36 protein-coding genes and 2 pseudogenes (1 of these 38 running past the window's edge) are annotated in these 45982 nt (G+C 64.2%); 20 read left to right on the forward strand and 18 right to left on the reverse strand.

Annotated elements, in window-relative coordinates; all coding sequences use genetic code 11:
- Both NTD82_RS12245 and NTD82_RS12250 read left to right on the forward strand, forming a co-directional pair.
- On the forward strand, positions 1-737 hold the 3' portion of the coding sequence (locus tag NTD82_RS12245; RefSeq protein WP_262128918.1) for an RHS repeat-associated core domain-containing protein. The gene continues 187 nt to the left of window position 1, outside the view; the window shows 737 of its 924 coding nt (coding positions 188-924); its start codon lies beyond the left edge, outside the window; the stop codon is at positions 735-737.
- On the forward strand, positions 725-1597 hold the full coding sequence (locus tag NTD82_RS12250) for an RHS repeat-associated core domain-containing protein (protein WP_262128919.1): 873 nt from the start codon (positions 725-727) through the stop codon (positions 1595-1597). Before NTD82_RS12245 ends, NTD82_RS12250 begins: the two co-directional genes overlap by 13 nt.
- A 168-nt stretch (positions 1598-1765) precedes the next feature.
- On the opposite strand, the gene gbcA is transcribed toward NTD82_RS12250, so the two are convergent.
- Positions 1766-3055 (reverse strand): glycine-betaine demethylase subunit GbcA, encoded by a 1290-nt coding sequence (gene gbcA / locus NTD82_RS12255; RefSeq protein WP_262128920.1) that lies wholly within the window; start codon positions 3053-3055, stop codon positions 1766-1768.
- A 282-nt stretch (positions 3056-3337) separates the two neighbouring features.
- On the opposite strand from gbcA, the gene gbcB reads away from it, so the two are divergent.
- Entirely contained in the window at positions 3338-4441 is a 1104-nt protein-coding gene (gbcB, locus tag NTD82_RS12260; protein ID WP_095156239.1) for a glycine-betaine demethylase subunit GbcB, read from the forward strand.
- A gap of 9 nt (positions 4442-4450) precedes the next feature.
- Here the strand turns inward: gbcB and NTD82_RS12265 are convergent, their stop codons facing one another.
- The 3 genes and pseudogenes from NTD82_RS12265 to NTD82_RS29305 all read right to left on the reverse strand — a co-directional run.
- Positions 4451-5326 carry a hypothetical protein gene (locus tag NTD82_RS12265; protein ID WP_262128921.1) on the reverse strand — a complete coding sequence of 292 codons (876 nt, stop codon included), beginning with the start codon at positions 5324-5326 and terminating at the stop codon, positions 4451-4453.
- Positions 5327-5649: 323 nt separating this feature from the next.
- Complete coding sequence (locus NTD82_RS29300) at positions 5650-6513, reverse strand: methyl-accepting chemotaxis protein (RefSeq protein WP_371864292.1); 864 nt, start codon at positions 6511-6513, stop codon at positions 5650-5652.
- Positions 6505-7275 (reverse strand): annotated as a pseudogene (locus tag NTD82_RS29305) (MCP four helix bundle domain-containing protein); the annotation flags it as partial. The pseudogene NTD82_RS29305 and the gene NTD82_RS29300, both read right to left, overlap by 9 nt.
- Positions 7276-7556: 281 nt before the next feature.
- Between NTD82_RS29305 and NTD82_RS12275 the strand changes: the two are divergent.
- From NTD82_RS12275 to NTD82_RS29315, 4 genes and pseudogenes are all read left to right on the forward strand, one after another.
- On the forward strand, positions 7557-7787 hold the full coding sequence (locus tag NTD82_RS12275) for a hypothetical protein (protein ID WP_095156236.1): 231 nt from the start codon (positions 7557-7559) through the stop codon (positions 7785-7787).
- The gene (locus NTD82_RS12280) at positions 7784-8086 is read left to right on the forward strand and encodes a cell division protein ZapA (RefSeq protein WP_095156235.1); all 303 of its coding nucleotides are present in this window, start codon (positions 7784-7786) and stop codon (positions 8084-8086) included. Before NTD82_RS12275 ends, NTD82_RS12280 begins: the two co-directional genes overlap by 4 nt.
- A gap of 222 nt (positions 8087-8308) precedes the next feature.
- Positions 8309-9334, forward strand: a pseudogene (locus tag NTD82_RS29310) (cache domain-containing protein); the annotation flags it as partial.
- Between the two features lie 138 nt (positions 9335-9472).
- Positions 9473-10201 (forward strand): methyl-accepting chemotaxis protein, encoded by a 729-nt coding sequence (locus NTD82_RS29315; protein ID WP_410017046.1) that lies wholly within the window; start codon positions 9473-9475, stop codon positions 10199-10201.
- Between the two features lie 47 nt (positions 10202-10248).
- On the opposite strand, the gene NTD82_RS12290 is transcribed toward NTD82_RS29315, so the two are convergent.
- Positions 10249-11289, reverse strand: coding sequence for a low specificity L-threonine aldolase (locus NTD82_RS12290; RefSeq protein ID WP_262128923.1), 1041 nt, complete (start codon positions 11287-11289; stop codon positions 10249-10251).
- Positions 11290-11617: 328 nt separating this feature from the next.
- Between NTD82_RS12290 and NTD82_RS12295 the strand changes: the two genes are divergently transcribed.
- The 7 genes from NTD82_RS12295 (at position 11618) to fdhA (ending at position 20571) form a co-directional block, all read left to right on the forward strand.
- The gene (locus NTD82_RS12295) at positions 11618-12871 is read left to right on the forward strand and encodes a serine hydroxymethyltransferase (RefSeq protein ID WP_095156232.1); all 1254 of its coding nucleotides are present in this window, start codon (positions 11618-11620) and stop codon (positions 12869-12871) included.
- Between the two features lie 15 nt (positions 12872-12886).
- Complete coding sequence (locus NTD82_RS12300) at positions 12887-14137, forward strand: sarcosine oxidase subunit beta (protein ID WP_262128924.1); 1251 nt, start codon at positions 12887-12889, stop codon at positions 14135-14137.
- 14 nt (positions 14138-14151) lie between these two features.
- Complete coding sequence (locus tag NTD82_RS12305) at positions 14152-14481, forward strand: sarcosine oxidase subunit delta (protein WP_262128925.1); 330 nt, start codon at positions 14152-14154, stop codon at positions 14479-14481.
- Positions 14478-17495, forward strand: a complete 3018-nt coding sequence (locus NTD82_RS12310; RefSeq protein ID WP_262128926.1) for a sarcosine oxidase subunit alpha — start codon at positions 14478-14480, stop codon at positions 17493-17495. The genes NTD82_RS12305 and NTD82_RS12310 overlap by 4 nt, the downstream gene beginning before the upstream one ends.
- Before the next feature lie 121 nt (positions 17496-17616).
- Complete coding sequence (locus NTD82_RS12315) at positions 17617-18249, forward strand: sarcosine oxidase subunit gamma (protein ID WP_110972457.1); 633 nt, start codon at positions 17617-17619, stop codon at positions 18247-18249.
- A gap of 22 nt (positions 18250-18271) precedes the next feature.
- Positions 18272-19129: a formyltetrahydrofolate deformylase gene (purU, locus tag NTD82_RS12320; RefSeq protein ID WP_110972456.1), complete on the forward strand. Its 858-nt coding sequence runs from the start codon at positions 18272-18274 to the stop codon at positions 19127-19129.
- A 242-nt stretch (positions 19130-19371) separates the two neighbouring features.
- Positions 19372-20571 (forward strand): formaldehyde dehydrogenase, glutathione-independent, encoded by a 1200-nt coding sequence (fdhA, locus tag NTD82_RS12325; RefSeq protein ID WP_095156226.1) that lies wholly within the window; start codon positions 19372-19374, stop codon positions 20569-20571.
- A 203-nt stretch (positions 20572-20774) separates the two neighbouring features.
- Here fdhA and NTD82_RS12330 read toward each other — a convergent pair whose 3' ends face one another.
- The 8 genes from NTD82_RS12330 to glnE form a co-directional block, all read right to left on the reverse strand.
- Positions 20775-22217, reverse strand: coding sequence for a lipopolysaccharide kinase InaA family protein (locus NTD82_RS12330; protein WP_262128927.1), 1443 nt, complete (start codon positions 22215-22217; stop codon positions 20775-20777).
- The gene (locus tag NTD82_RS12335; RefSeq protein WP_095156224.1) at positions 22217-22969 is read right to left on the reverse strand and encodes a lipopolysaccharide kinase InaA family protein; all 753 of its coding nucleotides are present in this window, start codon (positions 22967-22969) and stop codon (positions 22217-22219) included. The genes NTD82_RS12330 and NTD82_RS12335 overlap by 1 nt, the downstream gene beginning before the upstream one ends.
- On the reverse strand, positions 22966-23700 hold the full coding sequence (locus NTD82_RS12340) for a lipopolysaccharide kinase InaA family protein (protein ID WP_095156223.1): 735 nt from the start codon (positions 23698-23700) through the stop codon (positions 22966-22968). The genes NTD82_RS12335 and NTD82_RS12340 overlap by 4 nt, the downstream gene beginning before the upstream one ends.
- A complete protein-coding gene (rfaP, locus tag NTD82_RS12345; RefSeq protein WP_095156222.1) occupies positions 23700-24506 on the reverse strand; it encodes a lipopolysaccharide core heptose(I) kinase RfaP in 807 nt (268 codons plus the stop codon). The genes NTD82_RS12340 and rfaP overlap by 1 nt, the downstream gene beginning before the upstream one ends.
- A complete protein-coding gene (locus tag NTD82_RS12350) occupies positions 24503-25627 on the reverse strand; it encodes a glycosyltransferase family 4 protein (protein WP_095156221.1) in 1125 nt (374 codons plus the stop codon). The genes rfaP and NTD82_RS12350 overlap by 4 nt, the downstream gene beginning before the upstream one ends.
- Positions 25627-26688 carry a lipopolysaccharide heptosyltransferase I gene (gene waaC, locus NTD82_RS12355; protein ID WP_095156220.1) on the reverse strand — a complete coding sequence of 354 codons (1062 nt, stop codon included), beginning with the start codon at positions 26686-26688 and terminating at the stop codon, positions 25627-25629. Before waaC ends, NTD82_RS12350 begins: the two co-directional genes overlap by 1 nt.
- Positions 26689-27738 carry a lipopolysaccharide heptosyltransferase II gene (gene waaF / locus NTD82_RS12360; RefSeq protein WP_262128928.1) on the reverse strand — a complete coding sequence of 350 codons (1050 nt, stop codon included), beginning with the start codon at positions 27736-27738 and terminating at the stop codon, positions 26689-26691.
- A 134-nt stretch (positions 27739-27872) separates the two neighbouring features.
- Complete coding sequence (gene glnE, locus NTD82_RS12365; RefSeq protein WP_262128929.1) at positions 27873-30806, reverse strand: bifunctional [glutamate--ammonia ligase]-adenylyl-L-tyrosine phosphorylase/[glutamate--ammonia-ligase] adenylyltransferase; 2934 nt, start codon at positions 30804-30806, stop codon at positions 27873-27875.
- A gap of 383 nt (positions 30807-31189) precedes the next feature.
- Here glnE and aceE point away from each other — a divergent pair, with 383 nt between their 5' ends.
- From aceE to NTD82_RS12390, 5 genes are all read left to right on the forward strand, one after another.
- Complete coding sequence (gene aceE, locus NTD82_RS12370) at positions 31190-33835, forward strand: pyruvate dehydrogenase (acetyl-transferring), homodimeric type (RefSeq protein WP_095156217.1); 2646 nt, start codon at positions 31190-31192, stop codon at positions 33833-33835.
- Between the two features lie 13 nt (positions 33836-33848).
- Complete coding sequence (gene aceF / locus NTD82_RS12375; protein WP_095156216.1) at positions 33849-35483, forward strand: dihydrolipoyllysine-residue acetyltransferase; 1635 nt, start codon at positions 33849-33851, stop codon at positions 35481-35483.
- A 301-nt stretch (positions 35484-35784) separates the two neighbouring features.
- Positions 35785-38475 carry a putative bifunctional diguanylate cyclase/phosphodiesterase gene (locus NTD82_RS12380; RefSeq protein ID WP_095156215.1) on the forward strand — a complete coding sequence of 897 codons (2691 nt, stop codon included), beginning with the start codon at positions 35785-35787 and terminating at the stop codon, positions 38473-38475.
- Between the two features lie 90 nt (positions 38476-38565).
- Positions 38566-39231, forward strand: a complete 666-nt coding sequence (gene msrA / locus NTD82_RS12385; protein ID WP_262128930.1) for a peptide-methionine (S)-S-oxide reductase MsrA — start codon at positions 38566-38568, stop codon at positions 39229-39231.
- A 9-nt stretch (positions 39232-39240) separates the two neighbouring features.
- Positions 39241-39873: a glutathione S-transferase N-terminal domain-containing protein gene (locus NTD82_RS12390; RefSeq protein WP_262128931.1), complete on the forward strand. Its 633-nt coding sequence runs from the start codon at positions 39241-39243 to the stop codon at positions 39871-39873.
- Positions 39874-40081: 208 nt separating this feature from the next.
- On the opposite strand, the gene creD is transcribed toward NTD82_RS12390, so the two are convergent.
- From creD to NTD82_RS12410, 4 genes are all read right to left on the reverse strand, one after another.
- Positions 40082-41416, reverse strand: coding sequence for a cell envelope integrity protein CreD (gene creD, locus NTD82_RS12395; RefSeq protein WP_262128932.1), 1335 nt, complete (start codon positions 41414-41416; stop codon positions 40082-40084).
- A gap of 84 nt (positions 41417-41500) precedes the next feature.
- Positions 41501-42934 (reverse strand): two-component system sensor histidine kinase CreC, encoded by a 1434-nt coding sequence (gene creC / locus NTD82_RS12400; protein ID WP_262128933.1) that lies wholly within the window; start codon positions 42932-42934, stop codon positions 41501-41503.
- Positions 42934-43620: a two-component system response regulator CreB gene (gene creB, locus NTD82_RS12405; protein ID WP_262128934.1), complete on the reverse strand. Its 687-nt coding sequence runs from the start codon at positions 43618-43620 to the stop codon at positions 42934-42936. Before creB ends, creC begins: the two co-directional genes overlap by 1 nt.
- A 70-nt stretch (positions 43621-43690) precedes the next feature.
- On the reverse strand, positions 43691-44188 hold the full coding sequence (locus NTD82_RS12410) for an ATP-dependent zinc protease (protein ID WP_262128935.1): 498 nt from the start codon (positions 44186-44188) through the stop codon (positions 43691-43693).
- Between the two features lie 180 nt (positions 44189-44368).
- Here NTD82_RS12410 and NTD82_RS12415 point away from each other — a divergent pair, with 180 nt between their 5' ends.
- Positions 44369-45256, forward strand: a complete 888-nt coding sequence (locus tag NTD82_RS12415) for an acyltransferase (RefSeq protein WP_095156207.1) — start codon at positions 44369-44371, stop codon at positions 45254-45256.
- Here NTD82_RS12415 and NTD82_RS12420 read toward each other — a convergent pair.
- A complete protein-coding gene (locus NTD82_RS12420) occupies positions 45248-45835 on the reverse strand; it encodes a DUF2780 domain-containing protein (RefSeq protein ID WP_262128936.1) in 588 nt (195 codons plus the stop codon). The two genes, NTD82_RS12415 and NTD82_RS12420, sit on opposite strands and share 9 nt — an antisense overlap.
- Positions 45836-45982 lie beyond the last annotated feature (147 nt).

Consider the following 45982-nt stretch of genomic DNA (forward strand, 5'->3'; position numbering starts at 1 on the left):
ATCACCTGGGCAACGGGCACCGGATTTACAACCCGGTGCTGAGGCGTTTTCACAGCCCTGACCATTTGAGCCCATTCAGCGACGGTGGATTGAACCTTTATAGCTATTGCCTCGGCGACCCGATCAACTACACCGACCCCACCGGGCGGGCCGTGAACTGGCTGGGAAGAAACCCGTTCCACAGCCTGTTATTGAACGTGAGCTTGCTGGTGGCCAACGTCGTGGCCTCTGTCCTCGTGCCACCTGCCGGCCTCACCTTGTGGTCAGCGCGTCTCAGTATGGTCGGGGCGACAACGGGTATCGTGGGGGCCAGTATGCAGATGGGCGGAGCTGAAGCGGGCAAAGCGGTCTCGATTGTCGGCACCTTCGTGTCGATGGCAGGGGTTGCCATGCGCGCGGGGCTTGGTGTTCAAACGCTTTACCAGACCCGTGCCACTCTACGGCCGGATCTTGGCAATCGACTGAAAAACATGTTCTTGGGGGGTTACAAGGCGCCTCCTGCTCCTTCGGTGGTTCAGCCGGTTGCCTCACCACCAGCCTCACCCCCCATCTCACCCGGTTCGGCTATCAGTCGCCCCCTTTCTCCCGGCTCGTTCAATTCGCTTTCGAGCCATGCAAGCACGGTGAAGCACGCGCCGGTCACGCCGTCGGATGTAAGCCCTGGCAGCTTTACCTCTAACGGATTGTCAGAGACGACCTCCTCAATCAGGACGAGTATCCGCACATGGGTAATCTAGATTTTGATTTGCGCCGGACTCTCCTTCTTGCCGTTGACCGTAGTCAAAGCGTATTGGCCGAAAGAGCGCCCGACGGCACCCGCCGCATTGCTTACAGCCCTTATGGCAGCCAGCAGGCAGGCGTTCAGGCGCGATCGCACCTCGGTTTCAACGGCGAACTGCGGGAGCGACCACAAGGCTGGTATCACCTGGGCAATGGCCACCGGATCTACAACCCGGTGTTGATGCGCTTTCACAGCCCGGACCGGCTCAGCCCGTTTGCCGAGGGTGGTTTGAATCCGTATGCCTATTGCCTTGGCGATCCGGTGAATTACGTCGATCCGACCGGCCGTGCCGCTAGCTGGGAGCACGTTCTGACGGGCGTGACCATCGCGATGGGGTTGGTGCTGGGGGCTAAAGCGGTGTTCCTCCCGAAGATCGCGAAGATGGCGACCAAGAGAAAGATTGACCGGTTGATGAGGTACTTCACGGCCAAGCCGCCGATTCTCGGTTCTTCCCTGGGCGGCCTTGACCGCATCAATGCCTTGATCGGGATCGGCGGTGCGCCTCTGGGCTTTACAGGGGTCGGTCTGGGTTCAAATGAACACCCTTCGGAGGGCATGCAAGCGCTCTCGACAGCGCTCATGAGCGTCAGCGCTGTCCTGGGCGTGCAACAGATCCTCGGGCGGGCGCTGGTGCAGCTCTATCCGGTCGTTCCCCAGTCGCCAGGCCTGGCGACGGCAGCCAGGTGGATTCATGGCAAGCACAAAGTGGAGGCGGCTAAAGGTGGCAATGCGGTACGTGCAATAGCGGAAGGAGTAACGGTCTCTGGACCGAGGGGGACAAGACGTTCCGGTAAGGCTGCTCCCCCCCCAGTGTGAGCACCACGCCGTTACCCCCTCTCCCAGAGCCATTTAACCGTAATGGCACTTATCGCCAGGCCAGGCGCGGTCGTGACCGCGAAGTGAGCGAAGATACAAGGCTGTGACAAGGGCCATGCCTCGATGGTGACCGAAGACACCGCGGGGCCAGCCCTCGTCGTTCCCGTGTTACACCGAAACATCCTTCAAATAAGGCGCCGGCTCAGCCCCCAGGTTTGCCAGCACGCGCTGGCTGTACCAGTCGATGAAGTTCACCACGCCAAACTCGTAGGTCTTCGAGTACGGCCCTGGCTGGTAGGCGGTGGAGTTGATGCCGCGCTGGTTTTCTTCGGCCAGGCGACGGTCCTGGTCGTTGGTGGCGTCCCACACTTCGCGCATGCGTTGCGGGTCGTAGTCCACGCCCTCGACGGCGTCCTTGTGCACCAGCCACTTGGTGGTGACCTTGGTTTCCTGGGCGCTGATCGGCCACACGGTGAAAACGATCATGTGATCGCCCATGCAGTGGTTCCACGAATGCGGCAGGTGCAGGATGCGCATCGAGCCGAGGTCGGGGTTCTGGATGCGGCCCATGAGTTTCTGGCAGGCCTGCTTGCCGTCCATCGTCATGGACACGGTGCCTTTGAGCAGCGGCATGCGCACGATGCGGTTACGCAGGCCATGGCTCTTGTGCAGGTACGGAATTTTCTCGGCGTCCCAGGCGGCGGCGGAAGCGGCTACGTGGTCCTTGAACGACTGGGTGGCACGCGGGTCGTTGGTGTCGTCCCACTCCAGCAGGGTGTTGAGCAGTTCCGGGTGCGAACCGCTGCAGTGGTAGCACTCGCGGTTGTTCTCCAGCACCAGTTTCCAGTTGGCCTTTTCCATCAGGGTGGTCTGCACCGCCACCTTGGTGTTCTCCATGTCGTACGGTTCCATGTAGTGCGCCAGGGTGGCGAGGAACTCGTCGATGGCCGGCGGGTTTTGCGCCAAGCTGATGAAGATGTAGCCGCCGGCGACCTTCACATGCACCGGCTTGAGCCCGTACTGCTTCATGTCGAAGTCGGCGCCCATCTCGGTGCCGGCGAACAGCAGGCGGCCGTCCAGCTCATAAGTCCACTGGTGGTACGGGCAGACCAGCTTCGCCACCTTGCCCTTTTCACTGGTGCACAGGCGCGAGCCGCGGTGCCGGCAGACGTTGTGGAAAGCGTGGACCTGACCCTCGGCACCGCGCACCACCATGATCGGGTTCTTGCCGATTTCCAGGGTGAGGAAGTTGCCCTTGGCCGGAATCTCGCAGGTCATGCCGGCGATCAGCCATTCCTTGTGGAAGATCTCCTGCATGTCGATCTGGAACACGCGCTCGTCGGTATAGAACGGTTGTGGCAGAGAGTAGGTGCGCTCGCGTTTCTGCAGCATCTCGGCGGTGGCCTTGCGTGCGGGTTCCAGCGGGTCGCCCAGGCTCAGGGTGGTGGTAGCGTCCATCGTGTCGGTCCTCATGGCCTGTTCGGCCGGCGAAAGTGGCTAATCGTTGTTATGCGACGCAAGGCAATGACGGCGGGATCATTTGCGACGGAGTGTGCGTCCGGGCACGCCACGAACCATATCCATGGGCGACATGGCCGAATCCGTTTCCGACGAGCAAGCCCTTGCCGCTGGGGGCTGGTCGCGATAAGCACGCCGATGTCGTGAATGGGTAAGTGGGACGCTCGCGGCTTGCGCATTATCTTCGCCATAGAGCCGCAGTCGGCCGTGGAGACGAAGAGCATGTCCAATCCCTTTCTGAATCCGGTGACCACCCAGACCTGGGCCAACGGTCGCCATATCGTGCGTTGCGTCAAAGTGATCCAGGAAACCTGGGACGTACGCACCTTCTGCTTCATGGCCGACCAGCCGATCATGTTCTTCTTCAAGCCGGGCCAGTTCGTCACCCTGGAGCTGGAAATCGAAGGCCAGCCGGTGATGCGTTCCTACACCATCTCCAGCTCGCCGTCGGTGCCCTACAGTTTCTCGGTCACCATCAAGCGCGTGCCCGGCGGCAAGGTTTCCAACTACCTGCACGACACCCTGCACGAAGGCCAGGAGCTGGCGGTGCACGGGCCGGTCGGGCTGTTCAACGCCATCGACTTCCCCAGCCCGAAAGTGCTCTACCTCAGCGGCGGCGTCGGCATCACCCCGGTGATGTCCATGGCCCGCTGGTTCTACGACACCAACGCCAATGTCGACATGGTTTTCGTCCACAGCGCCCGTTCGCCGAAAGACATCATTTACCACCGCGAGCTGGAGCACATGGCGTCGCGGATCGACAACTTCAGCCTGCACATCATTTGCGAGAAGCATGGCCTGGGCGAACCCTGGGCCGGCTATCGCGGCTACCTGAACCACAAGCTGATGGAACTGATCGCCCCGGACTTCATGGAGCGCGAAATCTTCTGCTGCGGCCCGACGCCATACATGACCGCGGTCAAGCGCCTGCTTGAAGCCGCCGGCTACGACATGCGCCGGTATCACGAGGAATCGTTCGGCGCGACCCCGCCGGAAGCCAAGGCCGACGCGGTGGAGCATGCCGAACAGGCCGCCGAAGCGGCGGAAGAGGTGGAAGCCAGCGACCTGCACCTGGTGGAGTTCACCGCCACCGGCAAGAGCAGCCGCATCGCCCCCGGCGAGACGGTGCACGCCGCCGCGGCGAAAGTCGGGTTGATGATTCCCAAGGCCTGCGGCATGGGCATCTGCGGCACCTGCAAGGTGCTCAAGCTGGGCGGCGAAGTGGAGATGGAGCATAACGGCGGCATCACCGACGAGGACGTGGCCGAGGGCTACATCCTGTCGTGCTGCAGCGTGCCGAAAGGGGATGTGCGGATCGAGTATTGAGGTCCGGCGTCACGAATGGAGCTGGCGCTCGATCCACAACGCCAGCAACGCAAAGCCCGCGAGCGCCAGCCCGCGGGCTTTTTCATTCAAGCGCCAACTCGCCAGCACCGCGTAGGAATGGGTCGCCATGGAAGCGACCATCGCCAGCGCACCCAGCAGCACCGCCAGGCTGCCCAGTCCCGGATAGAACCGCTCGCCCACCAGGCGCAGGCTGACCACGGTATCCACCGCCGGAATGGCCGAGGCCATCAGCGCGCCCAGCGACATCAGCCAGAGCCCCGGCAGTGCGATGCCGAGGTAATGCGGCGTGCCTTTGCTGGCGAGCGGCGTGAGGCTGATCTGCCAGAGCGCCGCCGCTACCGCCTGAATCGCGAACGCCGACCAGGAGAACTGCAACTGACGCTGCGCCGTGTCCGCTTCCAGCAACAACACCGCGCCCATCGTCAGCAGGCCGAACACCAACGCCAGCAACGGCGCGAGGACGGCCTGCACGCGGTACAGCAACCCCGGGCCGATAAACCCGATCAGCGTCGCCAGCATCAATGCCATGGCCTGCCAGTTGATGGGCGTGCCGGGCAGCAGGTGAATCGCCACGCGGAAGAGGGTTTCCAGGTTCAGCACATGGAGCAGCAGGGCGATCGGCAGCAGCAGGATCGCGCTGCGCAAGGACCGGCACAGGACGGGAACGAGGCTGCCGAGCAACACGGCGGGGATGATCGCCAACAGCGATTGCCAGAGCGACAGGCCTTGCAGCGGACCGAGAAAGCCGATCGCGAGGGGCACGGGCAGGAAGTGGGTGGAGAACCAGAAGGAGGCGGTCTGACAGGGTGCGCGATGCGTGCTGTCGGAAGATTCTTGGAGCAGGCTGGCTTGAGCCTTGTTCATGGGCGATCCGGCGTTCGGAGGAGGTCTGGACGCCGAGAGGTTAGGGACTGGTCGGAATATTCACAGGGGGAAATTGCATCAAATCATGCGAGGGGAGAAGGGGCGGATGACGGCGGAATCAGCGGTTTCCGGGGGATTCAGGCGGGGTTTGTAGGAAGTGGGATTGTTGCGGTGTGGTGGTGGCGTTGTTGGGTGTAGGTGAAGTAGGTCAGGGCGGAATGTTGTAGGTGGATTCGTGGTGGTGCCGTCCAGATTGCGGGTGGCGTGGTTCTACAGGGATGTGCGAAGCCTTCAGGGGCGGCGTACCGCCCCCAAGGCCAGGATCAGATCCTGAAGCGTCCCACCAGGTTGTTCAGGTCCACCGCCAGGCGCGACAGCTCGGCGCTGGCTGCGCTGGTCTGGTGTGCACCAGTGGCCGATTGCACCGACAGGTCGTTGATGTTCACCAGGTTGCGGTCCACTTCGCGGGCGACCTGGGCCTGCTCTTCGGCGGCGCTGGCGATCACCAGGTTGCGCTCATTGATCTGCGCCACCGCGCCGGTGATGGTTTCCAGCGCCATGCCGGCGCCACGGGCGATGCTCAAGGTCGACTCGGCGCGCTCGGTGCTGTTGCGCATCGAACTGACGGCCTGTTCGGTGCCGCCCTGGATGCTGCCGATCATCCGCTCGATCTCGGCGGTGGACTGCTGGGTGCGGTGGGCGAGGGCGCGGACTTCATCAGCAACTACCGCGAAACCACGGCCGGCTTCACCGGCACGCGCCGCTTCGATCGCCGCGTTGAGGGCCAGCAGGTTGGTCTGGTCGGCCAGGCCGCGGATCACGTCCAGCACCTTGCCGATATCGCGGGATTGTTCGGCCAGGTTGCCCACCAGCACCGAGGTGCTCTGCACATCGTTGCTCATGCGCTCGATGGCGCTGACGGTTTCCATGACCAGGTCACGGCCGTCGCCGGCGGAGCGGGTGGCTTCCTGCGACGCTTCGGAGGTGCTCACCGCGTTGCGCGCCACTTCCTCGACGGCGCTGGTCATCTCGGTCACGGCGGTGGCCGCCTGCTCGATTTCGTTGTTCTGCTGTTGCAGGCCGCGGGCGCTTTCCTCGGTGACGCTGTTCAGCTCCTCAGCCGCCGACGCCAGTTGCGTGGCCGAGCCGGAAATCTGCTGCAGGGTGTCACGCAACTGCTCCTGCATCTGCGCGATGGCGCGTTGCAGGCGCGCCGCCTCGTCTTTGCCTTCCGGGTGGATGACGTGGGTCAGGTTGCCTTCGGCAATCTTCTCGGCCACGCCCAGCACGTCTTCAATCGGCTTGACGATGCTGCGGGTCAGCAGCACGGCGCAGAGGAAGGTCAGCACCGTCGCGGCGACCAGCAGGGCGATCACCAGACTGAAGGCCATTTCGTACTGGTCGGTGGCGGCCTGGTTGAAGTCGCGGGTCTGCTCGGTGTTGATCTTGATCAGCTTGTCCAGGAGCGCGGTGACCTGCTCCATGTTCTGCAGCAGCTCGCGGTTGATCATGTCGCGCAGGGCCGGCAGGTCGCCGCTCTGCGACAACTGGCGCATGCGGGTTTCGAGTTGGCGGTACTGGCCGAGCACCTGCACGTACTGGTTGTACGTGGCGCGCTCTTCATCGGCGGCAATCAGCGGCTCGTAGATCTTGCGCTGGGCATCGATCTGCTCGTTGCGCTGGTCGAGTTGGGTGAGGGTGGTCTGCAGCAGGTCCGGCTCGCGGTTGATCATCAGGCGGTAGGACAGGGTGCGCAGGCGCAGGGTCATCAGGCTGATCTGGTCCAGGCTCTTGATGCTCGGCACCGTGACGCTTTCGATGTTCGCGCCGGCCTCGCGGATCTTGCTCATCTGGTTGAGGGCAAAGATGCCCAGGGTCAGCATCAGCGCGCCGATCAGCGCGAACCCCAGCAGTGCTCGCGGGGCAATATTCATGTTGCGTAGGGACATGGGTCGGATCCGAGTCAAGAGGGGACGCGATCCATGCGCCTGTTTTGGAGGAGTACCACTTGCCTATCGGTAAACGCGCGCTGGACTTGAGGCTTTGTCCGACAAAATATGAGCCGCCTATCGTGTTTCATGTAGGCGTTGTCCGACCAAATGCGGGAACCGGATGACCTATATCAGGTCAATGTGCACCAACGCGGGGCTCTGGCCCCGATATCTCTGGCGGGCATGTCGAGATTTCTTTATCGTGTGCGCCCCCCGCAACCACCCCCGAGAAGGCAATCATGTTGGACACCACTCTGAGTCAACTGGAACAACTGGTCGGCGAGCTGCTGCAAAAGAATCAGCAACTGGCCGAGCGCAATGCACAACTGGACACCGAGCTGAGCCAGGCCAAGGACGAGAACGAAAGCCTGCAACTGAGCCTGATGGAACAGGAAGACAAGAACGGCGCCACCACCGCACGCCTGCAGGCGCTGATCGAGCGTGCCAGCGCGGGTGCTGTTAGCGCATGAACGAGACCGCGCAGACGATCAATGTCGTCTCGATCATGGGCAACGACTACTCGATCAAGGCCCCCGAAGGCCAGGAGCACGTGCTCCACGAGGCGGTCCGGATGCTCAAGGCTTCCCTGGCCGATACCAAGCGCAATTACCCGTCGCTGATCGGTGACAAGTTGCTGGTTCTCGCGGCCCTGAACCTGTGCTCGCGACAGATCGAACTGCAGCAGTCGCACCAGCAGGCCCTCGACCGTTATCAAGAGCAAGTCAGCGCCACGGTCGACGCCATCTCCCAGGCCATCGTCAACAGTTGATCGCCTTGTGTGGGAGCGTTCCGGCTCCCACACCTACATCCCTTTCCCTCGTTTTTTTCAGCCAGACCTTACATTCGTGAGGGGCATTGTGCTGCTCGTATGGAATTATTGGATACCAATGTGTATACAATTGGCCTGTCATTTGCAGTACAGGTCTTATTTCTCCGAGGGAACTCCATGCACTTCTGGCGGCGCAGTATCCAGTGGCAACTGATCACAAGCATGGGCGCAGCCCTGTTGGTGAGCATTCTGATCGTGGTCGGTATCTACACGGTGGCGGTCAACCGGTTGACCGAGCGTTACCTGGTCGACACGGCATTGCCGGCCAGCATTGAGGCGATTCGTAACGACATCGAGCGGATGCTCAGCCGGCCCCTGACCGCGGCCGCCGACATTGCCCACAACACCTATCTGCGCGACTGGCTCGCCGCTGGCGAGGAGCCTGCCGGGGCGCCGGCAGTGGTCGAGTACCTGGAAATCATGCGCGAGAAGAACCAGGCCTTCACGTCGGTGTTCGTCTCTACCGACACCAACCACTACTACAACGAGAAGGGCCTGGACCGGACCCTGAGTCGCAACAATCCGGCAGATAAATGGTTCTTCGGATTCGTCGACAGTGGCAACAATCGCATGCTCAACATCGATACCGATGGCGCCACCGGTGAGCTGGCGCTGTTCATCGACTACCGGATCGAGAAGGCCGGCAAGCTGGTGGGCATCGGCGGGCTTGGCCTGCGCATGACCGAGATGTCCGAGCTGATCCACAACTTCAGCTTCGGCGAGCGCGGGCGGGTGATGCTGGTGCGCGGCGACGGCCTGATCCAGGTCCATCCGCAGAACGAGCATGGCGGCAAGCGGCAGTTGTCCGAGCAGATCGGCGAGGCCGCGGCGCAGGCGATCCTGGCGAAAACCGATGGCTTGCAGAGCAGCCGCTTCGAGCGTGACGGCGAGCGCTACCTGGCCTTGAGCCTGCCGCTGCGCGACCTGAACTGGCGTCTGGTGGCCGAGGTGCCGGAGTCGCAGATTTACGGACAGATGCATGACGCGGTCTGGCTTACCTCATTGATCGGCGGCGCCGTTGCCTTGCTCTCGCTGCTGTTGGTGGTGCTGCTGGCGCGGGGCATCGCGCGGCCGATTCGCCAGGTGACCGACGCGCTGATCGCCATTGGCGATGGCGGCGGCGACCTCAGCCACCGCCTCGACGAAAGCCGCCGCGACGAACTGGGCGATCTGGCCCGGGGCTTCAACCGCTTCCTCGATGGCCAGCGCAACCTGATCGGCGAAGTCCTGCGCACCAGCGAGCAGTTGCGCAAGGCGGTCGGGCAGGTGATCCATGTGGTGGTCAGCACCGCTGATCGCTCGCTCAAGCAGCAGGAAATGACCGAAATGGTCGCCACTGCCGTTCACCAGATGGGCCTGACCGTACAGGAAATCGCGCAGAACGCCGGCGACGCGGCGCACGCCTCGCAGACAGCCCGCGACGAAGCCTTGCAGGCGCGAGACGTGGTGCAGCGCTCGATTGCGCACATCGAAGGGATGTCCGGCGAGATCGGCACGGCGGCGGATGCGGTGAGTGAACTGGCCGAGGAAGTGGCGTCCATCGACAAGGTGCTGGCGGTGATCCGCAGCATTTCCGAACAGACCAACCTGCTGGCGCTCAATGCCGCCATCGAGGCGGCGCGGGCCGGGGAAATGGGTCGTGGCTTTGCTGTGGTGGCGGATGAAGTCCGCACCCTGGCGCAGCGCACCCAGGTCTCGACCGGGGAAATCCAGCAGATGATCCAGCGCCTCAAACAAGGCACCGGCACGGCGGTGGCCTCGATGCATGCCGGGCAGACGGCGACGGGCACGGGAGTCGAGTCGAGTCAGCTCACCGGTGATTCATTGACCACCATCACCGGGCAGGTGGAGCGCATCAGCGACATGAACCTGCAGGTGGCGACGGCGACCGAAGAACAGTCGGCGGTGACCGAGGAGATCAACCGCAACGTGCAGGGGATTTCCGATCTGGCGCGGACGACGGCGACGGAAGTGGAGGCCTGCCGGAAGGATTGCGAGGCGTTGCAGCGGTTGGCCGATGATCTGGCCAAGCAGATGGGTGGGTTCAGGCTCTAGATTGCAGGGGCCCTTCGCGACGATCCGTCGCGAAGGGCTGCACATCATCAGACGCCCATCACCGCCCGAATATCCGCCGCCAACTCCCGCACCCGCGCCTCTTCGGTATCCCACGAGCACATGAACCGCGCGCCGCCGCTGCCGATGAAGGTGTAGAACCGCCAGCCTTTATTACGCAGCTTTTCCAGCGCCGGCTCCGGCATCTGCAGGAATACGCCGTTGGCTTCCACCGGGAACATCAGTTCCACCCCCGGTACGTCCGCCACTAGGCTGCTGAGCAATTGCGCGCAGTGGTTGGCATGGACGCCGTGGCGCAGCCAAGCGCCGTTCTCCAGCAGGCCGACCCATGGCGCCGACAGGAAGCGCATTTTCGACGCCAGTTGCCCGGCCTGTTTGCAGCGGTAGTCGAAGTCTTCGGCCAGCTTGTGGTTGAAGAACAGGATCGCCTCACCGACCGCCATGCCGTTCTTGGTGCCGCCGAAACAGAGCACGTCGATCCCGGCTTTCCAGGTCAGCTCGGCCGGCGAGCAGCCGAGGAAGGCGCAAGCGTTGGCGAAGCGCGCGCCGTCCATGTGCAGGTTCAGGCCCAGTTCCTTGCAGGTTTCGCTGATCGCCTTGAGTTCTTCGGGGCGGTAAACGCTGCCGACTTCGGTGGCCTGGGTGATGGTCACCACGCGCGGCTTGGGGTAGTGGATGTCCTGGCGCTTGAGCGCCACTTCGCGGATCGATTCCGGGGTCAGCTTGCCGTTCTCGCTGCGCGCGGTGAGCAGCTTGGAGCCGTTGGAAAAGAACTCCGGCGCGCCGCATTCGTCGGTCTCGACGTGGGCGGTCTCGGAGCAGATCACGCTGTGGTAGCTCTGGCACAACGACGACAGCGCCAGCGAGTTGGCCGCGGTGCCGTTGAAGGCGAAGAACACTTCGCAGTCGGTTTCGAACAACTGGCGGAAATGGTCGGCGGCGCGGGCCGTCCACTGGTCGTCGCCGTAGGCGCGTTCGTGGCCGTGATTGGCCTTTTCCATGGCGGCCCAGGCCTCGGGGCAGATCCCGGAATAGTTGTCGCTGGCGAATTGTTGGCTTTGTTCTGTCATGGCGCGAGTCCTGTGAGCGAGGCAGGGGAGCACTCTAAAGCATCGATTGCGAGGTTGCCTATACAACCTGGATTCTGTGTCGTTTTTAGCGGCCTCATCGCTGGCAAGCCAGCCCCCACAGGGTGCGTTGTGGGCGCTGGCTTGCCAGCGATGAGGCCCCAAGCCGCACGACTATCGCAAACAAGACAAAACAATGTCGTAAACGCACCTTTCCGTGGCGTGCGCAGGCATCTGGCCTGCGGGGCCCGGCCATACCATCGCTGCAAAGGATGCCGTCAATGCCACGGCGCCCGCCTACACGACCTATGCCGCTGCCGGGAGAGATGCGATGTTCAGCAAGCAAGACCAGATTCAAGGTTATGACGATGCACTGCTGGCGGCGATGAATGCCGAAGAGCAACGTCAGGAAGATCACATCGAACTGATCGCTTCCGAAAACTACACCAGCAAGCGCGTGATGCAGGCCCAGGGCAGCGGCCTGACCAACAAGTACGCCGAGGGCTATCCGGGCAAGCGCTACTACGGCGGTTGCGAACACGTCGACAAGGTCGAGGCGCTGGCCATCGAGCGCGCCAAGCAACTGTTCGGCGCCGACTACGCCAACGTCCAGCCGCACTCCGGTTCTTCGGCCAACAGCGCCGTCTACCTGGCCCTGCTGCAAGCCGGCGACACCATTCTCGGCATGAGCCTGGCCCACGGCGGTCACCTGACCCACGGCGCCAAAGTGTCGTCCTCGGGCAAGCTGTACAACGCCGTTCAATACGGCATCGACACCAACACCGGCCTGATCGATTACGACGAAGTCGAGCGCCTGGCCGTCGAGCACCAGCCGAAGATGATCGTTGCCGGCTTCTCTGCTTACTCCAAGACCCTCGATTTCCCGCGCTTCCGCGCCATCGCCGACAAGGTCGGTGCGCTGCTGTTCGTCGACATGGCCCACGTCGCTGGCCTGGTTGCCGCCGGCCTGTACCCGAACCCGCTGCCGTTCGCCGACGTGGTCACCACCACCACCCACAAGACCCTGCGCGGTCCGCGTGGTGGCCTGATCCTGGCCAAGGCCAACGAAGAGATCGAGAAAAAGCTCAACGCCGCAGTGTTCCCCGGCGCGCAAGGCGGCCCGCTGATGCACGTCATCGCCGGCAAGGCCGTGTGCTTCAAGGAAGCGCAGGAGCCTGGCTTCAAGACTTACCAGCAGCAGGTCATCGATAACGCCCAGGCCATGGCTGGCGTGTTCATCACGCGTGGCTACGATGTAGTGTCCGGCGGCACCGACAACCACCTGTTCCTGGTCAGCCTGATCCGTCAGGGCCTGACCGGCAAAGAGGCCGATGCCGCCCTCGGCCGCGCCCATATCACCGTCAACAAGAACGCCGTGCCGAACGACCCGCAATCGCCGTTCGTGACCTCGGGCCTGCGTATCGGCACCCCGGCCGTCACCACCCGCGGCTTCAAGGTCGCCCAGTGTGTGGAACTGGCTGGCTGGATCTGCGACATCCTCGACAACCTCGGCGACGCCGATGTGGAAGCCGATGTGGCGCGCAACGTGTCGGCACTGTGTGCGGACTTCCCGGTTTACCGCTGAGTGGAGTAACAGACCATGCAACGCTATTCGGGCTTCGGCCTCTTCAAACACTCCCTCAGCCACCACGAAAACTGGCAGCGCATGTGGCGCACGCCGACCCCGAAAAAGGTCTATGACGTGATCATCGTCGGCGGTGGCGGCCATGGCCTGGCCACGGCCTACTACCTGGCCAAGGAACACGGCATTACCAACGTCGCAGTGGTCGAGAAGGGCTGGCTGGGCGGCGGCAACACCGCCCGCAACACCACCATCGTTCGCTCCAACTACCTGTGGGATGAATCGGCGCACCTCTACGAGCACGCGATGAAACTCTGGGAAGGCCTGTCGCAGGACATCAACTACAACGTGATGTTCTCCCAGCGCGGCGTCTACAACCTGTGCCACACCCTGCAGGACATGCGGGACTCCGAGCGTCGGGTCAGCGCCAACCGCCTCAACGGCGTCGACGGCGAACTGCTCAACGCCAAGCAGGTCAGCGACGAGATTCCGTACCTCGACTGCACCAAGAACACCCGCTACCCGATCATCGGCGCCACCGTGCAACGGCGCGGCGGCGTGGCCCGTCACGACGCCGTGGCCTGGGGCTTCGCCCGTGCCGCCGACGCCCTGGGCGTGGACCTGATCCAGCAGACCGAAGTGATTGGTTTCCGCAAGGAAAACGGCGCCGTGATCGGCGTCGAGACCAACAAGGGCTTCATCGGCGCCAAGCGCGTCGGCGTGGTCACCGCCGGTAACTCCGGGCACATGGCACGCCTGGCAGGCTTCCGCCTGCCGGTGGAATCGCACCCGCTGCAAGCGCTGGTGTCCGAGCCGATCAAGCCGATCATCGACAGCGTGATCATGTCCAACGCCGTGCACGGCTACATCAGCCAGTCGGACAAGGGCGACCTGGTCATCGGCGCCGGTATCGACGGCTGGGTCGGCTACGGCCAGCGCGGCTCGTACCCGGTCATCGAGCACACCCTGCAGGCGATCGTCGAGATGTTCCCGATCCTCTCCCGCGTGCGCATGAACCGCCAGTGGGGCGGCATCGTCGACACCACCCCCGATGCCTGCCCGATCATCTCCAAGACCCCGGTCAAGAACATGTTCTTCAACTGCGGCTGGGGCACCGGTGGCTTCAAGGCCACCCCGGGTTCGGGCAACGTCTTCGCCGCGAGCCTGGCCAAGGGCGAAATGCACCCGCTGGCCAAACCGTTTTCCATCGACCGTTTCCACAACGGCGCCCTGATCGACGAACACGGCGCAGCCGCCGTCGCCCACTAACAGGAGAAATCATCATGTTGCACATCTTCTGTCCACACTGCGGCGAACTGCGCTCCGAGGAAGAATTCCACGCGGCCGGCCAGGCTCACATCCCGCGTCCGCTGGACCCGAACGCCTGCACCGACGAACAGTGGGGCGACTACATGTTCTTCCGCGACAACCCGCGCGGCCTGCACCACGAGCTGTGGATCCACGCCGCCGGCTGCCGCCAGTACTTCAATGCCACGCGCGACACCGTGACCTACGAGATTTTGGAAACCTACAAGATCGGCACCAAGCCACAAGTCACCGGTAAAGGCACCGCCCCGCAGTTGGTCGCCAACGGCCAGGGAGAAAAGGTATGAGCCAGGTTTATCGCCTTTCCAGCGGCGGTCGCATCGACCGCAGCACCGTCTTGAACTTCACCTTCAACGGCCAGACCTACCAGGGCTATGCCGGCGACAGCCTCGCCGCCGCGCTGCTGGCCAACGGCGTCGACATCATCGGCCGCAGCTTCAAGTACTCGCGTCCCCGCGGGATCATCGCCGCCGGCTCCGAAGAGCCCAACGCCATCCTGCAGATCGGCGCCAGCGAAGCCACCCAGATTCCCAACGTGCGGGCTACCCAGCAGGCGCTGTATGCGGGCCTGGTGGCCACCAGCACCAACGGCTGGCCGAGCGTGAACAACGACGTCATGGGTATTCTCGGCAAGGTCGGCGGCAAGCTGATGCCGCCGGGCTTCTACTACAAGACGTTCATGTACCCGCAGTCGTTCTGGATGACCTACGAGAAGTACATCCGTAAAGCCGCCGGCCTTGGCCGCGCGCCGCTGCAGAACGACCCGGACACCTACGACTACATGAACCAGCACTGCGACGTGCTGGTGGTGGGCGCCGGTCCCGCCGGCCTGGCCGCGGCCCTCGCCGCCGGGCGCAGCGGGGCGCGGGTGATCCTCGCCGACGAGCAGGAAGAATTCGGCGGCAGCCTGCTGGACAGCCGCGAAAGCCTTGACGGCAAGCCGGCGACCGACTGGGTCGCCGCGGTGGTCGCCGAGCTGAAGAGCCTGCCGGACGTCACCTTGCTGCCGCGCGCCACGGTCAACGGTTACCACGACCACAACTTCCTGACGATCCACGAACGCCTCACCGACCACCTCGGTGACCGAGCGCCGATCGGCCAGGTGCGCCAGCGCATGCACCGCGTCCGCGCCAAGCGCGTGGTGCTGGCGACCGGCGCCCACGAGCGTCCGCTGGTGTACGGCAACAACGACGTGCCGGGCAACATGCTCGCCGGCGCCGTTTCCACCTACGTGCGTCGCTACGGCGTAGCGCCGGGCCGCAAGCTGGTGCTGTCGACCAACAACGACCACGCCTACCGCGTGGCCCTCGACTGGCACGACGCCGGCCTGCAAGTGGTCGCCGTCGCCGATGCGCGGCACAACCCGCGCGGTTCGCTGGTGGAAGAAGCCCGCGCCAAAGGCATCCGCATCCTGACCTCCAGCGCCGTGGTCGAGTCCCGTGGCAGCAAGCGCGTCACCGGTGCGCGGGTCGCGGCCATCGACGTCAAGGCCCACACCGTCACCAGCCCCGGCGAATGGCTGGAGTGCGATCTGGTTGCCACCTCCGGCGGCTACAGCCCGGTGGTCCACCTGGCCTCGCACCTCGGTGGCAAGCCGGTCTGGCGTGAAGACATCCTCGGCTTCGTGCCGGGTGAAGCCCCGCAGAAGCGCGTGTGCGTGGGCGGCATCAACGGCGTATTCGCCCTCGGTGATGCCCTGGCCGACGGTTTCGAAGGCGGCGCCCGCGCCGTGACCGAAGCCGGCTTCAAGGCCGGAGCCGCTACCCTGCCAAAAGCCCTGGTGCGCCAGGAAGAAGCGACCCTGGCGCTGTTCCAGGTGCCGCATGACAAAAACACCGCGCGGGCGCCGAAGCAGTTCGTCGACCAGCAGAACGACGTCACCGCCGCCGCTATCGAACTGGCAACCCGCGAAGGCTTCGAGTCGGTCGAGCACGTCAAGCGCTACACCGCGCTGGGCTTCGGCACCGACCAGGGCAAGCTGGGCAACGTCAACGGCCTGGCCATCGCCGCCCGTTCGCTGGGCATCGGCATCCCGGAAATGGGCACCACCATGTTCCGCCCCAACTACACGCCGATCACCTTCGGCGCCGTGGCGGGCCGGCACTGCGGCCACCTGTTCGAGCCCGTGCGTTTCACCGCGCTGCATGCCTGGCATGTGAAGAACGGCGCCGAGTTCGAAGATGTCGGCCAGTGGAAACGGCCGTGGTACTTCCCGCGTGCCGGCGAAGACATCCACGCCGCCGTCGCCCGTGAATGCAAGGCCGTGCGCGACAGCGTGGGCCTGCTGGACGCCTCGACCCTGGGCAAGATCGACATCCAGGGCCCGGATGCCCGTGAATTCCTCAACCGCATCTACACCAACGCCTGGACCAAGCTCGATGTGGGCAAGGCCCGCTACGGCCTGATGTGCAAGGAAGACGGCATGGTCTTCGACGACGGCGTGACCGCCTGCGTCGGCGACAATCACTTCATCATGACCACCACCACCGGCGGCGCGGCCCGCGTGCTGCAGTGGCTGGAGATCTACCAGCAGACCGAATGGCCGGACCTGAAGGTGTACTTCACCTCGGTCACCGACCACTGGGCGACCCTGACCCTGTCGGGCCCGAACAGCCGCAAGCTGCTTGCCGAGGTCAGCGATATCGACCTGGACAAGGATTCCTTCCCGTTCATGAGCTGGAAGGAAGGCCAGGTCGGCGGCGTGCCGGCGCGGGTGTTCCGTATCTCCTTCACCGGCGAGCTGTCGTACGAAGTGAACATCCAGGCCAACTACGCCATGGGCGTCCTGGAAAAAATCGTCGAGGCCGGCAAGAAGTACAACCTGACCCCGTATGGCACCGAGACCATGCACGTCCTGCGGGCCGAGAAGGGCTTCATCATCGTCGGTCAGGACACTGACGGCTCGATGACCCCGGACGACCTCAACATGAGCTGGTGCGTGGGCCGCAACAAGCCGTACTCGTGGATCGGCCTGCGTGGCATGAACCGCGAAGACTGCGTGCGCGAGAACCGCAAGCAACTGGTGGGCCTCAAGCCGGTCGACCCGACCAAATGGCTGCCGGAAGGCGCGCAACTGGTGTTCGACCCGAAACAGTCGATCCCGGTGGCGATGGTCGGCCACGTCACCTCCAGCTACGCCGCCAACTCGCTGGGTTATTCCTTCGCCATGGGTGTGGTCAAGGGTGGCCTCAAGCGCATCGGCGAACGGGTGTATTCGCCCCAGGCGGACGGCAGCGTGATCGAGGCGGAAATCTGCTCCTCGGTGTTCTTCGATCCGAAGGGTGAGCGGCAGAACGTTTGAGGCTTCGCGAGCAAGCTCGCTCCTACAAGAGCGGCTCGTTCCTCTGTAGGAGCGAGCTTGCTCGCGATGGGCTGCACAGCAGCCCCAAACCGGTTTCCAGAATTCAGGCAGGTATAAAAAGATGAGCGCCATCAACGTCTACGAGCAACGCCCCGGCAACGACGCCAAGGCCGAGTCGCCGCTGCACCACGCCGACCTGTCCAGCCTGGTCGGCAAGGGTCGCAAGAACGCCGGGGTCACCCTGCGCGAGAAACAATTCCTCGGTCACCTGACCCTGCGTGGCAACGGCCACGACCCGGCCTTCGCCGGCGGCGTGTTCAAGGCCATCGGCCTGGAACTGCCGGTCGCCCTGACCGTGGTCGCCAACGGCGAGATGTCGCTGCAATGGCTCGGCCCGGACGAATGGCTGCTGATCGTGCCCGGTGGCCAGGAAGTCCCGGTGGAAAACGCCCTGCGCGAAGCGCTGGCTGACCAGCACATCCAGATCGTCAACGTCAGCGGCGGCCAGACCCTGCTGGAACTGAGCGGTCCTAACGTGCGCGACGTGCTGATGAAGTCCACCAGCTACGACGTGCACCCGAACAACTTCCCCGTGGGCAAGGCGGTCGGCACGGTCTTCGCCAAGTCGCAACTGGTGATCCGCCGTACCGGCGAGGAAACCTGGGAACTGCTGATCCGTCGCAGCTTCTCCGACTACTGGTGGCTGTGGCTGCAGGACGCTTCCGCCGAATACGGCCTGGCCATCCAGGCCTGAGCCCCCGCACAGGAGAGTCGTCATGAGCCGTGCCCCGGACACCTGGATCCTCACCGCCGACTGCCCGAGCCTGCTCGGCACGGTGGATGCGGTCACCCGCTTCCTCTATGAGCAGCGCTGCTACGTCACCGAGCACCACTCGTTCGATGACCGGCTCTCCGGCCGCTTCTTCATCCGCGTGGAGTTCCGCCAGCCGGACGACTTCGACGAGGCGGGCTTTCGCGCCGGCCTCGCCGAGCGCGGCGAAGCGTTCGGCATGCTGTTCGAACTGACCGCGCCGAATCACCGGCCCAAGGTGGTGATCATGGTCTCCAAGGCCGACCACTGCCTGAACGACCTGCTTTATCGCCAGCGCATCGGCCAGTTGTCGATGGACGTGGTCGCGGTGATTTCCAACCACCCGGATCTGGAGCCGCTGGCCGAGTGGCACCACATTCCGTATCACCATTTCCCGCTCGATCCCCACGACAAGCCAGCGCAGGAGCGCAAGGTGGTGCAGGTGATCGAAGAGTCCGGCGCCGAGCTGGTGATCCTCGCCCGCTACATGCAGGTGCTGTCGCCGGAGCTGTGCCGGCGCCTGGATGGCTGGGCGATCAACATCCACCACTCGCTGCTGCCCGGTTTCAAGGGCGCCAAGCCGTATCACCAGGCCTACAACAAGGGCGTGAAGATGGTCGGTGCCACCGCGCACTACATCAACAACGACCTCGATGAAGGCCCGATCATCGCCCAGGGTGTCGAGGTGGTGGATCACAGCCATTACCCCGAAGACCTGATTGCCAAGGGGCGGGATATCGAGTGCCTGACTTTGGCACGGGCGGTTGGTTATCACATTGAGCGACGGGTGTTTCTGAACGCCAATCGGACAGTCGTTCTCTAAATCATCGCGAGCAAGCTCGCTCCTACAGGGTCACCATTGCCTTGTAGGAGCGAGCTTGCTCGCGATTTGCCTTTCTGAAACCGACAAAAATCCTGCCGCCCACAGATAACTCGCTGTCGCATCCAGCCCCTGCATTTGCGCCAACCGGGCCCACAATTCCCCCATTCCAGTAACACATGCCGCCCATGGACGGTGGCGCTGCAACCAACGCTGTATAACTACAAATCAAGCGAGGTAAGAGCATGTCTGGCAATCGTGGAGTGGTGTATCTCGGCTCCGGAAAGGTCGAGGTGCAGAAAATCGACTACCCGAAAATGCAAGACCCGCGCGGTCGCAAGATCGAACACGGCGTCATCCTCAAAGTGGTCTCCACCAATATTTGCGGCTCCGACCAGCACATGGTTCGCGGTCGCACCACTGCCCAGGTCGGCCTGGTCCTGGGCCATGAAATCACCGGCCAGGTGGTCGAGAAGGGCAGTGACGTCGAGAACCTGAAAATCGGCGATCTGGTGTCCGTTCCGTTCAACGTGGCCTGCGGCCGCTGCCGCTCCTGCAAAGAACAACACACCGGCGTCTGCCTGACCGTCAACCCGGCCCGTGCCGGTGGCGCCTACGGCTACGTCGACATGGGCGACTGGACCGGCGGCCAGGCCGAGTACGTGCTGGTGCCTTACGCCGACTTCAACCTGCTGAAACTGCCCGATCGCGACAAGGCCATGGAGAAGATCCGTGACCTGACCTGCCTCTCCGACATCCTGCCGACCGGCTACCACGGCGCGGTCACCGCGGGCGTTGGCCCAGGCAGCACGGTGTACGTGGCCGGTGCCGGTCCGGTGGGCCTCGCGGCTGCTGCATCGGCGCGCCTGCTGGGTGCGGCGGTGGTGATCGTTGGTGACGTCAACCCGGTGCGTCTGGTGCATGCCAAGGCCCAGGGCTTCGAAGTCGTCGATTTGTCCAAGGACACCCCGTTGCACGAACAGATTGTCGACATCCTCGGCGAGCCGGAAGTGGATTGCGCGGTGGACGCGGTGGGCTTCGAAGCCCGCGGTCACGGCCATGCCGGCGCCAAGGCGGAAGCGCCGGCGACCGTGCTCAACTCGTTGATGCAGGTGGTTCGCGTGGCGGGCAAGATCGGTATTCCCGGCCTGTACGTCACCGAAGATCCGGGTGCGATTGACGCGGCGGCGAAGATCGGCAGCCTGAGCATCCGCTTTGGTCTGGGCTGGGCCAAATCCCACAGCTTCCACACCGGCCAGACCCCGGTGATGAAATACAACCGTGCGCTGATGCAGGCCATCATGTGGGACCGTATCAACATCGCCGAAGTGGTGGGCGTGCAGGTCATCAGCCTCGACCAGGCGCCGGAAGGCTACGGCGAGTTCGATGCCGGCGTGCCGAAGAAGTTTGTGATTGATCCGCACAAGATGTTCAGTGCGGCGTAAGCAGAAATGAAGAAGGGGCCGTGATTGGCCCCTTCTTCTTTGAGTACGTCACCGCCAAACCTGTAGGAGCGGCTTTAGCCGCGATCGGCGGCGAAGCCGTCGTAATCCGAAGCCCCTGATTTGCCTGACACACTGGGGAGGCAGGTTTTACGGCCGCTTCGCGCCCGTTCGCGGCTAAAGCCGCTCCTACACCGTGCTGTCCCTCAGTCCGACAGCTTCGGCAAGCACTCATCCAGCCGCTTGTACAACGCACTCTCCACCGGCCAGTTGCGCAGCAACCGCGCGCGGTCCTTGGCGAAGGCCGGGGCGAAGCTCATCTGGGTCACGTGCTGGCTCATGGCGTCCAGGTCGATCAGCGCCCATTGCCCGTCTTTCCAGAACAGGTTGTAGGCCTTGAGGTCGCCGTGGCTGATGCGCTCGTGGATCAGTTGCGCCAGCAGCCGTTGCAGCGCGTCCAGTTGCTCGGCCGGTACGTCGCCGCTTTCCACATACGGCGCGAAGGCGGTCATCAGGTCCGGGCCGTCGAGCAACTCGGTCACCAGATACGCCTTGCCGCGAAGCCCCAGCCAGCGGGTTTCCAGCACCGCGAGCGGCTTGGGCGTGGCGAAGCCGAGGAATTCCAGGCGGTGCCCTTCGATCCACGAATGCCAGGCCCGGCTCGGGCGCCAGAAGCGCTTGAACCAGTGGGCGGTGTCCTTGATGTTGTAGCGCTTGATCACCAGCGGCCGACCCTGCACTTCAACCCGCGCCACGCTGGCCGCACCGCCGGTCTTGTACAGGTGGCCGGCGTCGATCAGCGCGTCGGCGTTGTCCAGCACCGGCAGCATCGCCGCCTGCTCACCACGGACGATGGCGCGCAGGCCGGAGGCGCCGCGTTCGACGCTGAACAGCGTGCAGTCGCGGCCGGCCTTGTCCAGGTAGTCTTTCAGGCGCCAGTGGCGCACTTTGTCGATCTGTTTTTGCAGGGCTTCCAGCGGCAGGGCGTGCTCGCTGTTGGCCAGCAGGTAATGCACCAGCAGTTCTTCGATGAACGGTTCCAGGCGCTTGGGCAACTGGGCGAAGAACACGCCGAGGTTCTGTAGTACCTGCTCGCGAGCCAGCGGCTGGCCCGGGGTTTGTGCCTTGATGCCGCCGCCGTCGATCACGTGCAGTTGGCCGTTGTGGCGCAGCAGGTTGTCGAGGTGCAGATCGTCCTGCCAGAGCCCTTTGGCGTGTAGGTGCGCCACGGCGGCGAGGGCTTCGCCGAGGACCAGGCTTTGCTCGTCGCTCAGCGGCGTTTGCCCTTCGACGTCGGCCCAGGCGTCGCCGAGGCTGGTGGACCCTTCGAGGTATTCGAACAGCAGCCAGCCGCCTTCACCTTCGCGCAGGCCATCCGCGAGCAACAGCGGAGTGGTCACGCCGTTGTCCGCCAGCAGGCGCACGCCAGACAGCTCGCGCTGGAAGTGGCGGGCCGCGTTACCGCCCACCAGCAGCTTGGCCAGCACCGGCTTGCCGCGCCAGACGCCGGCACCGACATAACGCTGCCCCGGCAGTACGCGCAGCAGGGTGAGCAGTTGCAACTCGGCGCTGCCTGCGGCATCGGCCAGGGTGATGCTCAATGGGAGTTGCGGGCTGCGCCCGGCATCCTTGAGTTCGGACAAACGCATCAGCGGGCCTCTTTGTGACGACGACGACGCACCAGGCGTTGCAGCCAGGTGTGTACCAATGGGCTGTCGCCCGGTTGATCCAGGTAAGCCGACAGCAACAGGCGGATGTCGGCCTCGCTCCACACCGGCGCGCGACGCAGCAGCGGCTCCAGGTCCTTGATCCGGTCACGCTGGCCGAACAGCAGCGGGCGGGTTTTCTCCAGGTCGATCAGTTGCGCCTGCCACCCTTCGCCGCGTTCGCGCAGGAAGATGTGCTTGGGGTAGAAGCAGCCGTGCACCTGGCGGGCGGCGTGCAGCGTGCGGGCCAACTGGCCACAGGCGCGGAGGATGCCCTGGCGCTGGGCGAGGGCCAGTTGCGGCCATTGGCCGAGCAGGCTGTCGAGGTCGCTCCAGTCGTCCAGCGCGCGGGTCATCAGGATCGCCCGGCGTTTGCCGTTCACTTTGCGCTCGCCGTAGTACACCGCCTGCAAGGCGGGGATGTGCAGTTTCTGGTAGCGGCTGATATTGCGGAATTCGCGGGCGAAAGTGGGTTCGCCGAACGGGCTGTGCAGGGTGTGGGTCAGGTAATCGCTCTGGCGCTTGAGGTAGTAGCCCTTGCCCTCCAGCTCCAGGCGGAACACGCTGCTCCAGCCGCCGCGGCCGGTATTGGGCTCGTCCACGGCGTCCAGTTGCAGTGCCCAGAGCGGGTCGAAGCCGTTCAGGCCATGACGTTCGAGCAGCGCCGTGTCGGCACTGGCCAGGAAATCACTCATTCGCGTCCCTCGAAAAACTTCACGATATGCCGGACGCGTTTCTTGTCCGATGCATTCAACCGGTTGCGGTTGCGGTACAGCAGGTAGAAACGCAGGCGCTGGGTCGCCGACAGGTGGTATTTGGCCACTTTGTCCAGGCACGCCAGGTCTTTGGTGATCCGGTAGCGCAGCATGAAGCCCCACCAGAAGTCGCCGGTGGGACAGTCGATGAAGAATAGCGTGCCCTGGTCGTCCACCAGCAGGTTGCGCCACTTCAGGTCGTTATGGGTGAAGTGGTGGTCATGCATGATCCGCGTGTGACGGGCCAGTTGCTGGCTGATGTTGTCGACCCAGCGGCGGTCGGCCAGGCGCGGGTCATTGCGCTCGGCGAGCACCGAGAGGTCTTCGGTGCGCGGCAGTTCGCGGGTGATCATCGCGCCGCGGCCAAAACTCAGGCCGTTGCGCTCCAGGCCGCAGGCCACCACTTCGGCGGTGGGAATCTGCCATTTGGCGAACTGCTTGAGGTTCTGCCACTCGGCCTTGATCCGCGGCCGCCCGAGGTAGCGGCGCAGGCCCTTGCCGGCGCCGGTGTAGCGTTTGACGTAGTAGTTGACCCCGTCACGCTGCACGCGGATCACTTCGCTCAGCGGGTCGCGGGTCAGGCGTTCGCCCTGCAGGGCGAAGACCGCTTCGATACTGCCGAAATCATGCGCCAGGGCCGAGTATTTCGGCTCCAGTGTCCAACCCGCCATCAGAGCGCGTCCCCATACCGTTGCTTACGCTCGTAGAGCTTCTGTGCCTTGCCGTCCAGCCAGGCCAGGAGGCCGGCGTGTTCGGCGAGAATCTGCCGCAGTGGCTGCTGGAAATAGCCGCGCAGGAAGCGCAGCTTGTCGCGCCGCGTCAGGCCGATGTCCAGCGCCGAGAAATACAGGGCGGCGAGGTCTTTGTCGCGCCAGCGGCGGGTGATTGTCGCCCGGGTCTGGGCGCGGTGCAGGTCGATGACCGACAGTTTGAAATCATCCGCCGTCACTGGACGATCGGTGTGCAGCAGGAAGTGGCAGATGTAGCAGTCGCGGTGGTTGACCCCGGCGCGGTGCATGCCGCCGGTCATCTTCGCCACTTCGGCGATCAGCGCGCGTTTCAGGCGCGGCGGTGGCGGCTGCTTGACCCAGTCGATGCTGAAGTCTTCCAGGCTGACGGTGGGCGCCAGTTCCTCGGTGACGATGAACGAATGCTGGGTCGCCGGGTTGCTGCCGCGTTCGCCGTAGGCCACCGCGGTCATGGTCGGCACGCCCACTTCGTGCAGGCGCTGGATGGCCTTCCATTCCTGGCCGGCGCCGAGCACCGGGAGCTTGGCGGTGAGCAGGTTCTTGACGATCTCGCCCCAGCCGATGCCACGGTGGATCTTGACGAAATAGCCACGGCCCTCGATTTCGGTACGCAGGGTGCGGCGGCCTTCCAGCTCGCGGTAGACCTCGCCTTGCAGCGCCTCGACGGCATCGAAGGCGTCGCGTCCGGCCCACAGCCGTTTGAAGGTCTCGTTCAGTACAAGCTTCATGCGCGCTCCTGCGCGAGGATCACGTCGGCGGCGTGCTGCGGCATGCTGTACAGATCGGCGGTGTCGGCGAAGGCCAGGCCATTGCGACCCCAGTCGGCGCGGGCCGCATCGTCTTCGAGCATGCGTTGCAGGTAGCGGTTGAGCTGGTCCTGTTCGAACGGTTCGTCCAGCACCAGGCCGCTGTCGGCCTCGGCGATGTAGTGGGCGTAGCCGCAAACGGCCGTGACCAGCACCGGCAGGCCGGCCACCAGCGCTTCGAGCAGTACCGTGCCGGTGTTCTCGTTGTAGGCGGGGTGGATCAGCAGGTCGGCGCCGAGCAGGAAACGCGGGATGTCGCTGCGGCCCTTGAGGAACTGCACCTGGTCATTGAGGCCCAGGGCGGTGCTCTGCAACTGGAACACCTTGGGATCGTCCTGGCCGATGACCATCAGCCGGGTGCGCTTGCGCAGGGCCGAAGGCAGGGCGGCGAGGGCCTTGAGGCTGCGGTCGACGCCCTTGGTCTTGAAGCCGGAACCGATCTGCACCAGCAGCAGTTCGTCGTCTTTGAGGTCGAACTCGCGGCGGAATTCGGCGCGGATCTCGGCGGCATTGGCCGGGGCCCGGCGGTCCTGGGAAATACCCGGCGGCAGCAGGTGGAAGCGCTCGGCCTGGGTGCCGTAGTGCTTCACGAACAGCGGCTGCTGGACTTCGGAAATCATCAGGATTTCGGTGCGGGCGTTCTTGTCGAACACCGCGCGCTCGTATTCGGCGAAGTGCCGGTAGCGGCCCCAGCGCCGGTACAGGCCGCCGCGCAGGGTCTGGGCCTTGTCTTCGAAGCAGCCGTCGGCGGCGTAGTAGACGTCGAGTCCGGGCATCTTGTTGAAGCCGATCAGACGGTCCACCGGGCGCTTGGCCAGGTCCGCTTCCATCCAGGCGCTGAGTTTCTCGTTGCGCCGATGGTTGAACAGCGCCTTGACCGGCGCCACCAGCACCTCGAAGCCGGGCGGCACGTCGCCTTCCCAGATCAGGGTGTAGACGCGGATCTGATGCCCGCGCTGCTGGCACTCCAGGGCGATGCGCATGAAGTCACGCTGCAGGCCACCGAAGGGGAAATACTTGTAGAGCACGAAAGCCAGTTGCATCAACGAACATCCTCAACCCGCAGCAGCTCGCCCAACTGGCGTGCCACACGTTCGGGATTCAGGCGAGTGAAGCACAGCGGCCACTCACGTTTGAGATCGAACCGGCGCAGTTCCTCGGCGCTCGGCTTGTAGGTGCACTTTTTGCGCAGGCAGGGCGCGCACGGGAAGTCGCTGGCGACATGGACCTGGGATTTCCCGTAGGCCCCGGTCAGGCCCGGGTTGGTCGGGCCGAACAGCGACAGGGTCGGCACGTCCAGCGCCGCCGCGAGGTGGCCGAGGCCGGTATCGACGGCCACGCAGGCCTTGGCCGAGGCCAGCACCCGGCCCACCCCGGCAAGGTTCAATTTGGGCAGTACCTGGGCGTTCTTCAAGCCCTGGGCGATCCGCTCGGCGCGGGCCTTCTCCGCCGGGTTGCCCCACGGCAGGCAGATTTGCAGGCCGGCGCGGCCCAGCCTCTCGGCCAACTGGCGCCAATACAGCTCGGGCCAGTGCTTGGTGTCCCAGGTGGTGCCGTGCAGGAACACCACGTAAGGCGCGACGCCCACTTGCTCCAGGCGGCTGCGGTCCAGGCCGTAGTCGCCGATGCCTTCGGGCAGGTCGTAGCCCAGGGCGAGGGCGAACAACTGGCGCACCCGTTCAACGGCGTGCTGGCCGGTGGCAACCGACAGACGGCGGTCATAGAAGCGGCTGGAAAAACCCTCGCGCGCCGAATAGCGGTCCAGGCCCGCCACCGGCGTCTTCTTCACGTAGCGGGTCAGCCAGGCGCTCTTGACCAGCCCTTGGGCGTCGATCACCAGGTCGTACTTGCGCTCGCGAATACGCTTCTTGAACTGGCGCCATTCGCCGCTCTTGAAGGTTTGCCAGAGGTTCTTGCGCCAGCGGCGGATCGCCACCGGGATGACCTGGTCCACCGCCGGGTGCCAGGTAGGAATCTCGGCGAAGCCTTCTTCCACCACCCAGTCGAAGGTGATGCCGGGGATGGCGTGGGCCGCGTCGGTGAGCGCCGGCAGGGCGTGGATCACGTCGCCCAGGGAGGATGTCTTGATCAGCAGGACCCGCACTTAATCGACCTCTGCGCTGACGTCGACCAGCGACGGGCCGTTGAGCCGCTGCAGCGCCGCGGACACCGCATCGGGCTCCAGCTGGCGCAGGCAGTTGTAATGGCCGAAGCGGCAGGTGCGGTCGAAACAGGGGCTGCATTCCAGGCCCAGGCGCACCACTTCGACCTGATCGGCCAGCGGTGGCGTGAAGCCGGGGGACGTGGAGCCGTAGACCGCCACCAGCGGGCGGTTCAGCGCCGCGGCGACGTGCATCAGGCCGGAGTCGTTGGAGACCACGGCGTCGGCGCAGGAGAGCAGGTCGATGGCCTCGGCCAGCGAGGTTTCGCCGGCGAGGTTATAGGATTCTTCACGCAAGCCCGGAATCAACCGGTCGCGGATCTGCTCACCCACCGGGTGGTCGTTCTTCGAACCGAACAGCCAGACTTGCCAGCCCTCGCGGACCTTCAGTTCGGCGACCTTGGCGTAGTGTTCCGCCGGCCATTTCTTGGCTTCGCCGAACTCGGCACCCGGACACAGCGCCAGCACCGGACGGTCCAGCTCCAGGCCGAACTTGGCCAGCGCGGCCTCGCGGCTGGCGGCCTCGATGCTCAGGCTCGGACGTGGATACGGTTGCGGCAGGTCGCTGCCGTCGGGGAAGGCGAGGGCCATGAAGCGCTCGATCATCAACGGGTAGCGGGCCTTGTCCAGGCGCCGCACGTCATTGAGCAGGCCATAGCGGAACTCGCCGCGCCAGCCGGTGCGCTGCGGGATGCCGGCGAAAAACGGCACCAGCGCCGACTTCAGCGAGTTCGGCAGCAGGATCGCCTGATCGTACTGGCCGACCAGGGATTTGCCGATGCGCCGGCGCGTGGCCAGCTCCAGCGCGCCGTGGCCGAGCGGGAAGCTCAAGGCCTGGCGGACTTCGGGCATGCGCTCGAGGATCGGCCGGCTCCATTCGGGGGCCAGCACATCGATCACGCAATCGGCGTGACGCTGCTTCAGGACCTGGAACAGCGTTTGCGCCATCACCATGTCGCCCACCCAACTGGGCCCGATTATCAAAATTCTCATGCTTTATCCAGAAACGATCAGGGAGGCTGCAGCCTGTTTAAAACAGCCTGGCCTCCCTTCTTTATATTCAGGCTAGGTCCATCAGTGTACGCCACCGATCCAGAGCTGGCCTCCTGCCAGCCGGATCTGCCCATTCAACTGAGCCCCAGTTCGCTCCAGATCCGCCGTACTTCCTGGCGTTCACTGACGAATTGCCCCGCGTCGATCACCCCGGCCTGTTTCTGCAAGGCCTGGCGGTGCGCCGCCGAGCGGAACGCCTTGTACACCTCGCGCAGCAGCACCGCATCGCTGGCGGGCATCAGCCCGGCTTCTTCAAGACCTTCGAGAATGCGGATGTTGTCGGTGTAGCGCAGCAATGCCGGATGGCTGTGGGACCAGGCGAGCGCGGCGTATTGCACCATAAATTCAATATCGACGATACCACCGGCATCCTGCTTGATATCGAAGGGAACGCCGGCGTCATAGGCATTGGCCGCGGTGCCGGCGGCGGTGGATTTGGTCCCCAGGTTGTCGCGCATCTTGGCGCGCATCTCGCTGACTTCGGTACGCAGCCCGGCCAGGTCGCGCTGCTTGCCGAGCACCCGCGCCCGCACGTCTTCGAAGGCCGCGCCCACTTGTGGGCAGCCCACCAGCACGCGGGCGCGGACCAGGGCCTGATGCTCCCAGGTCCAGGCCTCGTTCTGCTGGTAGCGCTCGAAGGCGCCGACCGAGCTGACCAGCAACCCCGAGGCCCCGGACGGCCGCAGGCGCATGTCGACGTCATACAGTTGCCCGGAGTTGGTCTGGGTGGTCAGCAGGTGAATGATGCGCTGGCCCAGGCGGGTGAAAAACTGCGCGCTGTCGATTGGCTTGTCGCCGTCGGTTTCCGCCTGCGGGTCGCCGTCGTGGATGAACACCAGGTCGAGGTCCGAGCCATGGCCCAGTTCGAGGCCGCCCATTTTGCCGTAGCCGACGATGATGAAGCCCGGGTCGCACGGGCTGCCGTCGCTGCGCTGGGGCCGGCCGTGCCGGGCGACGGTCTGGCGCCAGGCCAGGGCGAGCACTTGATTGAGAATGGCTTCGGCCAGCCAGGTCAGGTAGTCGCTGACTTTCATCAGCGGCAGGCTGCCGGCGATTTCCGAGGCGGCGACGCGCAGGCTGTGGGCCAGCTTGAAGTGCCGCAGCGCTTCCATCTGCTGTTCGAGGTCGTCCTCGGGAATGCGGGTCAGGCGCTCGCGCAGTTCGGCGGCCAGTTCCGGTGCCTTCGGCGGGCTGAACAGGCGGCCTTCATTGAGCAGTTCGTCCAGCAACAGCGGGAAGCGGGCGATCTGTTCGGCGATCCACGGGCTGGCCGCGCACAGGGTCAGCAGGCGACGCAGGGCGCCGGGGTTTTCGGTGAGCAGCACCAGATAGGCCGAGCGCCGCGCCACGGCTTCCACCAGTGGTAGCACCCGTTCCAGCACCAGGTCGGGGTCGTCATGCTCGACCGCCTGGGCCAGCAGGCGCGGAATGAAGGAGTCCAGGCGCTCGCGGCTGAGGCGCTGCATGGAGCGCAGGTTCGGGCTGGCGCGCAGGCCGGCGAGGTGTTTCAGGGCCTTGGCGGCGTCGCGGAACCCGGCGTCCTGCAACTGGCGGCAGGCGGCTTCTTCGTCCTGGGCTTCTTCCCAGAGCGGCAGCCATTCGCCGCCGACCACCACTTCGCCTTCGCCGTCTTCGTCGTCCGGGTCGGCAATGACCTGGCGGAAATGCCAGTCGATGCGCCCGCGCCAGTGCATCAGTTGGGCGTGGAAGGCCTCCCAGTCAGGGAAGCCGAGCATGAATGCGATCCGCGCGCGGTCGAGGTCGCCGTCGGGCAGCATCTGGGTCTGGCGGTCGGCGATGGCCTGGATGGCGTGTTCGGTGTAACGCAGGAATTCATAGCCTTCGCGCAGCTCGCTCACCACCGCCGGCGGCAGGTAGCCCTGGCCTTCGAGGGTCGCCAGCACCTTGAGCAGCGGCCGCTGTTGCAGGCTCAGGTCGCGGCCGCCGTGGATCAACTGGAAGGCCTGGGCGATGAACTCGACTTCGCGGATGCCGCCGGCCCCGAGCTTGATGTTCCCGGACATGCCCTTGCGCCGGACTTCCTGCTGGATCAACTGCTTCATGGTGCGCAGCGCTTCGATCGCCGAGAAGTCCAGGTAGCGTCTATAGACGAAGGGCCGCAGCATTTCCTGCAACTGGTTGCCGGCGACCTGATCGCCCGCCACCACCCGCGCCTTGATCATGGCGTAGCGTTCCCAGTCGCGGCCCTGGTCCTGGTAGTACTGCTCCAGCGCATTGAAGCTGAGCACCAGGGCGCCGGACGAACCGTAGGGCCGCAGGCGCATGTCGACGCGGAACACGAAGCCGTCGACGGTGATCGGGTCCAGCGCCTTGATCAGCCGCTGGCCGAGGCGGGTGAAGAACTCCTGGTTGTCCAGTGAGCGCTTGACGCCTTCGGTTTCGCCGCCCTCGGGGTAGGCGAAGATCAGGTCGATGTCGGAGGACAGGTTCAGCTCCACCGCGCCCAGCTTGCCCATGCCCAGCACTACCATCTGTTGCGGCTGGCCGCTGCGGTGGCCGGTCGGCGTGCCGAATTGCTGGCATAGGCGCGGGTAGAGCCACTGGTAGGCCTGGTCGATGGCGGCGTCGGCCATATCGGAAAGGTCGCGGCAGGTCTGGACCAGATCGGCCTGGCGGGTCAGGTCGCGCCAGATGATCCGCACCTGATGACGGGTGCGCTGGCGGCGCAGGGTGCGCGCCAGTTCATCTTCGGTGGTCGCGGCCTGGGCGGCGGCGGCCAGTTGCGCGCACAGCTCGCCGGGGGCGAAGGGGCGATCAAGCTCGCCGCTGGCGGCGAGGTCGAGGAGCATGGCCGGGTCGCGCTGGCTGTGTTCAAGAACGAATTCGCTGGCCGCGGCGACCCGGGCGAACCCGGCCCAGCGCTCGGCGGTCCAACTCTCCAGGCTCAGGCCTTCACTGGCGGCGACGGCGCTGCGCAGCGCCTGTTCGTTGCTGACGGACAGTGGTTTGAGGGTTTCGGGCAGTTCGACCAGCGACGGCAGGCTCATGGTCTATCCTTGATCGGCGGGAAAACGCAGGCAGTGGCGGGGCAGAAGTCGTATGTCCCGGGTATGACTGTCGTACAAAAGTTTGAAATAGCGGCAATTGCGTATTTGTTGGCAGAAACCATCACGGCAAGCCTTTTCTCAACCGGTTTTTCGTCGCCGGTATCGTTTTATCTCACAAGCCGGGAGCATTCGGCTTATGGGGCAAATGTAGTTTTACTACTGCTTTTTTCATCTGAAGGCATGTAATGACGAACGATTTGTAGTAAAACTACACGCCGCCGGGACTACCTCCGGTAATCCAAGAATTCATGTCGTCTGCCCAAAAGGCCAGTCGCAAACTTCAGGCAACCGATTCTGGTAGCCTTTCCGCCCTGGAGCAAGCCATGCAAGACCTCGATCCCGTCGAAACCCAGGAATGGCTGGACGCCTTGGAGTCGGTTCTCGACAAAGAAGGCGAAGACCGCGCTCACTACCTGATGACCCGTATGGGCGAGCTGGCAACCCGTAGCGGTTCGCAGCTCCCGTACGCAATCACCACGCCATACCGCAACACCATTCCCGTTACCCACGAAGCACGCATGCCTGGCGACCTGTTCATGGAACGCCGCATTCGCTCGCTGGTACGCTGGAACGCCTTGGCGATGGTAATGCGCACCAACCTGAAAGACTCGGATCTGGGTGGCCACATCTCCAGCTTCGCTTCCAGCGCCACGCTGTATGACATCGGCTTCAACTACTTCTTCCAGGCTCCGACCGAAGAGCACGGCGGCGACCTGATCTTCTTCCAGGGCCACGCCTCGCCTGGCGTCTACGCTCGCGCCTTCATGGAAGGCCGCATCAGCGAAGACCAGATGAACAACTTCCGTCAGGAAGTCGATGGCAACGGTCTGTCGTCCTACCCGCACCCATGGCTGATGCCTGATTTCTGGCAGTTCCCGACCGTTTCCATGGGTCTGGGTCCGATCCAGGCGATCTACCAGGCGCGCTTCATGAAGTACCTGGAAGCCCGCGGCTACATTCCTGCCGGCAAGCAGAAAGTCTGGTGCTACATGGGCGACGGCGAGTGCGACGAGCCGGAATCCCTGGGCGCAATCTCCCTGGCTGGCCGCGAGAAGCTGGACAACCTGATCTTCGTCATCAACTGCAACCTGCAGCGCCTCGACGGCCCGGTTCGCGGCAACGGCAAGATCATCCAGGAACTCGAAGGCGTGTTCCGTGGCGGTGGCTGGAACGTCAACAAAGTCGTCTGGGGCCGTTTCTGGGACCCACTGCTGGCCAAGGACACCGACGGTATCCTGCAGCGCCGCATGGACGAAGTCATCGACGGCGAGTACCAGAACTACAAGGCCAAGGACGGCGCGTTCGTCCGTGAGCACTTCTTCAACACGCCAGAACTCAAGGCCATGGTCGCCGACCTGTCCGACGACGAGATCTGGAAGCTCAACCGTGGTGGTCACGACCCGTACAAGGTCTATGCGGCCTACCACCAGGCGGTCAACCACAAAGACCAGCCAACCGTCATCCTGGCCAAGACCATCAAGGGTTACGGCACCGGTGCTGGCGAAGCCAAGAACACCGCGCACAACACCAAGAAGGTCGACGTCGACAGCCTGCGTCACTTCCGTGACCGCTTCGACATCCCGGTCAAGGACGAAGACCTGGAAAACCTGCCGTTCTTCAAACCTGAAGAAGGCAGCGCCGAAGCCCGTTACCTGGCTGAGCGTCGCTCCGCACTGGGTGGCTTCGTGCCTCAGCGTCGCGCCAAGAGCATCAGTATCCCGACCCCGCCACTGGAAACCCTGAAGGCGATCCTGGACGGTTCGGGCGACCGCGAAATCTCCACCACCATGGCCTTCGTGCGGATCCTCGCGCAGCTGGTCAAGGACAAGGAAATCGGTCAGCGCATCGTTCCGATCATCCCGGACGAAGCCCGTACCTTCGGTATGGAAGGCATGTTCCGCCAGCTGGGCATCTACTCGTCCGTCGGCCAGCTCTACGAGCCAGTCGATAAAGACCAGGTGATGTTCTACCGCGAGGACAAGAAGGGCCAGATCCTTGAAGAAGGCATCAACGAAGCGGGCGCCATGTCCTCCTTCATCGCTGCCGGTACTTCGTACAGCACTCACAACCAGCCGATGCTGCCGTTCTACATCTTCTACTCGATGTTCGGCTTCCAGCGTATCGGTGACCTGGCATGGGCAGCCGGCGACAGCCGCACCCGTGGCTTCCTGATCGGCGGTACCGCCGGCCGTACCACCCTCAACGGTGAAGGCCTGCAGCACGAAGACGGTCATAGCCACATGCTGGCCGCGACCATCCCGAACTGCCGCACCTATGATCCAACCTACGGCTACGAGCTGGCGGTGATCATCCAGGACGGCATGAAGAAGATGACCGAAGAGCAACAGGACGTCTTCTACTACATCACCGTGATGAACGAAGCCTACACCCAGCCAGCCATTCCGGCCGGTGTCGAGGAAGGCATCATCAAGGGCATGTACCTGCTCGAAGAAGATACCCGCGACGCGGCGCACCACGTTCAACTGCTGGGCTCGGGCACCATCCTGCGCGAAGTCCGTGAAGCGGCGAAGATCCTGCGTGAAGAGTTCAACATCGGCGCTGACGTGTGGAGCGTTACCAGCTTCAACGAACTGCGTCGCGACGGCCTGGCGGTAGAGCGCAGCAACCGTCTCAAGCCAGGTCAGAAACCACAGGTTACCTACGTCGAAGAATGCCTGAGCGGCCGTAAAGGTCCGGTCATCGCGTCCACCGACTACATGAAGCTGTTCGCCGAGCAGATTCGTCAGTGGGTACCGAGCAAAGAGTTCAAAGTCCTGGGTACTGATGGCTACGGCCGCAGCGACAGCCGCAAGAAACTGCGTCACTTCTTCGAAGTCGACCGCAACTTCGTGGTGCTGGCTGCACTGGAAGCCCTGGCTGACCGTGGCGAGATCGAACCGAAGGTGGTGGCTGACGCCATCGTCAAGTTCGGCATCGACCCGGACAAGCGCAACCCACTGGACTGCTGAGGAGTATTTTTAAGTGAGCGAACTCATTCGCGTACCTGACATCGGCAGCGGTGAAGGTGAAATCATCGAGCTGTTCGTCAAGGTCGGTGACCGTATCGAGGCCGACCAGAGCCTGCTGACCCTGGAGTCCGACAAGGCCTCCATGGAGATCCCCGCGCCGAAGGCCGGTGTGGTCAAGTCGCTGAAGGTCAAGCTGGGCGACCGCCTGAAAGAAGGCGACGAGTTGCTGGAACTGGAAGTCGAGGGTGCCGCTGCCGCGGCGCCTGAGGCTCCGGCCGCTGCTGCTCCGGCTGCCGCGCCTGCCGCTGCACCGGCTGCTGAAGCTGCTCCGGCAGCGGCTGCCGCACCGGCAACCGCCACCGTTCAGGACATCCACGTTCCGGATATCGGTTCGTCGGGCAAGGCCAAGATCATCGAAGTGCTGGTCAAGGCTGGCGATACCGTCAGCGCCGACCAGTCGCTGATCACCCTGGAATCGGACAAGGCCAGCATGGAGATCCCGTCTCCTGCCGCTGGCGTGGTCGAAGCCGTGATCGCCAAGCTGGACGACGAAGTCGGTACCGGCGACCTGATCCTCAAGCTGAAAATCGCCGGCGCCGCGCCTGCCGCTGCTCCGGCTCCGGCCGCAGCACCTGCGCCGGCTGCCAAGGCTGAGGCCGCTCCGGCTGCCGCTGCTGCTCCGGCACCGGCTGCCGCAGCACCTGCTGCCGCGCCTGTTGCCGCCAGCGGTGCCAAAGTTCACGCCGGCCCAGCCGTGCGTCAACTGGCCCGCGAGTTCGGCGTCGAGCTGAACGCTGTCGCAGCCACCGGCCCGCATGGCCGTGTGCTGAAAGAAGACGTGCAGGTTTACGTCAAAGCCATGATGCAGAAGGCCAAGGAAGCACCGGCCGCAGGTGGCGCAACCGGTGGCGCGGGCATCCCGCCGATCCCGGTCGTGGACTTCAGCAAGTTCGGTGAAGTCGAAGAAGTGGCAATGACCCGCCTGATGCAGGTCGGCGCTGCCAACCTGCACCGCAGCTGGCTGAACGTGCCGCACGTGACGCAATTCGACTCGGCCGATATCACCGAGCTGGAAGCGTTCCGTATCGCGCAGAAAGCCGTGGCCGAGAAGGCTGGCGTCAAGCTGACCGTTCTGCCGCTGCTGCTCAAGGCCTCTGCTCACCTGCTCAAGGAACTGCCGGACTTCAACAGTTCGCTGGCGCCAAGCGGCAAAGCGATCATCCGCAAGAAGTACGTGAACATCGGCTTCGCCGTGGACACCCCGGATGGCCTGCTGGTCCCTGTGATCAAGAACGTCGATCAGAAGAGCCTGCTGCAACTGGCTGCCGAAGCTGCGGCCCTGGCCGAAAAAGCCCGGACCAAAAAGCTGTCTGCCGACGACATGCAAGGCGCTTGCTTCACCATCTCCAGCCTCGGTCACATTGGCGGTACCGGCTTCACGCCGATCGTCAACGCGCCGGAAGTGGCGATCCTCGGTGTTTCCAAGGCCACCATCCAGCCAGTCTGGGACGGCAAAGCCTTCCAGCCGAAGCTGATGCTGCCACTGTCGCTGTCCTACGATCACCGTGTGATCAACGGCGCAGCCGCCGCGCGCTTCACCAAGCGCCTGAGCGACCTGCTGGGCGACATCCGCACCATCCTGCTGTAACCGTTGTTCACCTGTCTCCCTCTGCCGGGGGAGACAGGCCCGCTTTCGAGCTGCCACGCTCGTACCTCAACCCCGTCTCTGACGGGGCTTTTTTTGTCTGCGAAAAAACGGTTCAGCGCCCCGGCCCGCCTGGCGTTTACCGGTAGCGGGGCTGAAGAAAAGCGCCGCCATGCCGACATAGATCAAGACGCCAGCCAACCTATTACTTGTCAGCCTCTGGCGCATGATGCAACCTTGCCCAAGCGTGCATAGCAGCAATGTGCCAAGCCCGTGCCATCAGTCTTTTTCGAGCGAGCTTCCCATGAAAAGCCAAACCGATGCTGCCAGCCGTCCGGCGGCCGAGGTAGTGACGCAGTTACCGGTGCCATCACGGCTCGGCATGCTGCGTTTCGAGCGGCTGAACGAAGCTAGCTGGGCGATGCTTTACCTCGATCCGGGCTGCGAACGGCAGTTCGGTCTGCCGGCGGTGGAGCTGTGTGCCCTGGTCGGTTCGCCCTACGCCAGCCTCATGGCGCCGGAGGCGCGCTACAAGCTGCATGACGCCATCGACGCGCAGTTGGCGGTCGGCAATCACTACCTGAGCCGCTACACCCTGCACACCAGCCACGGCCCGCTGAATCTGCTGGAAGTGGGCGAAGCCTACCGGCAGCACAATCGCCAGTTGCTGCGCGGCTACCTGCTGGTGCTGGACGACCAGCCCGGCGAGATGACCGAACTCAGCGCCGACGACCTGGAAACCCGCAACAGCCGCCTGCAGATCGCCCTCAAGCTGAACCAGCAGGCGCAGCAGGAACAACTTGAACACCTGGAGCGAGTGCGTGCCCAGCAGGACCTGATCCTGCACCTGGCCCGGCACCGCTACAGCGCCAGCAATTCGCTGCAGGAAGCCGCCGAGCTGATCACCCGCAGCGCGTGCGAGATCTACAACATCGATTGCGCCAGCATCTGGTACCTGGAAGGCCAGCGCCTGGAGCCGATTTCCGCGTTCTACCGCGAGACCCGCGAGTACCGCCTGCCTGAGGCGATCGACGCCGGCCTGTTTCCGGATTACCTGGAGGCGCTGCACACCAGCCGCGCCATCGATGCGCACAACGCCAGCCATGACCCGCGCACCCGTGATATCACCGAGAGCCTGCGCCCGCGCGACATCATCGCCATGCTCGATGCCAGTATCCGCATCGACGGCCAGGTGGTCGGCGTGCTGTGCCTCGAACACGGCGGCAGCCCGCGGGCCTGGCAGACCGACGAGATCGCCTTCGCCGGCGAGCTGGCGGACCAGTTCGCCCAGGTCATCAACAACCACAACCGACGCACCGCCACCAACGCCCTGTACCTGTTCCAGCGCGCGGTGGAGCAGAGCGCCAACGCCTTTCTGCTGGTCAACCGCGACGGCGTGGTCGAGTACGTCAACCCGAGCTTTACCGCGATCACCCAGTACAGCTCCGAGGAGGTCCAGGGGCATCGGCTGTCCGAGCTGTCGGCGCTGGAAAATCTCAGCGAATTGCTCTTCGACGATTCCAGCTTGGCCATGGGCAATAGCTGGCAGGGCGAGTTCAAGAGCCGGCGCAAGAACCTCGAGCCGTACTGGGGACAACTGTCGATTTCCAAGGTGTATGGCGACAACCGCGAGTTGACCCACTACATCGGCATCTACGAAGACGTCACCCAGAACAAGCTCGCCCAGCAACGCATCGAGCGCCTGGCCTACACCGACAACCTGACGGGCCTGGGCAATCGCCCGGCGTTCATCCGCAGCCTCGACGAGCGTTTCGCCCGCGACAGCGACACGCCGATCTGCCTGCTGCTGGTGGACATCGACAACTTCAAGCGGATCAACGACAGCCTCGGCCACCAGACCGGCGACAAGCTGCTGGTGAGCCTCGCCCGGCGCCTGCGCAACAGTCTCAGCCCCGGTGGTAGCCTGGCGCGTTTCGCCAGTAACGAGTTCGCCGTGTTGCTGGACAACACCGACATGGAAAGCGGGCAGCAGACCGCGCAATCGCTGCTCAATACCCTCGACAAACCGATGTTCGTCGACAACCAGTTGATCAACGTCACCGGCTCCGTGGGCCTGGCGTGCGCGCCGCTGCACGGCCGCGACCCGCAGACCCTGATGAAGAACGCCGGCCTCGCGCTGCACAAGGCCAAGGCCAACGGCAAGCATCAGGTGCAGGTGTTCACCGAGGCGCTGAATGCCGAGGCCAGCTACAAGCTGTTCGTCGAGAACAACCTGCGCCGGGCGCTGGCGCAGAACGAATTGCAGGTGTTCTACCAGCCCAAGCTGTGCCTGCGCACCGGCCGCCTGCTCGGCCTGGAAGCGCTGCTGCGCTGGAACCACCCGGAAAAGGGCATGATCCGCCCGGACCAGTTCATCAGCGTCGCCGAGGAAACCGGCCTGATCATCCCCATCGGCAAATGGGTGGCGCGCCAGTCGTGCCGCATGAGTCAGCAACTGGCCGCCGAGGGCATGCCCAACCTGCAGGTGGCGATCAATCTGTCGCCCAAGCAGTTCTCCGACCCGGACCTGGTCGCCTCGATCGCCAACATCCTCCAGGAAGAAGCGCTGCCGCCGCACCTGCTGGAGCTGGAATTGACCGAAGGCCTGCTGCTGGAAGCCACCGAAGACACCCGCCGCCAGCTCGACCAGCTCAAGCAACTGGGCCTGACCCTGGCGATGGACGACTTCGGCACTGGGTATTCCTCGCTCAGCTACCTGAAGAAATTCCCGATCGACATCATCAAGATCGATCGCAGCTTCATCAACGAAATCCCCGACAACCAGGACGACATGGAAATCACCTCGGCGGTGGTGGCCATGGCCCACAACCTCAAGCTCAAGGTGGTCGCCGAAGGTATCGAGACCGCCGAGCAGTTGGCGTTCCTGCGTCGTCACCGTTGCGATGTCGGCCAGGGCTACCTGTTCGACAAGCCGATCCCCGGCGATGAGCTGGTTGAAAAGCTCAGGCGCTATCCGCGTGGCCCGGTGGCCTGACAGTCACGCAACACTCGGGCACACTACGGGTCTATCCCACTAGACGACATCGCCTTGCGATGTCTCCTACCTGCCAAGAGGAATGGGTCCATGGTCCTGCGTTCGGAAATCCTGGTGAACAAAAACGTCCTGCCTACCGCTGAACAGGCGCTGCCTGGCCGCGAAACCCCGATGTCCCTGCCCGAGCGGCATTTCGTGTTCAAGGAGACGCCGCTGCTCGGCCCGTTCTTCGAGAACGTCGATTTCGCGATTTTCGGCCTGGGCTGTTTCTGGGGCGCGGAACGCCGCTTCTGGCAGCGTGAAGGCGTGGTCAGCACGGTGGTCGGTTATGCCGGTGGCTTCACGCCGAACCCGACCTACGAAGAAGTCTGCTCGGGCCTGACCGGGCATACCGAAGTGGTGCTGGTGGTATTCGACAAGGACAAGCTCAGCTACGGCGAGTTGCTGAAAATGTTCTGGGAACTGCACAACCCGACCCAGGGCATGCGCCAGGGCAACGACATCGGCACCCAGTACCGCTCGGCGATCTACTGCACCAGCCCGCAGCACCTGGACGAAGCCGAGGCGAGCAAGGCGCAGTACCAGGCCGAACTGAGCAAGGCCGGTTTCGGCGAGATCAGCACCGAGATTGCCCAGGCGCCGACCGTGTATTTCGCCGAGGCTTACCACCAGCAGTACCTGGCGAAGAACCCCGAGGGCTATTGCGGCATCGGTGGTACCGGTGTCTGCCTGCCGCCCAGCCTGCAAGGCAACTGAGGACGCGCCATGACCACGCCGAGCATGACGTTGTACCACTCGCCGCTGTCGCCCTTCGTGCGCAAGGTCACCGTGTTCCTGCACGAGACCGGGCAGTTCGACCGGGTGACGCTGAACACGATCAACACCAGTCCGATCAGCACCGACGTCGGCCTGAGCCGCGACAACCCAGTCGGCAAGATCCCGGCACTGGTGCTGGGCAACGGCACCGTGCTGCATGACAGCCGGGTGATTCTCGAGTACCTCGACCTGCAACACGTCGGCAACCCGCTGATCCCGCGTGAGGGCGACGCGCGCTGGCGCCGCCTGAGCCTGGCTTCGCAGGCGGATGCGATCATGGACGCCTCGGTGCTGGCGCGTTATGAGCAGTTCTTGCGGCCCGCTGAGAAACAGTGGGACGAGTGGCTCACCGCGCAGCAGGAGAAGATTCGCCGCGGCCTGGCGGATTTTGAAGCCGAGCATATTGCCGAGCTGGCTTCGGTGTTCGACGTCGCGGCGATCGGTGCGGCCTGTGCGCTGGGCTATATCGACTTGCGCATGCCGAACTTCGGCTGGCGTGAGCAGCAGCCGAAGCTGGCGGCGTGGTATGCGGAGGTCAGTCAGCGCCCTTCGATGAAGCTGACTGCACCGCCGGCGGCCTGATTCGGCATTTCTGGGGCCGCTTTGCGGCCCTTCGCGACGGTTCGGCGCTCCGACAAGCTCGCTCCTACGGAAATTCGAGCCATTTCTATCTGCAGTAGCGAGCTTGTCGGGGCGCCGAGCCGTCGCGATTGCAACACCTCTGTTGCCCAGACTCCGACAATCCCCCGCACCAACTGCTCCCCGAACACCCGCTCCTCGCGCAACCCACTCATGCCGCCACCCCCTGACCGGCGCGATACCAGTCCAGTCGCCGCGTCAGCACCATGAACACACCCAGCAAGGCGAACAGCAGCAACGCCCCCATCAACAGCGCGTAATCCTCGGCGCTGAGCAGCCCGTACAGCATCGCGTACAGCACCGCCAACCCCGCGCCGAAGCCCATCCCACGCGCCCGGCTGTGCAGCACATGGCACAGATAGAAGCCGATCAACGCCACACAGCCACTCGCCGACAACCCATACGCCAAGGCAAAGCCAAGGTGCTCGGACAACGACAGCAGCAACAGGTAGAACAGCGCCAGGGCCACGCCCACCAGAGCGTACTGGATCGGGTGGACGCTGAGGTTGCGCAGCACTTCGAAGAGGAAGAAGCCGGCGAAGGTCAGGGCGATGAACAGCAGCGCGTATTTGATCGCCCGCTCGCTTTTCAGGTACTGGTCCACCGGATCGACAAAGTTGACGCCGAAACGCCGGCTTTGGAAGTCCGTGCACTGGTCGGTCGTCACGCAGCGTTCGAGGGCGTCTTCCATGTTGGTGGAGAAGAACGAGGTCTGCCAGTGAGCGTTGAAGCCCTTGTCGGTGATCTCGCGGCTGGTGGGCAAGTAGTTGCCGATAAAGCCCGGGTGCGGCCAGTTGGCGCTCAGATTCACATTGCTGCTGCGGCCCACTGGCAACACGTGCAACTGCCCGGTGCCTTGCAGCTTGAGGTCGAAGGCGTAGTCCAGGCGCATTTCGTTCTGGCTATCGAGCCCCGGTACGCTGGCGCGCACGCCGCCGCCGAGCCAGTCCACGCCGCTGCCGGCGGCGAAGTCGAGGGTCTGGCCATTGAGCTGCAACTGCAGGCCGTTCTGGATGCCACGGATATCGCTGATGCCCACCGCGATAAACGGCGTTTCGAAGCGGTAGTCGTCGAGGTCGTCCTTGATGCCCCAGTTGGCCGGCACCTTGAACTGGCCGCTGACGTGGCTGTTGGCGTGGTACAGCCGCGCCTCGTAGATGCCCCGCGCGCGCAGCTCGGTGTTGGCGTCGGCATCGAGGACGAAGGTTTCCGGCAGAAAGGCCAGGTGGCTGGTGCGCACGCGGGTTTCCTGGAAGGTCCTGCCGTCCTGGGTTTTCCATACCCGCTCGGTCTTGCGGTACGGCACCACGAGGATCGGACCGCTGATCTGCTGGGCGTGGCTTGAGCTCTGGCCGATGTCCTCGACCACGCTGTCGCGCAGGGACTGCCGCTCGCTGATCAGGCCGCCGATCATCAGCAGGGGAATCAGCAGTCCGATCACCAGCAAGGCGATGATGCCGAGTTTGATACTCAGGGTTTTGTTCATGGAGGGGCTCCGCTTGAGAAGGAGCCCAGTCTGCGAGCGCTGTGTGGAGCGACGCGGGAGTGAATGTGGAGTTTGTGTGGAGATTCAGTCCAGGCGATTGGCGGGCAGCCACAACCGCACGCGCACGCCGTCCTCGACGTTGGCGATCTCCAGCGAGCCGCCGTGCAGTTGCATGACTTCCTCGACGAAGTTCAGGCCAAGGCCCGTGCTCTTGCGCCCGGTGCCGGGCCGGGGCAGCGAATAGAAGCGTTCGCAGAGGCGGCCCAGGGCGTAATCGGGAATCGCCTCGCCCTGGTTGTACAGGCTCAGGACCACGCGCTGTGCGTCGTGCTCCAGTTCGAACACCAACCGGCCGCCAGGTGGGGTGAAGTCCAGGGCGTTTTCCAGCAGGTTGCCGATCGCCTGACGCATCAGGAACGGCTCGCAGTACAGCCGCGCCATCGCTGGCACCTGCTGGCGCACTTGCAGGCCGGCGCTTTCGATGCGGGCGCCGCGGGCCAACAGCAGGGCGTCGACCATCTCTGCCAGCGCCACTTGTTGCTGGTCTTCCAGGCCTTGACGTTGCTCGACCTGGGCCAGGTCCAGCAGGCGCTCGATCAATTGCTGCATGCGCGCGCTTTCGCTCTCGATGTTTTGGCTGAAGCGCTGGCGCTGCTCCTCCGGCATCGGTCCCTGCAACAGCTCGCTGGCGCCGCGGATCGCCGCCAGCGGGCTTTTCAGTTCGTGGGTCAGGGTGTGCACGTAGCGCTCGACGTAGGCTTTGCCTTCAAGCTGGGTGCGCATACGCTCGACCGCGTCCGCCAGTTGCGCCAGCTCGCCGCCGCGGTAGTGCGGCAGGGCCACGCGCTCGCCGGCGCTGACGGCCTGGGCGTAGCGGGTCAGCCGGCGCAGCGAGCGGGTCAGCCACCACGACAGCGCCGCGCCTACCAGCAGGCCGAGCACGATCAGGCCGATACCGAGGGTGACCAGGTGTTGTTCCGAGCGGTCGACGTAGGGTTGCAGCGAGCGGTTGGGCTTGGCCACAGTGACCACGCCGATCAGCGTGCTGTTGTCGAGGATCGGCGCGGCGACGTGCATCACCGAGGAGTCCGGATCGTTGGGATCGCTGCGGGTCGAGCGGGCGCCGTACTGGCCGCGCAGGGTCAGGTAGACGTCGTTCCAGCGCGAGTAATCCTGGCCCAGCGCCTCGCCGCTGGAGTCCAGCAGGACGATGCCCTTGGCGTCGGTGACGTAGATGCGGTGGTTCACTTCGTTCTTGGCCAGGCCCCAGATCTCGGCGTTGGGCCGGCGCTGGCCGTAGGCGGTGAGCAACTGCGGCAGGGCGCTCTGGCCGAGGGTGCCGGCCTTGACCTGATCGCGGAGGATTTCCGCCAGCAGGTTGGCGGTGTCCACCAGGGTTTCCTCGGTGGACTGGCGCACAGCCGGGCGCACCTGCTCGCGTACCGTGTTGAGGACGAAATACGCGGTCAGCCCGACGAACAGGAAATACACCAGGAAGATGCGGATACCCAGGCGCATCAGCTTTGGTCCGGGTTGTAGCTGTAGCCCAGGCCGCGGTGGGTCTGGATCGGCTCGGCGTCGGCGGCCACCAGGCGCAGCTTGGCGCGCAGGCTCTTGATATGGCTGTCGATGGTGCGCTCGTAGCCGACATCGGCCGCCACGCCAACGGCATCCAGCAACTGCTCGCGACTGAAAACCCGCTGCGGCTGCTCCAGCAGGCACTGCAACAGGCGGAATTCGTGGCGGGTGAGGCTGAGCGGGTGCTCGCGGTAGTGGATCTGCATGCGCAGGGTGTCGATGCTGAACGGCGTGGTGCCGGTTGCGACAACGGTGCTTGCCGCTGGCGCCATGCGCTTGAGGATGGCGCGCACCCGGGCGGCGACTTCCCGCGGGCTGAACGGCTTGACCACATAATCGTCGGCGCCGATTTCCAGGCCCACCACCCGGTCGATTTCGCCGTCGCGGGCGCTGAGGAACATGACCGGCACTTCGCTGAAGCGGCGCAGTTGCTTGCAGGTCTCGAAACCGCTGATGTCCGGCAGGCCGATATCGAGGATGACCAGATCGGCCGGCTGCTGGCGCTGTCGCTCCAGCGCGGCCTGGCCGAGGGTCACCCACTCGGTGCTGTGGCCTTCGCCCTGCAAGGCGTAGATCAGGGTGTCGGCGATGGCCGCTTCGTCTTCAACGATCAGGATGTGGGGCATGGCGGCAACTGCAGGCGGCAAGTGGGAAGCGGCAAGTGTAAAGCGCTGCTCATCACTTTGCCGCTTTGCGTCAGCAGTCCGGCTTGTCGGCGGTGAAGCGGCGGGCCGGGTTTACTGCTGCGCCGAATTCGCGCAGGGCCTTGGCGCCGATCAGTAGCGGGTAGTTGAAGCTGCTGCGGTCGGTCAGGTTGACCTCGACGGTGCGCTTCACATCGCCCAGGCACAGCTCCAGGTCGATGACCGGGCGGTGGGCGATTTCGCTGCCTTCTTCGTCTTCTTCGTCGGCGCGGTTCTTGATCTTGCTGATGCGCGCCAGCTTGTGTTCGAAGACCTTGCTGCCGGCATCCTTGGTGGCCAGGCGGAAACGTACCCAGTCTTCACCGTCACGGCTGAACTGTTCGATGTCCTTGGCGGACAGCGAGGCGGTGAGGGCGCCGGTGTCCATCTTGGCTTTGAGGGTCTGGCCGATTTCCGGCAGGCCGATGTATTCGTAGCGACCATAGAGGGTCGGTTCGGCGGCCATCACTGGCAGGGACAGCAGGCCGAGCATGGCGATCAGTGGTTTCAATGGAATGACTTCCTTGGGATGGGACGACCGTTAGACTGCCGTTGCGCTGTAGGTTCGGCAAGCTAGGGTAATGAACACAACGTGAAACATTTGTTCATGACACTCGCCGGGCAGCATTTGGTGTTCCCGTCGCCGCTGCTTATCATTGCCGACCGTCTTTCCCACACTAAGAGTGGATTTATGCGCCGCCTGCTCACCGGCAGTTTCGTCACCCTGTTGCTGTTGCTCAACACCCTGGTCCTGATCGGACCGCTGCTGCTTTGCGCCGTGCTCAAGCTGGTCTTGCCCGGTCGCTACCGCGATCACGCCTCCCGGGCGGTGATGTGGTTCGCCGAGACCTGGGCCGAAATCGACAAACTGATCTTCGCCCTGTGCATCCCGACCCGCTGGGACGTGCGCGGCAATGCCAACCTGCGCCTGGACACCTCCTACCTCTGCGTCAGCAACCACCAGACCTGGGTCGATATCCCGGCGCTGATCCAGGTGCTGAACCGCAAGATCCCGTTCTTCAAGTTCTTCCTGAAAAAGGAGCTGATCTGGGTGCCGTTGCTGGGCCTGGCCTGGTGGGCGCTGGATTACCCGTTCATGAAGCGCTACAGCAAGGCCTTCCTCGACAAACACCCGCACCTCAAGGGCCAGGACCTGGCCATCACCAAGGCGGCATGCGAGCTGTTCAAGCGCCAGCCAGTGACCGTGGTCAATTACCTGGAAGGCACCCGTTTCACCGAGGCCAAGCGCCAGGAACAGCAATCGCCTTATCGGCACCTGCTCAAGCCCAAGGCCGGCGGCGTCGCCTTCGTGCTGGCGGCGCTGGGCGAGCAGCTCGACGCCCTGCTGGACGTGACCATCGTTTATCCCGGTGACAAGGCGCCGGGGTTCTGGGATCTGGTCAGCGGTGGGTTGCCGCGGGTGATCGTCGATATTCAGGTGCGCGAGCTGGACCCGGCGCTGTGGGCCGGTGACTACGAAACCGACCCGGCGGTGCGCCAGGCCGTGCAGGACTGGGTCAACCAGTTGTGGCGCGAGAAGGATGCGCGGATCGAGGCCCTGCGCGCGGAATTAAACTGACGGGCCCGGCGCCGGGGTGAGCGGTGCCGCCGTGCCGTTGCCCCAGATGCCGGCCAGATTCTGCAACAACGACCCGGCCACGCCCTGTTGGCCGAGGTACTGCAGGATCAGCGGCGCGAAGCGGGCGACCATGCCGTTTTCCATGCCGAGGGCGCTGAAGGCGTTGTTCAGGTCGGTCCCGTTCTTGACTTCACCGCCCAGTGCATTGCTCAACGCCGAGCCCTGACCGCTCTTGCCGAGCAGCTCCCCCAACCCCGCCAGCCCGCCCAGGGCGTTCTCGCCAGACAGCATGTCGAGGCCCGGCACCGCCTTGCTCAATTGTTGGTAATCGCCATCGCTCAACTGATTGCGCGCCAGCCCCAGCAGAGCGCCGGTGCCGCCGATGGCCTGTTCGGGGGTGATCTTGAGTTCGCGGCCCAGGGTGTTGAGCAGATTGGCCGAGGCGGCGGGCGCCTGGACGGCGGCGCCATCGGATTTGCCTTGCATGGCGGACACGGCGTTGGCCGCGTCGTTGAGGTTGAAAGCGAAGGCCGAACTGGCGGCCAGGGTCATCAGGGTGACCAGCGCGAAACGTTTCATGGCAAAGACCTCGTCAGCCGTAAAGGCAGGGAAAACGAGGTGTTGGAGTGGATTGGCGGGGGAATGTTCCCGGAGGTGGCGTTGTTGCCCATCGCGAGCAAGCTCGCTCCTACAGGGTAGGGGTAGGAGCGAGCTTGCGCGCGATAA

The organism is Pseudomonas sp. 5P_5.1_Bac1, assembly GCF_025466015.1.
Classification (GTDB): domain Bacteria; phylum Pseudomonadota; class Gammaproteobacteria; order Pseudomonadales; family Pseudomonadaceae; genus Aquipseudomonas.

Bases quoted from the DNA above. Each gene is read 5' to 3' on its own strand.
- NTD82_RS12250 (WP_262128919.1), top strand. From the start codon at position 725: ATGGGTAATCTAGATTTTGATTTGCGCCGGACTCTCCTTCTTGCCGTT.
- gbcA (WP_262128920.1), bottom strand. From the start codon at position 3,055: ATGGACGCTACCACCACCCTGAGCCTGGGCGACCCGCTGGAACCCGCA.
- gbcB (WP_095156239.1), top strand. From the start codon at position 3,338: ATGTCCAATCCCTTTCTGAATCCGGTGACCACCCAGACCTGGGCCAAC.
- NTD82_RS12265 (WP_262128921.1), bottom strand. From the start codon at position 5,326: ATGAACAAGGCTCAAGCCAGCCTGCTCCAAGAATCTTCCGACAGCACG.
- NTD82_RS29300 (WP_371864292.1), bottom strand. From the start codon at position 6,513: ATGCAGGAGCAGTTGCGTGACACCCTGCAGCAGATTTCCGGCTCGGCC.
- NTD82_RS12275 (WP_095156236.1), top strand. From the start codon at position 7,557: ATGTTGGACACCACTCTGAGTCAACTGGAACAACTGGTCGGCGAGCTG.
- NTD82_RS12280 (WP_095156235.1), top strand. From the start codon at position 7,784: ATGAACGAGACCGCGCAGACGATCAATGTCGTCTCGATCATGGGCAAC.
- NTD82_RS29315 (WP_410017046.1), top strand. From the start codon at position 9,473: ATGGTCGCCACTGCCGTTCACCAGATGGGCCTGACCGTACAGGAAATC.
- NTD82_RS12290 (WP_262128923.1), bottom strand. From the start codon at position 11,289: ATGACAGAACAAAGCCAACAATTCGCCAGCGACAACTATTCCGGGATC.
- NTD82_RS12295 (WP_095156232.1), top strand. From the start codon at position 11,618: ATGTTCAGCAAGCAAGACCAGATTCAAGGTTATGACGATGCACTGCTG.
- NTD82_RS12300 (WP_262128924.1), top strand. From the start codon at position 12,887: ATGCAACGCTATTCGGGCTTCGGCCTCTTCAAACACTCCCTCAGCCAC.
- NTD82_RS12305 (WP_262128925.1), top strand. From the start codon at position 14,152: ATGTTGCACATCTTCTGTCCACACTGCGGCGAACTGCGCTCCGAGGAA.
- NTD82_RS12310 (WP_262128926.1), top strand. From the start codon at position 14,478: ATGAGCCAGGTTTATCGCCTTTCCAGCGGCGGTCGCATCGACCGCAGC.
- NTD82_RS12315 (WP_110972457.1), top strand. From the start codon at position 17,617: ATGAGCGCCATCAACGTCTACGAGCAACGCCCCGGCAACGACGCCAAG.
- purU (WP_110972456.1), top strand. From the start codon at position 18,272: ATGAGCCGTGCCCCGGACACCTGGATCCTCACCGCCGACTGCCCGAGC.
- fdhA (WP_095156226.1), top strand. From the start codon at position 19,372: ATGTCTGGCAATCGTGGAGTGGTGTATCTCGGCTCCGGAAAGGTCGAG.
- NTD82_RS12330 (WP_262128927.1), bottom strand. From the start codon at position 22,217: ATGCGTTTGTCCGAACTCAAGGATGCCGGGCGCAGCCCGCAACTCCCA.
- NTD82_RS12335 (WP_095156224.1), bottom strand. From the start codon at position 22,969: ATGAGTGATTTCCTGGCCAGTGCCGACACGGCGCTGCTCGAACGTCAT.
- NTD82_RS12340 (WP_095156223.1), bottom strand. From the start codon at position 23,700: ATGGCGGGTTGGACACTGGAGCCGAAATACTCGGCCCTGGCGCATGAT.
- rfaP (WP_095156222.1), bottom strand. From the start codon at position 24,506: ATGAAGCTTGTACTGAACGAGACCTTCAAACGGCTGTGGGCCGGACGC.
- NTD82_RS12350 (WP_095156221.1), bottom strand. From the start codon at position 25,627: ATGCAACTGGCTTTCGTGCTCTACAAGTATTTCCCCTTCGGTGGCCTG.
- waaF (WP_262128928.1), bottom strand. From the start codon at position 27,738: ATGAGAATTTTGATAATCGGGCCCAGTTGGGTGGGCGACATGGTGATG.
- glnE (WP_262128929.1), bottom strand. From the start codon at position 30,806: ATGAGCCTGCCGTCGCTGGTCGAACTGCCCGAAACCCTCAAACCACTG.
- aceE (WP_095156217.1), top strand. From the start codon at position 31,190: ATGCAAGACCTCGATCCCGTCGAAACCCAGGAATGGCTGGACGCCTTG.
- NTD82_RS12380 (WP_095156215.1), top strand. From the start codon at position 35,785: ATGAAAAGCCAAACCGATGCTGCCAGCCGTCCGGCGGCCGAGGTAGTG.
- msrA (WP_262128930.1), top strand. From the start codon at position 38,566: ATGGTCCTGCGTTCGGAAATCCTGGTGAACAAAAACGTCCTGCCTACC.
- NTD82_RS12390 (WP_262128931.1), top strand. From the start codon at position 39,241: ATGACCACGCCGAGCATGACGTTGTACCACTCGCCGCTGTCGCCCTTC.
- creD (WP_262128932.1), bottom strand. From the start codon at position 41,416: ATGAACAAAACCCTGAGTATCAAACTCGGCATCATCGCCTTGCTGGTG.
- creC (WP_262128933.1), bottom strand. From the start codon at position 42,934: ATGCGCCTGGGTATCCGCATCTTCCTGGTGTATTTCCTGTTCGTCGGG.
- creB (WP_262128934.1), bottom strand. From the start codon at position 43,620: ATGCCCCACATCCTGATCGTTGAAGACGAAGCGGCCATCGCCGACACC.
- NTD82_RS12415 (WP_095156207.1), top strand. From the start codon at position 44,369: ATGCGCCGCCTGCTCACCGGCAGTTTCGTCACCCTGTTGCTGTTGCTC.
- NTD82_RS12420 (WP_262128936.1), bottom strand. From the start codon at position 45,835: ATGAAACGTTTCGCGCTGGTCACCCTGATGACCCTGGCCGCCAGTTCG.